Source organism: Dactylosporangium sp. NPDC005572, from assembly GCF_040605515.1.
Lineage (GTDB): Bacteria > Actinomycetota > Actinomycetes > Mycobacteriales > Micromonosporaceae > Dactylosporangium.
Genome location: NZ_JBEXCY010000020.1, coordinates 33,010 through 89,061, shown reverse-complemented (window position 1 = coordinate 89,061; position 56,052 = coordinate 33,010). Strand labels below are relative to the sequence as shown.

51 protein-coding genes, 1 tRNA gene, 2 pseudogenes and 1 riboswitch are annotated in these 56,052 nt (G+C 71.8%); of the genes and pseudogenes, 38 read left to right on the top strand and 16 right to left on the bottom strand.

Translation table 11 applies throughout. From position 1 onward, the window contains the following. Positions 1 to 98 precede the first annotated feature (98 nt). From ABZS66_RS13460 to ABZS66_RS13435, 6 genes are all read left to right on the top strand, one after another. Entirely contained in the window at positions 99 to 383 is a 285-nt protein-coding gene (locus ABZS66_RS13460) for a type II toxin-antitoxin system prevent-host-death family antitoxin (RefSeq protein WP_354757411.1), read from the top strand. After that, positions 380 to 634, top strand: a complete 255-nt coding sequence (locus ABZS66_RS13455) for a Txe/YoeB family addiction module toxin (protein ID WP_354757394.1) — start codon at positions 380 to 382, stop codon at positions 632 to 634. The genes ABZS66_RS13460 and ABZS66_RS13455 overlap by 4 nt, the downstream gene beginning before the upstream one ends. A gap of 95 nt (positions 635 to 729) precedes the next feature. Continuing rightward, complete coding sequence (locus ABZS66_RS13450) at positions 730 to 1,404, top strand: hypothetical protein (RefSeq protein WP_354757393.1); 675 nt, start codon at positions 730 to 732, stop codon at positions 1,402 to 1,404. A gap of 202 nt (positions 1,405 to 1,606) precedes the next feature. After that, positions 1,607 to 2,956 carry a hypothetical protein gene (locus ABZS66_RS13445; protein ID WP_354757392.1) on the top strand — a complete coding sequence of 450 codons (1,350 nt, stop codon included), beginning with the start codon at positions 1,607 to 1,609 and terminating at the stop codon, positions 2,954 to 2,956. 119 nt (positions 2,957 to 3,075) lie between these two features. Beyond that, a complete protein-coding gene (locus tag ABZS66_RS13440) occupies positions 3,076 to 3,309 on the top strand; it encodes a hypothetical protein (protein ID WP_354757391.1) in 234 nt (77 codons plus the stop codon). A gap of 239 nt (positions 3,310 to 3,548) precedes the next feature. After that, positions 3,549 to 3,920: a hypothetical protein gene (locus tag ABZS66_RS13435; RefSeq protein ID WP_354757390.1), complete on the top strand. Its 372-nt coding sequence runs from the start codon at positions 3,549 to 3,551 to the stop codon at positions 3,918 to 3,920. Between the two features lie 458 nt (positions 3,921 to 4,378). Here the strand turns inward: ABZS66_RS13435 and ABZS66_RS13430 are convergent. Both ABZS66_RS13430 and ABZS66_RS13425 read right to left on the bottom strand, forming a co-directional pair. Then, positions 4,379 to 4,453 (bottom strand) — tRNA-Lys (locus ABZS66_RS13430). A gap of 68 nt (positions 4,454 to 4,521) precedes the next feature. Continuing rightward, complete coding sequence (locus ABZS66_RS13425) at positions 4,522 to 5,406, bottom strand: TetR/AcrR family transcriptional regulator C-terminal domain-containing protein (protein WP_354757389.1); 885 nt, start codon at positions 5,404 to 5,406, stop codon at positions 4,522 to 4,524. Between the two features lie 112 nt (positions 5,407 to 5,518). On the opposite strand from ABZS66_RS13425, the gene ABZS66_RS13420 reads away from it, so the two are divergent. Next, positions 5,519 to 6,250 (top strand): ABC transporter ATP-binding protein, encoded by a 732-nt coding sequence (locus ABZS66_RS13420; protein WP_354757388.1) that lies wholly within the window; start codon positions 5,519 to 5,521, stop codon positions 6,248 to 6,250. Beyond that, positions 6,247 to 7,536 (top strand): FtsX-like permease family protein, encoded by a 1,290-nt coding sequence (locus ABZS66_RS13415; protein ID WP_354757387.1) that lies wholly within the window; start codon positions 6,247 to 6,249, stop codon positions 7,534 to 7,536. The genes ABZS66_RS13420 and ABZS66_RS13415 overlap by 4 nt, the downstream gene beginning before the upstream one ends. A 37-nt stretch (positions 7,537 to 7,573) precedes the next feature. On the opposite strand, the gene ABZS66_RS13410 is transcribed toward ABZS66_RS13415, so the two are convergent. The 3 genes from ABZS66_RS13410 to ABZS66_RS13400 all read right to left on the bottom strand — a co-directional run bounded on the left by ABZS66_RS13410 (position 7,574) and on the right by ABZS66_RS13400 (position 15,350). Next, a complete protein-coding gene (locus tag ABZS66_RS13410) occupies positions 7,574 to 10,315 on the bottom strand; it encodes an ExeM/NucH family extracellular endonuclease (protein WP_354757386.1) in 2,742 nt (913 codons plus the stop codon). A 124-nt stretch (positions 10,316 to 10,439) separates the two neighbouring features. Next, positions 10,440 to 12,887 (bottom strand): Hsp70 family protein, encoded by a 2,448-nt coding sequence (locus tag ABZS66_RS13405; protein WP_354757385.1) that lies wholly within the window; start codon positions 12,885 to 12,887, stop codon positions 10,440 to 10,442. A 435-nt stretch (positions 12,888 to 13,322) separates the two neighbouring features. Then, complete coding sequence (locus ABZS66_RS13400) at positions 13,323 to 15,350, bottom strand: glycosyl hydrolase family 28-related protein (protein ID WP_354757384.1); 2,028 nt, start codon at positions 15,348 to 15,350, stop codon at positions 13,323 to 13,325. Between the two features lie 384 nt (positions 15,351 to 15,734). On the opposite strand from ABZS66_RS13400, the gene ABZS66_RS13395 reads away from it, so the two are divergent. The 3 genes from ABZS66_RS13395 to ABZS66_RS13385 are packed head-to-tail and all read left to right on the top strand — an operon-like array spanning position 15,735 to position 18,605. Then, entirely contained in the window at positions 15,735 to 17,075 is a 1,341-nt protein-coding gene (locus tag ABZS66_RS13395; protein ID WP_354757383.1) for a glutamate-cysteine ligase family protein, read from the top strand. A 41-nt stretch (positions 17,076 to 17,116) separates the two neighbouring features. Continuing rightward, positions 17,117 to 17,614 (top strand): SigE family RNA polymerase sigma factor, encoded by a 498-nt coding sequence (locus ABZS66_RS13390; protein WP_354757382.1) that lies wholly within the window; start codon positions 17,117 to 17,119, stop codon positions 17,612 to 17,614. Continuing rightward, complete coding sequence (locus ABZS66_RS13385; protein WP_354757381.1) at positions 17,604 to 18,605, top strand: hypothetical protein; 1,002 nt, start codon at positions 17,604 to 17,606, stop codon at positions 18,603 to 18,605. Before ABZS66_RS13390 ends, ABZS66_RS13385 begins: the two co-directional genes overlap by 11 nt. Here ABZS66_RS13385 and ABZS66_RS13380 read toward each other — a convergent pair. Next, complete coding sequence (locus tag ABZS66_RS13380) at positions 18,567 to 19,406, bottom strand: SDR family NAD(P)-dependent oxidoreductase (protein WP_354757380.1); 840 nt, start codon at positions 19,404 to 19,406, stop codon at positions 18,567 to 18,569. The genes ABZS66_RS13385 and ABZS66_RS13380 overlap by 39 nt on opposite strands. Before the next feature lie 70 nt (positions 19,407 to 19,476). Between ABZS66_RS13380 and ABZS66_RS13375 the strand changes: the two genes are divergently transcribed. The 11 genes and pseudogenes from ABZS66_RS13375 to ABZS66_RS13325 all read left to right on the top strand — a co-directional run bounded on the left by ABZS66_RS13375 (position 19,477) and on the right by ABZS66_RS13325 (position 28,079). After that, positions 19,477 to 20,373, top strand: coding sequence for a LysR family transcriptional regulator (locus ABZS66_RS13375; protein WP_354757379.1), 897 nt, complete (start codon positions 19,477 to 19,479; stop codon positions 20,371 to 20,373). A gap of 64 nt (positions 20,374 to 20,437) precedes the next feature. Continuing rightward, positions 20,438 to 21,244: a septum formation family protein gene (locus tag ABZS66_RS13370; RefSeq protein ID WP_354757378.1), complete on the top strand. Its 807-nt coding sequence runs from the start codon at positions 20,438 to 20,440 to the stop codon at positions 21,242 to 21,244. A 153-nt stretch (positions 21,245 to 21,397) separates the two neighbouring features. Next, the gene (locus ABZS66_RS13365; protein ID WP_354757377.1) at positions 21,398 to 21,565 is read left to right on the top strand and encodes a DUF3073 domain-containing protein; all 168 of its coding nucleotides are present in this window, start codon (positions 21,398 to 21,400) and stop codon (positions 21,563 to 21,565) included. A gap of 76 nt (positions 21,566 to 21,641) precedes the next feature. Next, the gene (locus ABZS66_RS13360; RefSeq protein WP_354757376.1) at positions 21,642 to 22,013 is read left to right on the top strand and encodes a hypothetical protein; all 372 of its coding nucleotides are present in this window, start codon (positions 21,642 to 21,644) and stop codon (positions 22,011 to 22,013) included. A 1-nt stretch (position 22,014) separates the two neighbouring features. Further along, on the top strand, positions 22,015 to 23,310 hold the full coding sequence (locus ABZS66_RS13355) for a glutathionylspermidine synthase family protein (protein WP_354757375.1): 1,296 nt from the start codon (positions 22,015 to 22,017) through the stop codon (positions 23,308 to 23,310). Between the two features lie 30 nt (positions 23,311 to 23,340). Beyond that, positions 23,341 to 24,201, top strand: a complete 861-nt coding sequence (locus ABZS66_RS13350; RefSeq protein ID WP_354757374.1) for a DUF350 domain-containing protein — start codon at positions 23,341 to 23,343, stop codon at positions 24,199 to 24,201. Positions 24,202 to 24,302: 101 nt separating this feature from the next. Further along, entirely contained in the window at positions 24,303 to 24,701 is a 399-nt protein-coding gene (locus ABZS66_RS13345; RefSeq protein WP_354757373.1) for a GntR family transcriptional regulator, read from the top strand. Between the two features lie 58 nt (positions 24,702 to 24,759). Continuing rightward, entirely contained in the window at positions 24,760 to 25,623 is an 864-nt protein-coding gene (locus ABZS66_RS13340) for a hypothetical protein (protein WP_354757372.1), read from the top strand. A 41-nt stretch (positions 25,624 to 25,664) separates the two neighbouring features. Continuing rightward, positions 25,665 to 25,841: pseudogene (locus ABZS66_RS13335) on the top strand (IS607 family transposase); the annotation flags it as partial. Positions 25,842 to 26,018: 177 nt separating this feature from the next. Next, complete coding sequence (locus ABZS66_RS13330; protein ID WP_354757371.1) at positions 26,019 to 27,530, top strand: amidohydrolase family protein; 1,512 nt, start codon at positions 26,019 to 26,021, stop codon at positions 27,528 to 27,530. Positions 27,531 to 27,623: 93 nt separating this feature from the next. Continuing rightward, entirely contained in the window at positions 27,624 to 28,079 is a 456-nt protein-coding gene (locus ABZS66_RS13325) for a helix-turn-helix domain-containing protein (protein ID WP_354757370.1), read from the top strand. A gap of 153 nt (positions 28,080 to 28,232) precedes the next feature. On the opposite strand, the gene ABZS66_RS13320 is transcribed toward ABZS66_RS13325, so the two are convergent. Together ABZS66_RS13320 and ABZS66_RS13315 are read right to left on the bottom strand one after the other, a co-directional pair. Beyond that, positions 28,233 to 29,441, bottom strand: a complete 1,209-nt coding sequence (locus tag ABZS66_RS13320) for an EI24 domain-containing protein (protein ID WP_354757369.1) — start codon at positions 29,439 to 29,441, stop codon at positions 28,233 to 28,235. A gap of 171 nt (positions 29,442 to 29,612) precedes the next feature. Beyond that, positions 29,613 to 30,164, bottom strand: coding sequence for a TetR/AcrR family transcriptional regulator (locus tag ABZS66_RS13315; RefSeq protein ID WP_354757368.1), 552 nt, complete (start codon positions 30,162 to 30,164; stop codon positions 29,613 to 29,615). Positions 30,165 to 30,239: 75 nt separating this feature from the next. Between ABZS66_RS13315 and ABZS66_RS13310 the strand changes: the two genes are divergently transcribed. Further along, on the top strand, positions 30,240 to 31,457 hold the full coding sequence (locus tag ABZS66_RS13310) for an FAD-dependent monooxygenase (RefSeq protein ID WP_354757367.1): 1,218 nt from the start codon (positions 30,240 to 30,242) through the stop codon (positions 31,455 to 31,457). 194 nt (positions 31,458 to 31,651) lie between these two features. Here ABZS66_RS13310 and ABZS66_RS13305 read toward each other — a convergent pair whose 3' ends face one another. Continuing rightward, positions 31,652 to 32,008 (bottom strand): hypothetical protein, encoded by a 357-nt coding sequence (locus tag ABZS66_RS13305; RefSeq protein ID WP_354757366.1) that lies wholly within the window; start codon positions 32,006 to 32,008, stop codon positions 31,652 to 31,654. 114 nt (positions 32,009 to 32,122) lie between these two features. Between ABZS66_RS13305 and ABZS66_RS13300 the strand changes: the two genes are divergently transcribed. The 3 genes from ABZS66_RS13300 to ABZS66_RS13290 all read left to right on the top strand — a co-directional run bounded on the left by ABZS66_RS13300 (position 32,123) and on the right by ABZS66_RS13290 (position 35,439). Then, a complete protein-coding gene (locus tag ABZS66_RS13300) occupies positions 32,123 to 32,629 on the top strand; it encodes a DinB family protein (protein WP_354757365.1) in 507 nt (168 codons plus the stop codon). A 108-nt stretch (positions 32,630 to 32,737) separates the two neighbouring features. Next, a complete protein-coding gene (locus tag ABZS66_RS13295) occupies positions 32,738 to 34,057 on the top strand; it encodes an NAD(P)/FAD-dependent oxidoreductase (RefSeq protein WP_354757364.1) in 1,320 nt (439 codons plus the stop codon). Between the two features lie 77 nt (positions 34,058 to 34,134). After that, complete coding sequence (locus ABZS66_RS13290) at positions 34,135 to 35,439, top strand: reverse transcriptase family protein (RefSeq protein ID WP_354757363.1); 1,305 nt, start codon at positions 34,135 to 34,137, stop codon at positions 35,437 to 35,439. A 23-nt stretch (positions 35,440 to 35,462) separates the two neighbouring features. Here ABZS66_RS13290 and ABZS66_RS13285 read toward each other — a convergent pair whose 3' ends face one another. Then, positions 35,463 to 36,284, bottom strand: coding sequence for an NmrA family transcriptional regulator (locus ABZS66_RS13285; RefSeq protein WP_354757410.1), 822 nt, complete (start codon positions 36,282 to 36,284; stop codon positions 35,463 to 35,465). Positions 36,285 to 36,378: 94 nt separating this feature from the next. Here ABZS66_RS13285 and ABZS66_RS13280 point away from each other — a divergent pair, with 94 nt between their 5' ends. After that, the gene (locus ABZS66_RS13280; RefSeq protein ID WP_354757362.1) at positions 36,379 to 37,323 is read left to right on the top strand and encodes an AraC family transcriptional regulator; all 945 of its coding nucleotides are present in this window, start codon (positions 36,379 to 36,381) and stop codon (positions 37,321 to 37,323) included. Positions 37,324 to 37,364: 41 nt separating this feature from the next. Here ABZS66_RS13280 and ABZS66_RS13275 read toward each other — a convergent pair whose 3' ends face one another. Both ABZS66_RS13275 and ABZS66_RS13270 read right to left on the bottom strand, forming a co-directional pair. Beyond that, positions 37,365 to 38,477, bottom strand: coding sequence for a glycoside hydrolase family 19 protein (locus ABZS66_RS13275; RefSeq protein WP_354757361.1), 1,113 nt, complete (start codon positions 38,475 to 38,477; stop codon positions 37,365 to 37,367). A 202-nt stretch (positions 38,478 to 38,679) separates the two neighbouring features. Then, on the bottom strand, positions 38,680 to 39,657 hold the full coding sequence (locus ABZS66_RS13270; protein WP_354757360.1) for a hypothetical protein: 978 nt from the start codon (positions 39,655 to 39,657) through the stop codon (positions 38,680 to 38,682). A gap of 49 nt (positions 39,658 to 39,706) precedes the next feature. Next, a riboswitch (cyclic di-AMP (ydaO/yuaA leader) is annotated at positions 39,707 to 39,857 on the bottom strand. Positions 39,858 to 40,084: 227 nt separating this feature from the next. On the opposite strand from ABZS66_RS13270, the gene ABZS66_RS13265 reads away from it, so the two are divergent. Both ABZS66_RS13265 and ABZS66_RS13260 read left to right on the top strand, forming a co-directional pair. Beyond that, positions 40,085 to 42,727, top strand: a complete 2,643-nt coding sequence (locus ABZS66_RS13265; RefSeq protein ID WP_354757359.1) for an Hsp70 family protein — start codon at positions 40,085 to 40,087, stop codon at positions 42,725 to 42,727. Between the two features lie 34 nt (positions 42,728 to 42,761). Next, positions 42,762 to 43,310, top strand: a pseudogene (locus ABZS66_RS13260) (DUF998 domain-containing protein); the annotation flags it as partial. 51 nt (positions 43,311 to 43,361) lie between these two features. On the opposite strand, the gene ABZS66_RS13255 reads toward ABZS66_RS13260, so the two are convergent. Then, a complete protein-coding gene (locus ABZS66_RS13255; RefSeq protein ID WP_354757358.1) occupies positions 43,362 to 44,420 on the bottom strand; it encodes a phosphatase domain-containing protein in 1,059 nt (352 codons plus the stop codon). A gap of 89 nt (positions 44,421 to 44,509) precedes the next feature. Between ABZS66_RS13255 and ABZS66_RS13250 the strand changes: the two genes are divergently transcribed. The 3 genes from ABZS66_RS13250 to ABZS66_RS13240 all read left to right on the top strand — a co-directional run bounded on the left by ABZS66_RS13250 (position 44,510) and on the right by ABZS66_RS13240 (position 46,338). Further along, complete coding sequence (locus ABZS66_RS13250) at positions 44,510 to 45,721, top strand: phytase (RefSeq protein WP_354757357.1); 1,212 nt, start codon at positions 44,510 to 44,512, stop codon at positions 45,719 to 45,721. A 114-nt stretch (positions 45,722 to 45,835) separates the two neighbouring features. Then, the gene (locus tag ABZS66_RS13245) at positions 45,836 to 46,114 is read left to right on the top strand and encodes a hypothetical protein (RefSeq protein ID WP_354757356.1); all 279 of its coding nucleotides are present in this window, start codon (positions 45,836 to 45,838) and stop codon (positions 46,112 to 46,114) included. 80 nt (positions 46,115 to 46,194) lie between these two features. Beyond that, positions 46,195 to 46,338: a hypothetical protein gene (locus tag ABZS66_RS13240; protein ID WP_354757355.1), complete on the top strand. Its 144-nt coding sequence runs from the start codon at positions 46,195 to 46,197 to the stop codon at positions 46,336 to 46,338. On the opposite strand, the gene ABZS66_RS13235 is transcribed toward ABZS66_RS13240, so the two are convergent. Then, positions 46,335 to 46,649 (bottom strand): hypothetical protein, encoded by a 315-nt coding sequence (locus ABZS66_RS13235; RefSeq protein ID WP_354757354.1) that lies wholly within the window; start codon positions 46,647 to 46,649, stop codon positions 46,335 to 46,337. The two genes, ABZS66_RS13240 and ABZS66_RS13235, sit on opposite strands and share 4 nt — an antisense overlap. A gap of 3 nt (positions 46,650 to 46,652) precedes the next feature. Here ABZS66_RS13235 and ABZS66_RS13230 point away from each other — a divergent pair, with 3 nt between their 5' ends. The 4 genes from ABZS66_RS13230 (at position 46,653) to ABZS66_RS13215 (ending at position 51,007) form a co-directional block, all read left to right on the top strand. Continuing rightward, positions 46,653 to 47,642: a hypothetical protein gene (locus ABZS66_RS13230; protein ID WP_354757353.1), complete on the top strand. Its 990-nt coding sequence runs from the start codon at positions 46,653 to 46,655 to the stop codon at positions 47,640 to 47,642. Positions 47,643 to 47,674: 32 nt separating this feature from the next. Further along, a complete protein-coding gene (locus tag ABZS66_RS13225; RefSeq protein ID WP_354757352.1) occupies positions 47,675 to 48,370 on the top strand; it encodes a response regulator transcription factor in 696 nt (231 codons plus the stop codon). Beyond that, a complete protein-coding gene (locus ABZS66_RS13220; protein ID WP_354757351.1) occupies positions 48,367 to 49,839 on the top strand; it encodes a HAMP domain-containing sensor histidine kinase in 1,473 nt (490 codons plus the stop codon). The genes ABZS66_RS13225 and ABZS66_RS13220 overlap by 4 nt, the downstream gene beginning before the upstream one ends. Before the next feature lie 256 nt (positions 49,840 to 50,095). Next, positions 50,096 to 51,007: an alpha/beta fold hydrolase gene (locus tag ABZS66_RS13215; RefSeq protein ID WP_354757350.1), complete on the top strand. Its 912-nt coding sequence runs from the start codon at positions 50,096 to 50,098 to the stop codon at positions 51,005 to 51,007. On the opposite strand, the gene ABZS66_RS13210 is transcribed toward ABZS66_RS13215, so the two are convergent. Both ABZS66_RS13210 and ABZS66_RS13205 read right to left on the bottom strand, forming a co-directional pair. Next, on the bottom strand, positions 50,983 to 51,636 hold the full coding sequence (locus tag ABZS66_RS13210) for a response regulator transcription factor (RefSeq protein WP_354757349.1): 654 nt from the start codon (positions 51,634 to 51,636) through the stop codon (positions 50,983 to 50,985). The two genes, ABZS66_RS13215 and ABZS66_RS13210, sit on opposite strands and share 25 nt — an antisense overlap. Further along, positions 51,633 to 52,841 carry a sensor histidine kinase gene (locus ABZS66_RS13205; RefSeq protein ID WP_354757348.1) on the bottom strand — a complete coding sequence of 403 codons (1,209 nt, stop codon included), beginning with the start codon at positions 52,839 to 52,841 and terminating at the stop codon, positions 51,633 to 51,635. Before ABZS66_RS13205 ends, ABZS66_RS13210 begins: the two co-directional genes overlap by 4 nt. 167 nt (positions 52,842 to 53,008) lie before the next feature. Between ABZS66_RS13205 and ABZS66_RS13200 the strand changes: the two genes are divergently transcribed. Together ABZS66_RS13200 and ABZS66_RS13195 are read left to right on the top strand one after the other, a co-directional pair. After that, on the top strand, positions 53,009 to 53,683 hold the full coding sequence (locus tag ABZS66_RS13200) for an ABC transporter ATP-binding protein (RefSeq protein WP_354757347.1): 675 nt from the start codon (positions 53,009 to 53,011) through the stop codon (positions 53,681 to 53,683). Beyond that, positions 53,677 to 56,004: an ABC transporter permease gene (locus ABZS66_RS13195; RefSeq protein WP_354757346.1), complete on the top strand. Its 2,328-nt coding sequence runs from the start codon at positions 53,677 to 53,679 to the stop codon at positions 56,002 to 56,004. The genes ABZS66_RS13200 and ABZS66_RS13195 overlap by 7 nt, the downstream gene beginning before the upstream one ends. Positions 56,005 to 56,052: the final 48 nt, after the last annotated feature.

Sequence of the window (56,052 nt, the reverse complement as noted above, 5' to 3'; positions counted from 1 at the left end):
TACTGCTGTGCGAGCCTCGAAACGGGCGAACCGTCGCCATCGACATCGGCTCGACGGTGAGTTGTACAATTTTTTGTACGCCCAGCCTGGGAGGCATGATGCGCACTGTCAGTTACTCAGAGGCACGCCAGAACCTGGCCAAGGTCCTCGACCACGTTGTGGACGACGCCGAGGAGGTCGTGGTGACCCGCTCCGGCCGCGAGGCGGCGGTCATCATCTCGCTGCGTGAGTACGAGTCGTTGAAGGAGACGGCGTACCTGATGGCCAGCCCGGCCAACGCCCGCCGGCTCAACGAGGCGGTCGAGGAGCTGCGCTCCGGCGGCGGCGAGCTACGCGACTTGATCGACCCCGACGCCAGCCCCGACCAGGGGTCGGCCGCGTGAAGCTCCAGTTCGCCAGTCGCGGCTGGGAGGATTACCTCAGCTGGCAGCAGGACCGCCAGATGCTCCGGCGGGTCAACAGCCTGATCGAGGACATCCGCCGCAACGGCCACCAGGGCATTGGCAAGCCCGAGCAGCTCCGTGGCAACTGGGCCGGATTCTGGTCGAGGCGCATCGACCAGGAACACCGCTTGGTCTACCGGATCGTCGATGACGTCGTCCAGATCGCGCAGTGCCGCTACCACTACGAATGACGTAACCAGCCCGCCAGCCCCTCCGCACACCGGAACCCAGAGGCCCTCGGCTGGAGGCCCAAGAGCTGCTCATCCGTCGAGCACCGCAAGGTCCGATGGCGAAGTCCGGGGTTCTTGGCCATGTCGGGCATCGGGTCGATGATGTCGCCGTGGGCCTGTCCCGACCTCATTTGGATTTCGACGTTGAGCGGCTCCTCACGGAGCTGTGCATCAAGCTCGGCTTTTGCCTCCCGTTGGACGAACGACGGCGGCTCTGTGCGTCTCCGCCAGCTGATGTCGACAGCTTTGCTGACGCGGTCTTCGAGGCCGAGGGAATGGCGGACATGGGCCGCACAGAGCTGCACCGTCAAGTGCGAACAGTCGGCGCGCCGCGTGCGCTCACCGGTGCCAGCACCACCACCATCACCGCGCCGGGTTCGGTCGCGAGGACCAACACGGTGGCGCTGATCGCCAACGTCACCGGGGTCAACCCGTCGAACGCGACGTATCTGACGGTGTGGCCGGCCGGGGCGCAGCGGCCGACGGCCAGCACGCTGAACCTGACGCCGCACGAGATTCGCTCCAACGCGTCGATCGTGCTGCTCAACGGCGGCAAGCAATTCAACGTGTACAACGCGGCATGGACCGTCGACCTCGTGATCGACGTTTCAGGAACACTCGAGCTCTACCCGTATCCCCTGCCACTCGCGACGGCCACGACATCGTCCGACGCACTGAGCACGAGGCGGGCGCCGACGCCAGGTGACCCCCTCGTGCGACCCCTGCACTGAATGAACCCGGAAGATGGGTAACGAACACTGAGCAAACGGCGGGCCCGGCTGGAGCTTCGAACCGGCCGGGCCCGTTCGGTACAACGGCTGGACACTGATTCAGACGGACCTTCTCCGTCCACATCGGACGTTTGGCCGTTGAGGCGTGACGTGAAGATCGGCTATGGTACGGCGCGTCGCCGCACGCCGAACGGGGAGCACCATGCGTCTGCCTCGCAAGTTGGCCGTCGTCATCGCAGCCGCGGGTCTCGCGGTCGTCCCGCTACCGACCGCGGCGGCCGGATCGGCCGCTCCGCATGATGCGGTCGCCGTCGACGCGGAAGGCACCTTCACCTCGGTCGACCCGGTCCGGCTGCTCGACACGCGAGACGGCGTCGGTGCACCGCGGGCGCCGCTCGGCGGCGGGCAGACACTGCATCTGCAGGCGACGGGCCGCGGTCCCGTGCCGGCGACCGGCGTCACCGCCGTCGTGCTCAACATGACCGTCGTCAACCCGACCTCGGCCAGCTACCTCACGGTGTTTCCCAGCGGGGTGGCCCGGCCCCTGGCGTCGAACCTCAACTTCCCGGCGAACTGGGTCGGCGCCAACGCCGTGACCGTACCGGTCGGGACGAACGGTCAGGTCGACATCTACAACCCCGCGGGCAACGTTCACGTGGTGGCGGACGTGATGGGCTATTACCACGGCAATGGCGTGGCACAGCCCGGTGCGACGGCCGGCGCGTTCTGGACGACCGAGCCGGAACGAGTGCTCGACACCCGCGAAGGACCGTACGGCCCGCTCAGCCGGTTCAGCTACCACCAGGTGCCGGTCACCTACGGCGCGGACGTCGACCCGCACATCACCGCACTCGCGGTCAACATCACCGCGGTCGATCCGACCCAGAGCGGATATCTCGTGGCGTGGAGCGGCGCCAACGCGTTGCCGCCCAACGCCTCGACGCTGAACTTCACCGCGCACTCCGTGGTGCCCAACTTCGCGATCGTCCCGACGAAGTGGTGCGACACGTGCGGCGGGTTCCCGATGATCGCGGTGGCGAACGCTTCCAGCGGCAGCACCCACGTCGTCGTCGACGTCTTCGGGTTCTACGACGACGGTCAGCTCGACGGCGGACTGCGCTTCCACCCGATGACTCCGACCCGGATCACCGACACCCGCGAGGGCCTCGGCGCGTCGACCTTCACCGGCAAGGGCACCGCCACGATCACCGCGCCGGCGCCGGTGGCGGGCGCCAACACGGCCGCGCTCGTGGCGAACGTGACCGGCGTGAACCCGTCGAACTCGACGTACTTCAGCCTGTGGGCCGACGGCTACGAGCAGCCGACGGTGAGCAACCTCAACCTGACGCCGCACGAGATCAGGTCGAACGCGGCCGTCATCCCGGTCGGCTCCGGCAATAAGTTCGCCGCGTTCAACGCCGCCTGGACCGTCGACATGGTGATCGACGTGGCCGGAACGTTCGAGCTCGCGCCCGGTGCGGCAGCGCCCGCCCGAAGCATCACCACGAAGACACGACTGGCCGCAACGCCACCGCTGCAGCTCATCAGATAGCTGGCGGCCCACCACCACGGGCGAAGGTTGCGGTACGTTACGGCAGTCCTTCAAGCGGTGACGGTAGGCGATCGGGGTGGCGGGAACTCCCCTGGAGCGGCTGTGCGCGCATCGCGGGGGTGCCGGCCCGGCCGCCGACCAGGTGCTCGACCTGGCGCCGGTGCTCGACATGCATCGACTGGTACCTGCTGATCGAGCCGGAGGCGCCATCCGCGGTCACGTTGCGGCTCCTGCGCCTGGAGCGCGAGCACTACGTCGAACACTCCGTCGCCCGCGCCGGTCAGACACCGACCTCGGACAGCCCGTTCCCGATCCGGCTCGATATCGATGCGTTGGCTGCGCGCCGCGCCTGATCGGCCCCGGCCCCGGAACGGGTGAGCCGGCGCCACCGGCGTCGGCTCTGACCTGCAACACGAGTGGGCCGCCAGGGACTCGAACCCTGAACCTACGGAGTCGGGGCAGTACGGTTTGGTGAAGCCGGATTCGTTGCTACGTACGGGTTTCCACTTCGGCACGGTCCGGCTCGGTGGGGTCCGTTGCTGTACTTTGCTGCTGTACTTTCGAGGGCCGCCGCGTCTCGTAGACTTCCGCGATGCTCGTGCGGTGCGTCAGGATCATCAGCCCGTTCGGAGAGCCGGTGGAGACCTACCCGGGCGTCACCGTCGGGGCGGTCTATCCGGTACTGGAGATCGCGTATCTCACCGATGTCTACTACGTGCGGATCGTCGATGACGAAAGCGACGGTCCCGGTTCGCTGTGGAGTCCGGAGATGTTCGAGACAGTCGACGGCCATCTTCCAACCTGTTGGTCATCGGCTATGGCAGCTGATGGTTCGCTGCGCCTGGCGCCGAGTAAGTGGCTGCGGCCAGGCTTCTGGACGGACTGTTTAGATCGCGACCCTGTAGCGCTGGCCGACTATGCGGAAGGCAAGGCTGCCGTCTTAGCTGACGCAGCGACACCGTAAACGGGAGCACGGCTCGGATCGTCAGCCCCTGAAGCCCTCCGTACACCCGTCGGCCACCCTCGGGGAGCGGGCCGGCGCCGGGGGTGCCAGGCTCGCCGCAGGCGACCCGCGCAGCGGGCTCGGCCTGGCGGCCCCGGTGGCGGTCTGCTCCCCGAGGGTGGCCGGCGGGATCCCGGAGGGCGGCCCCTCCGGGACCCTGAGGACCGCCGGAGGCTTCGTCCTTGTCGACTCGGACCTGGCAGGGAGCGAAGCGACCGGTGTCCGACGGGAGCAACGGCAGTAGTTCGACGAAACCCTGGCAAGAGCCAGGAAGACCGCCTGCGGCCGTGAGGTGACCGGGTCTTCTCGAAACGCACCCGGCGCAGGCCGTGCGCTGCCTTCCGGCCGTGCGGGGTTACGGCGCCGGCGCGAAGCGACCGGCGCCGCCGCACGCCGAGCCGGTGACTGACCTGCACATCTGGTGGGCCGCCAGGGACTCGAACCCTGAACCTACGGATTAAAAGTCCGCAGCTCTGCCATTGAGCTAGCAGCCCGCGCCAACAGGGTACCCGCGCGGCGGCTCTCGTTCCACGCGATACTCACAGCGCGGCGTTTTCGCTGGTCAGGCCATGAGGGCGGCCAGGCCGTCCAGTAGGCGTTGCAGGCCGAACTCCATCAGTAGGTCCAGGTCGAACGTCGGGTCCGTGGCCAGGAAGCGGGACATCTGCGGGAGGCGGCCCGTCGCCAGCACCGCGGCGAAGCGCTCCGACTGCGCCTCCATCCACTGTGTGTCGGTCATTCCCGACTCCTGCTCCGCCTGGGCCTCCGCCTCCAGGTTGACCGCCGTGCCGCGAACGTGGTTGGCCAGCATCACCGCCGCCGCGAACTGCGTCGACGGGGCCAGGCCGTGGCCGTCCAGGGCGCGCATCGTCCACTCCGTGTGGGCCATCGCGTGCGGGGCCAGCAGCGGGCGTGTGAAGGACACCGCCTGGGCCAGCCACGGCTGCTGGCGGTACATCCGCCATTGCAACCGGGCCAGCGCCTCCACGCATACCCGCCAGCCGTGCACGGCCGGGTCCAGGGACGGCGGCGGGTGGGCGGCCATCACCCGGTCCATCATCAGCAGGACCAGCTCCTCCTTGTCGGCCACGTGGCGGTACAGCGACATCGTCGGCATCCCCAGCTCGCCCGCCAGCCGGCGCATCGAGACGGCCGGCAGGCCCTCCGCGTTGGCGATCATGATGGCCGTGCGGACCACCAGGTCGCGGTCCGGGGTGTCCGGAACAGCCGCCCGGGGGCGGGCCACCGTCGTGCCTCGGCCGGGAGTGGTCTGTACCAGGCCCTGCTCGCGCAGGTGGGTGATGACCTTCGTCGCCGTGGCCATCGCGACGCCGTACTCGGCCATGAGCCGGCGCGTCGACGGCACCGCGGCGCCCGGTGGAAGTGCGCCCGACGCGATCTGGGCGGCGATCTCCCCGGCGATCCGGCGGTACACGGGAAGCTCCATAGTGCACTAGTGCACCGCACCGCAGTGCACTAGTCAAATGCGGGGGTCAGCAATACCGACGACGGAGGTAGTGCGCTCGTACGGTGTACGAAACGGATACCGGGAGGACGCAATGGCCGACGCAGTCCGATTGGAAGAGCTGCGCAAGACGTACGGCACCACCAGGGCGCTCGACGGGGTGTCGGCGACCTTCGCCGACGGGACCTTCACGGCGATCATGGGGCCGTCGGGCTCGGGCAAGAGCACGCTGCTGCAGTGCGCCGCGGGGCTCGACCGGCCCACCAGCGGAAGGGTGTTCATCGGGGGTACCGAGCTGAGCGCGAGCAACGACACCGCCATGACGAAGTTCCGCCGGCAGCGCGTCGGCTTCGTCTTCCAGGAGTACAACCTCCTCCCCTCACTCACCGTGGAACAGAACGTGGTCCTGCCGCTGCGGCTGGCCGGGCGCCGGGCTGACCGCAGGAGGAGCCGTGAGCTCCTCAAGAGCCTTGGGCTCGACAACCACCGCGACCGCCGCCCGGACCAGCTGTCCGGCGGGCAGCGGCAGCGGGCCGCCGTGGCCCGGGCGCTGCTCACCGAGCCGGCAGTGATCTTCGCCGACGAGCCCACCGGCGCGCTCGACCTGCGCAGCGCCCGTGAGGTTCTCGAGCTGCTGCGCGCCGTGGTCCGCGAGCACGGCCGCACCGTCGTCATGGTCACCCACGACCCGGTGGCGGCCTCGTACGCCGGCGAAGTGCTCTTCCTCGCGGACGGGCGCCTGGCCGGGTCGCTCAGGGCGCCCACGGCGGAGGCGGTCGCGGAGCGGCTGGCGCACCTCGGCGAGCTGACGGGAGCGGCGGCATGATCGGCGTCGCGCTGCGCAACCTGCGGCACCGGCCGGGCGGCTTCATCGCCACCTTCCTGTCCGCGTTCCTGGGGGCGACCCTGCTCATGGGGTTCGCGTCGCTCATCGACACCGCCGCCGGTACCGACGCGGACAGCGCCGAGTCGCTGGTCACCACGGCCGGCGTCGGCGGGGGCTGGTGCCTGGTCATCGTGGTGTTCGCGGTGACCTCGACGCTGAGCCTGTCGGTGCGGCAGCGGGCCGGGCAGATCACCGCACTGCACCGGATCGGCGCCACCCCCGCGCAGCTCCGCCGGATGATCCTGGGCGAAGCCGCTGCGGTCTCGCTGATCGCTGCGGCGGCCGCGGTACCACTGGGGCTCGTCATCGGCCGGGTCCTGCTGAACCTCCTGCAGAACACCGGCCAGGTCGCCGAGTCGGCGGAGTTTGCCTTCGGCGGTGCCGCGATCAACGTCGGCTTCGGCGTCACGCTCGTCGGTTCGCTGGTCGCGGCGGTGGCGGCGTCCCGGCGGACCGCACCGAAGACCCAGCGGCCGCGGCTGCGGCGCGGCGCCGCGGTGCTGTTCCTGGCGGCCGGCGCGAGCTGCGCGACGCTCACGGCGACCGTCATGGACGGCAAGGGCGTCGACGCCATGCAGACCGCCGGGCAGGCCGGCATCTGGGCGTCGCTCGGCCTGGCGCTGCTCGCCCCGGAGCTGCTGCGGCTGGTGACCGCGGTGCTCGGCCCGGCGCTGCGCGGGGTGGCCGGCGAGCTGGCGGTGCTCGCGGTACGGACGCGGATCCGGCAGCTCGCGAGTGCGGTGATGCCGGTGCTGCTGTTCACCGGGGTCGCGACCGGCACGGTGTACATGCAGGCGATCGAGGACAAGGCGGCCGAGGGGCAGGTCCAGCCGGACTACGCCCAGGACGTGCAGACCCTCAACTACGTGGTCGTCGGCATGATGACGCTGTTCGTCGCGATCATGCTGGTCAACACCCTGATCGCGGCGACCGCGAGCCGACGCCGGGAGTTCGCCCAGCACCGGCTGGCCGGGGCGACCCGCGGCCAGCTCGTCGCGATGGTCGCGATGGAGGGGCTGCTGGTGACCGTGACCGGCGTGCTGGGCGGGTCGCTCGCCTCGCTCGTCACGATCGTGCCGTTCGGCGCGGCGCGGGCGGACCGGCTGTGGCCGGAGGCGACCCCGGCGGCGTACGCGGTGGTCGTGGCCACGGCGATCGCACTCACGGCGGCGGCCATGATCGGCACCACCCGGAGAAGCACACGTGGGCCGGCCACAACGGCATGAGACAGAGGCGCCCGGTTCCCCGGGCGCCTCTGCTGGTTCACAGCTTCGCGCACTGACCCGTCGCCGGGCCGCGCACGGTGTTCTTCACACCGTTGTTGACCGGCGCCGGGTCGTTGCCGACGCAGGACAGCGGGCCGTTCACCGTGTTGCCGGCGACGACGACCGACTTGCCGCCGGTGTTGGCCAGCACGGTCAGCGGGCCGGACACCGTCGTGCCGTCCAGCTTGACCGTCTTGTTGCCGCTGATCGTCACCGGGCCGCTGATGCGGGCCTGGCTGATCGTCACGTCGCCGGTCGCGCCCGTCACCGTCACCGGACCGGAGATCGTGGTGCCGGAGATGGTGACCTGGGCCGCGCCGAGCGCCGTGACCGGGCCGGCGATGCTGCCGCCGGTCGCCACGAGCGAGGCGCCGGCCGCGACGGTCACCGGGCCGGCGACGGTCGCGTTGGCGAGGCAGGTGATGCCCGAGGTGACCGTCAGCGGGCCCGCGTAGCGGCCGGTGATGACCCGGGCGCACTTGGGGACGCTGATGCCGACCACGATCGGGTTGTGGTCGCTCGCGCGGTACGGGTTCGGTGCGTAGAACGCCGGGTGGCCGTCGTACTCGAACGCGAACGACTCGTGCGAGTTGATCTGCCAGACGTCGACGCCCGTGACGCGGGCGGCGAGCGACGGGCTGGCCACCGCGTGGTCCAGCGAACCGGACTCACCGCCGAAGACGTAGGTCGCCTTGCCGGTGGTGTTCAGGTCCTTGAACGACGCGTCGTACAGGACCTGCATCGGGTCCTCGTGCGTGTAGGCGTTGAAGTCGCCGAGCAGCAGGACGTCGTCGCTGCCGCTCTCGGCCTTCAGCCCGTTGACGAACCCGACCAGCGACTGGGCCTGGCGCACCCGGTCGCCGTTGAACGCGCCCTGGCCGTCACCCTTGTCGGCGTTGTCGCCGACGGCCGCGTCCGAGGTGCTCTTGGACTTGAGGTGGTTGGCCACGACCGTGAACGTGAGCAGGCCGGCCTTGAAGGTCTGCGCAATCGGCTCGCGGGCGTTGAACCACACCGTCTCGTCGTTGAGCGCCTTCGACTCGCCGACCGGGGTGACCTTGGCCGGCTTGAAGATGATCGCCGTGGTGATGAAGTCCTGCTGCGCGGCGGGCGGGAGCGCCGCCGGGTAGCGGACGTAGTCCCAGGTGCCCGCGCCGGCGGCCGCGTTCAGCGCGCCGACCAGGCGCTTGAGCGCCTGCTGCGGGTCGTCGGGGTTGAAGCGGATCGAGTTCTCGATCTCCTCCAGGGCGACCACGTCGGCGCCGAGCGAGTTGATCGCGGCGACGATCTTGGCCTCCTGCTTGGCCAGGCCCGCCTCGTCGTCCGCGCCGCGGGCGTCGCCGCCGAAGTGCACGAAGTAGTTGAGGACGTTGAAGCTGGCCAGCTTCAGGTCGCCGCCGACGGGCTGCGGCCCGGCGGTGCGCGGGTTGGTCACCTTGAACGAGGTCCGGGCGGCCGGCGGGGTGTCCGCGTCGATCGGGACCGTCGGCTGCAGGCGCCACTCGTTGAAGCCGTAGGACAGCACGCTCGGGCCGAACGCCTCGACCGAGTCGCCGACGCGCAGCGGGTTGGTCGGCGAGAAGTACGGCGGCAGCAGGCCGGCCGACGACAGGTTCGTCGTCCTGCCGTCGTCGACCAGCAGCCGGCGCAGCTTGTTGTCGGCCGCGACCTGCAGAGCCTCCGGGGTGCCCGGGCGGGCCAGGTCGGTCGCGATCGGCAGGGCCTTGTCACCGGCGGCCAGGACGACCTCGCCGTACCGGTTGGTGTTGTACACCTCGGAGACGGTGTACTGGCCGATCGGCGCGACCAGCATCGACTCGACCGACTCGCGCCCGGCCTCGTCGAGCGGGAGGCTCAGCGGGGCCGGTGCCGGCAGGGCCACGCCCTGCGCGCAGACCTGGACGTCGCTCTTGGCGCCGATGGTCAGCTCGGTCAGGCCGTTGAACTCGCTCGGGGTACCGCCGACTTTCACGCGGTCACCGAGCGCCACCGACGGGTGGAGCGCGGTGTTGCCGGTCAGGTAGACGAAGATGCCGTCCGACGCCTTGCCGGCGGCCGGTGCCTGGCCACCGGTGCCCTCCGTCTGGATGACGATGCCGTTGTACCCGCCGGTCCGGTGGTCGGCGGTCACGATGCCCTCGACCACGACGCGGGTGCCGGCGAGCGGGGTGGCCGCGCCGGTGCCCTGGACCTCGGCGATCGTGCGGTTGACGACGAGCGAGTCGCAGCCCGTCGGCTCCGGCTCCGGGTCCGTGCCGCCGGTGTTCCGGACGCCGAACGAGCTGGTCGCCGGCTCCTTCCAGACGCCATCGATCTTCTGCAGGCTGAGCCCCACGGCCGTGGCGGTGCCCTCGGCGACGCCGATGTCGGTCCCGGTCAGGCCGTTGGCCGGCCCGCCCACCGCGGCGAAGGTGCCCTCGTAGGTGATGAACTCCGCAACGGTGCCGTCTGCGCGAACGAGCGCGATCCCGTCGGGCGAACCGTTCTGGATCCCGTCGACGGGGTAGGTCGCGACCACCACGCCGGCCGCCGGCACGAGGCCGGAGAGGGTGCGGGTGTTGTACGCCGCGCCGCCGTTGCCGTTGTAGAGGACGATCTGCCAGCCGGTCAGGTCGAATCCGACGGGCGCCTCGATCTCGATGCTCTCACCGGAATCGGTGCCAGCATTGTCGTAGTGGATTTCGCTGATGAACGGGGTGTCCGCGGCGAATGCGGTGGTTTGCGTGGTTAACGCCCCCACACCGCCCACGACCAGCACGCCTAGCGCGCTGACAATCCTTCGGCGTATCAAGCTGAGCCTCCGTAAAGGAAGAGCAGGACCGCCGGAGCATATGGGAAAACAATGACCTTGGATGAACGGCTGGCTAACGCTCCGGCGCTGCTCCGGTGCGCCCGTCGAAGGCCGCGATCGCATCGGTGAAAGCGTGGACAAAGACCGCGTCGCCGGACGCGGCGAGGCTGCTCCGCCCGGATTGGTACGTCGCGGGCCCTTTGTGCCGCCATCGTTCGACGCCTGTCCCGGAGTCTCGAGCGACGACGTCGCCGTTGTCGACCTGGTACAGCGACCCGCCGGCCGCGACCAGGGCACCCGGCATCCTCGTCGAGCTCCACACGACGCGGCCGTCGCGAGCGGCGAGCCCGGCCCGGTTGATGTGCGTCGACCCGTTGCTGCCGCCGTTGCCGGCGATCACCAGGTCGCCCGCCACCAGCACCGGTCGGTCCTCCGCATCGACGTCGCGGTACCACCACAAGAGCTCACCGTCCGACAGCCGGAAGACGGAGGCCCTGCCCCGTGTCGCCAGCAGTGGGAGGTAGCGGCGCCACACCGACCGCCGGACACCGGACCCCGGCGGTGGATCGGCAGGGTACGCCGACACCGGTTGGGCCGACTTGTACACCACCAGGTCACCGTGGACGACCGGCGGATCGGGCCGCCAGATGCTGCCCCAGAGGCCCAGCTCCCGCTCCCAGCGCACCTCCCCCGAGGCCGTGTCGAGCGCGATGAGCCGCTGCTGCTGCGCGGCCGGCGGGTGCAGCACGACACAGGTCGTCCCGGGCCCGATCGCCACGGACGCGCCGTCCTCGCCGTAGTGGCCCGCCGGCAGGCAGGCCCACCGCTGCACGCCGTCGGCCGCGCCGAAGAGCCGGGCGCCGAACCGGTCGGCGACCGCGACCAGCCCGTGCTCGGCCGCGACGTGCGTGATCGCGTTCCGCTGCCAGCGTGGCGTGTCAGGCACCTCCACCGACCAGGCGCGCTCGCCGGTGCCGGCGCGCAGCGCGTCGAGGCGCCGGCCGTCCGCCTGGACCAGCACCAGGCCCGCGTGGACGACCGGCGCGAGCTTCGGCTGGGCGGCCAGCTCGTGGTGCCAGCGGGGCTCGCCGGTGATGGCGAGGAAGGCATGCAGGGTGTACCGCCGGTTGCGCTCGGCGACGACGAAGACCCCGCCACCGCCGGCCGCCACGTCGCCCGCGACCGTGCCGGGGACCGGGGTCCGCCAGGGACGGAAGCGGTCGATCCGGGTGAGCATCGGGTCGCCGGCGACGAAGTGGGCACCGGGAGCGACCGCCACCTCGGCGACCTCGGCGTCGTAGCCGGAGCGGAGCTGCCAGAGCGAGCCGTCGGCCGGGCGCACCAGGGCCACCGGATCGCCTTCCGTCACGGTCGTGCCCGGCGTGATGAGCAGCTCAACCAGCGTGGCGCCGCCGTCGGGCAGGGGCCAGCGCATGGCCGGGTCATCCGTCCGGCGCGGCAGCGAGGTCAGCGCGCGGTCGGCCGCGCCGGCCGCGAACCGGGCGGCGCCGCGGACCACGGCGAGGTCCGGGTCGGCCGAGCGGCGAGCCGCGCCGAACTCGCCGGTCACGGTCTCGAAGATCAGTGGCATCCGGCTGCTGGCCCCGGTGACGAGGACCGCCGTAATCGGTGGCGCGCCGACGAGCAGCTCGCGGCTCAGCTTGAGCGTGCGCCGGAGGATCGGCATCGCGAGGGCGGCGAAGTCGGCACGGGTCAGGGTGACCTCGGCGCCGGTCAGGACGAACACCTCCTCGGCCACCTCCGCCGCCGAGAGCTGGTGCTTCATGGCCCGGGCCAGCTCGGCCAGCTCGACCTGGGCCCGGCGCGCGGCGAGGGTGGTGGCCGCAGCCGGCTCGATGCCGCCCTGCTCGCGCAGCCACCCGACGACCGCGGCGTCGAGGTCGCGGCCGCCGCAGTCGTCCAGCGCCGCGTGGCCGAGCAGCTCGTGACCGCCGTCGGTGACGCGCACGAGGGCGGTGTCGAAGGTGCCGCCGCCGAGGTCGTACACGAGCACCACGTCACCGGGCGCGAACGGCGCGCCCGCCGGGTCGGACAGGGCCGCCGCGACCGGCTCCGAAAGCAGCTCGGCCGGGGTGAGCCCGGCCCGTCGCGCGGCGTCCAGCAGCACCGACCGGCGCGGGTCGCCCGCGGTGTAGCCGGCCGGGATCGTCAGCACCGCCCGCGTCACGGGCCTGCCGTGGACCCGCTCGGCCTCCTCGCGCAGTGCCGTCAGCGTCACCGCCACCAGGTCGACGACGGCGAAGGCGCGCTCGCCCAGGACCACCAGCGCGTCCTCGCCGAGGTCCCGCTTGAGCTCGGCGCGGTAGCAGGCCGGGCGCAGGCGCTTCTTGCGCTCGGCCAGGGTGCCGACGACCAGGCGCTCACCGTCGAGGAAGACGCTCGACGGCCACGACCACGCGCCCGTCGCGGGCTCCTTCAGCAGCGTGACGGCGTCGGCCTGGACCAGGGCCGCGGACGTGGACGAGGTGCCGAAGTCGACGGCGAGGATGGGCTCCCGCATGCAATACAGGATCGGGCGAGGGACGGAAAAGTTCCTCAGGTGATCCGGTAGCTCTCGCCGACCTCCTCGCGGAGCCCTTCCGGGTCACCTCGGCGGCGACGCTCGGCACGCTCCAGCGATGGCCGGACGGGTCGATGGCCCGGCCGGCCCGCGGGCCGTGCTGAGCGGCGACCGGGCGCTCGATCGCCGCGTCGGCGTGGGGTCACGCCGGCTCGTTTCGGGCGGTTCCGTGTAGCCGGTCAGCCGCATCCCACCACGGTTCCTCACCCGGCCCCAGTATGTCGGCCAGCCGCGGCTCCGCCGATGCCGTCCGCGACGTCAGCGCCGGCGGGCGGGCCGCCGGTTCGGACCGGTCCAGCAGGCCGGGCGGCATCGCCGGAGAAAAACGGAAAAAAAGGCGCCCGGGTGAACCCGGGCGCCTTTCCTACTGCTTGATCACCACGGCGCGGGGGCCGGGGGGACGACGACCGGCGGGCGGTCGTCGCAGGTGATGGTGTTCGGCAGCTCCCACGGGGCGAGCCACGGGCCCGTGGTGCCGCCGCCGTCGTTGCCGCCCAGGTCGGTCAGGGAGAACTCCGAGCCGGCCGGGGTGAAGTGGAACGTACCGCAGTTGTTGACGCCGACGGCGCCGACGTTGCGGGCGTCCACGTTCTCGAACGTCGCCGAACCCGCGGCGCGGGCGCTGACCACCGAGGTGCCCGTACCGTCGACCCGAACGTCCTTGAAGTGCACGTTCGTGATCGAGTACAGGTCCTTCACCGGCCAGTCGGCGACGAACATGATCGCGTTGTAGGTGTTGTCGAGGAAGTGGTCGCCGACGACCTGGACGTTCGCGTCGAGGTTCTTCTCCAGTGCGAACAGCCAGAGCGCGCCCAGGCCGATGTTCCAGTTGAGCTCGTAGGTGCCGGCCCGGACCGTGGTGTTGTTGGTGATGTTGATCGTGCCGCTGAACGGCTCGGCGCCGAAGCGGGTGCCGAGGTGCAGGGCGCTGCCCTCGCGGATCGGGTCGGCCACCAGGTTGTTCGAGACCGTGATGTCCTTGCCGCCGTAGATGGCGATGCCGTTGGCCAGCGTCGGGGTCTGGATCGTGTTGTGGTCGAACGTGTTGTTCGCGTTGACCGTCTTCTCCGACCACATCGCCAGCGTGTCGTCACCGGTGTTGCGCCAGAAGCTGTTCTTGACGCTGGAGTTGGTGACGCCGGTGTGGAAGTTCAGGCCGTCCGCGATCTGGTCGACGACCGTCACGTTCTTCACGTGGGTGTTGGTCATCGGGCCGTCGAACCACAGGCCGACCTTGGTGTGCTGGATGTAGAGCCCGTCGATGGTGGAGTTGCTCATCGCGCCGCCGACGCCGTTGACCTGGTCGGTGTCGATGCGCTCGCGCACGTCACCGATGATCGAGAAGCCGGACAGGTGGACGTTGTTGCTGCCGCCGTCCTTGGCGTACTTGCCGTAGAACCCGACGCCGGTGTGGATCGAGAGGTCCGGCGCCGGCTCGGAGAGCGCGACTTCCTTGCCCTTGATGATGGTGTACCAGTTGCCGGCGCCCTCGACCGTCACGTTGTCGACGACGATGTGGCGGTTGACCTGGTACGTGCCCGGCGGGATGTACACCTTCAGCCGGAACGCCTTCGCGAACGCGATCGCCATGTCGAACGCGTCGGACGACTCGCGCCGCCCGGTCGGGTCGGCGCCGAAGAACAGCACGTTCGCCGCGAGCAGGTTGACCTTCGGCGCGCCGACCAGCTCGGAGTCGAGCAGGTCGATGACCGTCCAGGCGGCGTTGCTCTTGTTCGGCACCTGCAGCTTGACCTTGTCGCCGGCCTTGTACGTCTTGCCGAGCAGCAGCCGCTGCTCGTCGTAGAAGTGGAAGGGCCGGAACGGCTTGGTGATCTGCGGCGTCGGCGTGGTGGCCGCCGGCACGCAGCCGCACTCGGTGATCCACCAGTCCGGGTGCAGCAGGTCGGCGTTGGGGTCGTTGGTGAACGGGTACTGGTTGTAGAGCCAGGAGTACTGCGAGGTCAGCGTCATGGTCTTGGTCTGACCGCCGTTGACCGACACGGTGAGCGGCGCGGTGATGCCGCCACCGTTCGGTGCGTCCGGGATGCTGTACCGCACCGTGATCGCGTTGGCGGCCTTGGGCAGCGTGAACTCCACCCACTGACCGGGCGTGAGCTTGACCGCGCTGCGGCCGGACGCCTCCGCGGGCAGGGTGTAGGCGGTGCGGTCCGGGCCGATGACGACGCCGTTGGTCTTGGCGTTCTCGGCTTCCTGTTCGACGAAGTCCACGCTCGCCCCCCGCCCGGCGACGAGCGCCGGGTCGAGCGCGGCCCGCGTCACCGCCGTAGCGGACGGCGCGGCGTGAGCGGCGGTGCCACCGGCGACAAGGACGCCGAGGCCAACGGCGGCCGCGGTCGCCGCAGCGGACCACCGTGATGGTGCTCCAGTGATGCTCCGTGACATCGTGACTCGTTTCTCTCGGGACGGCGGACGCCGAGACGCATCGAGTTGGCGGAACGTCAGAACGTCGTGCGGGGTGTCAGACGCTCGAGGCTTGGGCGGACGCCATGAGGTGAGGTGACAGTAGGACCGCCACACGGCTTTGCACAAGGTCCCGCCAATTAATTGCGGCTCTTACCCGATTTCTTGCAACGCATCCTCAACAGTCCAGCGAGGGGTCCCCCGCGACGACGATTACGTTCCGACGTTCGTTCGATTACCATGAGCGTCTTTCAGACGTGGGCAGACGTCGCTGGAGGGCCTCGTGAGCGGTTCGGAGCGAAGCGGAGAGGCCGCTCACCATAGGTGGAGTGAGGGCGAGCGCCGGCGGAGCGAAGCGGAGGCGGCGTGAAAGGGCAGCAGAGGTTAAGGCTTGCGGATTTACGCGGGGTTTTCGAGGCGCCGCCGGGGCGGGCGGAGAGCGTCGGCCTGGAGGTCGAGGTCGGGCTGGTCGACCGCGGCAGCCGCCGCAACGCGACGTACGGGCAGGCGACCGCGCTGTTCGACGACGTCGCCCGGACCTACGGCGGCAGCCTGTTGACGGAGGGCGCCCAGACGATCGGCGTCGAGCTCGCCGAGGGCGCGCAGTTCACGCTCGAGACCGGCGGGGCGCTGGAGTACTCGTCGCCGCCGTTCCCGACGGTCGCCGAAGCCGTCGCCGACGTGCGCGCGCACCTCCAGCTCGCCGCCGGGCTGGCCGACCGGCACGGGATCGCATTGCTCAGCGGCGGGATCGTGCCGTTCACGGCGGCCGACGGCATCGCCTGGAACCCGAAGCCGCGCGTGCAGGTGATGCGCGACTACTTCGGCCGCCTCGGGCCGGACGGCGCTTACGCCGACGAGGTCATGGGGCTGGTGCTGTCCGCGCAGACCTCGCTGGACTACACCGACTCGGTGGACCTGATGGACAAGCTGCGCCTGCTCGTGCGGGCGTCGCCGGTCGTCGCGGCGCTGTTCGTCGACTCGCCGGTCGCCGGTGGTGCGCCGACCGGTGTCATGTCGCGGCGCATGCAGTACTGGCGACACTTCGACCCGCGCCGCTGCGGCGTGCTCGCCGTCGCGCTCGACGCCGGCGCCGGGATCGACGACCTGGTCGACTGGGCGGCGCGCCTGCCCATGATCTACCGCCTCGTCGGTGGGTCGCACGTCGCCGCCGCGCCGATCCCGTTCCGGGAGGCGGTCGAGCGCGGCTTCGGCGATGGCACGTACCCGACGTCCGCCGACTGGGAGCTGCACCTGAGCCAGGTCTGGCCGCACGTGCGGGTCCGCCGGACGCTGGAGCTGCGCCTGGCGGACGCGCCGCCGTGGCCGTGGTTCGGCGCCGGCGCCGCGCTGTGGACCGGGCTCGCCTACGACCCGGCCGCCCGGCGCGCCGCCGACGACCTGCTGTCCGGCCTGACCGCGGCCGACCTCGACCGGGCCAGCGCCGAGATCGCCGTCAAGGGGCTGTCCGCGACAATCGGCCCGCACCTGGTCCAGGACCTGGCCCGCGACCTGCTCCGGCTGGCCCGGCAGGGGCTGTCGGCGCGGGTCATCGCCGGGCTGGAGGAGCCGGAGACGCTGACGCTGCTGGAGCCGGTCGAGGAGGTCTGCACGACGATGCGCTCGTTCGCCGACCGTGCGCTCGACTCGTGGGAGCACGGCAAGGACCACTTCCTCGCGGAGTTCAGCATCCCGGCGGCTTCGTAAAGGGGACGCAACCTTTCCGGCGGCTGTGGTGTCCTTCGGGCATGCCGAGCTGGGAAGCGCCGCCGTCCTTCGCCGAGTACGTGCGGGACCGGCACCGCGAGCTGCTGCGCTTCGCGTATCTGCTCAGCGGTGACGAGCAGCTCGCGGCCGACCTGGTGCAGGACGCGCTGGAGCGCACCGGCATGGCCTGGAAGCGGGTGCAGCGCACCGACGAGCCCGGCGTCTACGTGCGGCGGATCATCGTCAACCAGTACCTCAACCGCCGCCGGGCCCTGCGCCGCGAGCGGCTGACCGACCGGGTGCCCGAGGTCGTCCACGTCGACCCCGAGCCGGCCGACCACGGGCTCTGGCAGGCCATTCGGGCATTGCCCCGGCAACAGCGGACGGTGCTTGTCCTGCGGTACTACGACGACCTGTCGGAGGCGCAGGCCGCCGCGGTGCTCGGCTGCTCCGTCGGCACCGTCAAGAGCAACACCTCACGCGCGCTGCAGAAGCTGCGCGACAGCATGCGGATGGAGGCGGCGGCCGATGGACATTGAGCAGCTCGTGCGCCGGGAGCTCGCCGACGGCCGGCATTCGCCGGAGGGCTGGGCCGAGCCGGTGCAGCGCGTGCAGGCGGGGGTCCGCCGCCGGCGGCACCGGCGGTACACCATCATCCTCAGCGCGACCGCGGTCGTCATCGTGCTCGTGGGCGCCGCCCTGCTCCGGCCGGCGACCATGGACGCGCCACCGGCGCAGACGGTCTTCGAGTGGGTCGCCGAGCCGGCCGCGCTGCCCGAGCTCGACCGCCGCGACCCGCGGCCCGACGCGAAGCCCTGCACCGACGACGCCCTCGGCAACGAGGCCTGGCACGAGCAGACCGGCGACACCTTCACCGTCCTGATCGCCAACAACCGCATCGAACGGTGCACGCTCGCCGGCCCGTCCTCGATCGTCGCCACGGAGATCGCCACCGGCGCCCGGGTCACGCTGACCGGCACCCTGCCGCTCCGGCACGGCTTCGACCAGGCACCCGCCACGATCGACCCCGGCGAGCCCGCACGGATCGACGTCGAGGTCCAGCCGTGCGCCGCGCCGCGGTACCAGCACCCGCGGATCATCGCCGGCGGCCGCGAGGTGCCGGTCGACCTGGCGCCGGGGTGCGGCTACGCGGCGAGCCCGTGGTACGTCCAGGCGCCGCTCATCAACGCGCCCTTGACGGTCACCATGTCGGCGCCGGGAACGGTGCGCCGCGGTACGGCGCTCGTCTATGACGTCACCGTGCGCAACGCGTTCCCCCGCGCGTTCAGCCTCCAGCCCTGCCCTGCCTACCAGCAGACGATCGCGGGCCTCAAGACGACGTACCGGCTCAACTGCGCGGCGAAGAGCGTCCCCCGCCACAGCGCACTGACCTTCCGGATGCGCTTCGAGGTGCCCGCGACGGCCCCGCTCGGCCCCACCGTGCTGACGTGGATGGCCGTGGCCGCCGACGGGCGGGTCGCGATCGCCAACCTATCGAACGGTGGCGTGCCGATCGAGATCACCGAATGAGTCGCCGTGCCAGTCGAGGACCCGGCCGAAGCGGCTGAGCTCGCCGTACAGCGCCGGGTCGAACGGTAGGACGGCGTCGAGGAGCCGGCCGGCCGCCTTCGCCGGTGACTGGGCCCGCGAGAAGTCCGCGAACCACGGACGGGACAGGGGGGTGTCGACCAGGCCCGGGCAGACCGCGGCGACCAGCGTCTCCGTGGCCAGGTCGGCGCGGCGACGCCCGGCGGCGACCGCCCGTACCGCGGCCACCTGCGCCACCTTCGACGGCACGTTGATCCATCGGGGCCACCCCTGCTGCGCTGCGGTGCCGTCGTGGATCGCGCGGCGCCAGCCCTCGACGGCGCGCTCGACGTCGTCCAGCGTGACGCCGTCGTCGAACAGCGGGCGCAGCCGCGGGTCGAGCCCGCCGAGCGTGCCGAGGCTGCTCGCCACCACGATCAGCCGGCCACCCGGCCGCAGGATCGGGCCGAACTCGCGCAGGATCGCCTGGGCGCCGCCGTTGGCGACCGCGATGAACTCGTCGGCCTGCTCCTCCTGGGTGCGGTCCGGGGTGAGCATGGCGCTCGCGTTGGAGAACACGAGGTCGACCTGGCCGAGCTCCTCGGCCAGGGCGCTGACCGCGGTCGCGTCGGTGACGTCGAGGACCCGGGCCTCTTTCCCGATGCTTTTCGCCGCCATTTCCACGCGCTCCCGGTTGCGCCCCGTGACCAGGACCCGGTCGTCCGGCCGCAACCGGGCGGCCAGCTCGGCCGCGAGCGCGAACCCGAGCCCCTGGTTGGCTCCTGTGATCAAGGCAGTCGTCATGCTCCCGACGCTAGGTTTCCCCGGGCATGCGGGCCACGAAAGTACGGCACACCTGGTATGCGTATCCGTCATGGACTTCTCGCTGGTCGCGCTGCGGGTGTTCCGCGAGGTCGCCGAGCGCGGCACGTTCACGGCGGCGGCCACCGCGCTGGGCTACACGCAGTCGGCCGTCTCGCGGCAGATCGCCGGCCTGGAGCGGACCGCCGGCACCGCGCTGCTGGAGCGCCGGCGCGACGGCGTGCGGCTCACCCCCGCGGGCGAGATCGTGCTCCGGCGCGCCGCGGTCGTCCTCGACGAGCTCGCCGCGACGGCGCGCGAGCTGGCCGGCCGCCCGGCGGACGCGGGTGCGGTCCGGCTCGGCTGGTTCACGAGTGCGGGGGCTTCTCTGGTACCCCGGGCGGTCGCCGACCTGCGCCGCACGCACCCCGGCGTCGCCGTGACCACCCGCGAGGGCAGCACGACGTCGCTCGTCCGCGCGCTGCGGGCCGGGACCGTCGACCTGGCGGTGCTGGCGGCCGCCCCGCCGTACCGCCCGCTGGACGCCGGCTCGCCGCCCCTGGCCGTGACGGTGCTCGCCGAACGCACCCTCCGCGTCGCCGTGCCCATCTCCTCACCCCTGGCCGCGGGCGACGCGATCGACCTCGACGACCTGCGCGGCCAGCGCTGGATCGCCGGCCCGCCGGCCCGCGACGAGCAGCTCATGGGCGTGTGGCCGGGCCTGGGCGAGCGCGCGGAGATCGCGCACACCGCGCGGGACTGGCTGGCCAAGCTGTCCCTGGTCGCGGCGGGTGCGGGCATCACGACGGTGCCCCTCTCGCTGGCCCCGCTGGCCCCCGCCGGGGTGCGGGTGCTGCCGGTGCGCGGCGGGCCGGACGAGCGGCGCCGGGTGCTGCTGGCCCACCTGCCGGGCCCGCTGTCGCCGCCGGCCCGGCTGCTCGCCGCGGCCCTGCGCGAAGCGGCGACCTGAACGCCAGACGAACCTTCGCTCGCACCGATGCCCTCCGGCCAAGATCGGCTCTAGCATCGCTGCCGTGGAGGAGCCGGAGGAGGTGTTCGACCAGGAGTGGGTCGAGGCCGCGAAGCGCCGCGAGGACGACATGCGGCGGCACGTGTCGCCGACGCCGGCGCACGCCCCGGCGCCGTGGCGCACCTGGACCCCACCCGCTCCGGCGCGCCCGCCCGTGCGGCGCCAGGTGCCGCGCTGGTCCCCGACCGCCTCGATCCTGATCGGCGTCACGACGGTGCTGGGGATGCTGCTGGCGCTGGTCATGTGCGGGTTCGCGGCGGGCGCGCTGCGGACGACCTCCCGCGACGACCGCACTGCCGCCCCGCCTGCGTTCGTCCCATCCCCGGCGGCCGCTCCGGCTTCCGCTGCTCCGCCGCCTGCTTCGGTCCCGGCTTCGGTCCCGGCTTCGGCACTGCCCCGGAAGCTGCCGTGGACGGCGTCGACGACCCTTCCGGCGGGCGAGAATGCGTACCAACCGGAGGTCTTCGCCCGCCTCGTCGTCGGCTCCTGCCTGGCCGAGACCCACGACCTGCACAGCGCGGCCCTGGTCCCGTGCTCGGGCCCGCACACCGATGAGGTCACCCGGGTCGACAGCCTGACCACCCAGTTCTCGACCCTCCCGACCCTGGACCAGGTCGACGCCCTCAACGACCAGCGCTGCCCGCCAGCCGCGAACGCCTGGCTGGGCGGCGCCGATCCGCAGTACACCTCGGGCTATTTATGGTGGTTCGAGAACGGCGACCCCGGCGAGGTGGTGCGCAGCTTCGTCTGCACCGTCACCCGAACCGGCCACCAGCCCTTCACGGGCACCCTCCGCCACGCCGTCGCCTGACCCCCGCCATCGACGTTCGGTCCAATAGCCGACCGACACGAGCCCGAGTGAAAAGTCCGCTCGTCGGCAGCGGCCGCGGCGTTGTAATGTTGCGCCCACGAGCGGACTCTTCACAGCGGTCGTCGAGCGACCGGGCAGACACGGGGAGCAGGCATGGGACGTGGACGAGCCAAAGCCAAGCAGGCCAGGATCGCCCGGGAGCTGAAGTACTTCAGCCCGCCAACCGACCTCACCGCCCTCCAGCACGAGCTCGCCGGATCGCCCCGGCCGCACGTGCAGGAGCAGCCAGTGGATGAGCAGGAGCAGCCGGCCGAGCGGTGACCTGGCCGAAAGTGGCACTCGCCCTGCCGTTTTGTCGACACCCATAACTTGCGATGGTCATCTACCGTGGCTGCCTATGAGGCGATCGACCGCGGTACCCCTGAGCCGCAGTTACCTCGCGTTGGCATCATTGGCGGCGAGTGCCGGGCTGACCGCCGCGTGCGGCAGCAGCGATCGGCGGGTGTACTGCGGCGACCGCAACGGCGTGATCGTCGAGGACAGCCGCTGCGACGGGCGTGACGGCTACTTCTTCTACTCGGGCTCCTACCCGCGCGGGATGAAGCCGGGCCAGAAGCTCAAGGGCGGCACCCGCATCGCGTACAACGACTCGGCCGGCCGCACGGCCGCCGGGCTGCCGGCCACCGGCAAGGTCAGCAACGGCCACGTGGTGTCCGGCGGGTTCGGCAGCGGCGGGAGCAGCAGCAAGTCCGGCAAGTCGGGCGGCTGACGTGCGCCGGATCCCCAACGGTGCGGTCCGGCCCAACTATCGGCAGACCATCGTCGAGCAGGGGCTTCTCTACAACGAGACGCCCGGCCCGACGGGTGAGATCGTGGAGTACTGGCGCGAGGGCCCGTTCTACGACTTCACCTCGGCCGAGATCGAGCAGCTGCACACCGACGCCGAGACACTGTTCGAGATGTGCGTCGCCGCCGGCGACCACATGCTCGACAACTACATGCTGGGCCGGCTCGGCATCCCCGAGTTCGCCTGGGAGCAGATCGCCCGCACGTGGTACGACGACGAGACCGAGCCCGGCGGGCGCTCCCGCGGCGACTTCTCGCCGAGCGTCTATGCGCGGTTCGACGTGCGGTTCGACGGCTCGCGCCCGCAGTTGCTCGAGTTCAACGCCGACACGCCCACGGCTCTGCCCGAGTCAGCGGTGATGCAGTGGTACTGGCACACCGAGACCGGACAGGGCAAGGACCAGTGGAATGCAGTGCACGAGCGGCTCATCACCGCCTGGATCCGCAACATCGGCCGGCTCCGCCAGTCGCGCCCACACCTCCCGCCGAACCTCACGATCCACTTCGCGTGCGACGACTCGGACGAGAGCGGCGAGGATCTCTTCAACACCGAGTACCTCATGGAGACCGCCCGCCAGGCTCTCGAGCCCCTCGGCTGCCGGGTGAAGTTCCTGTGGATGAACCAGATCGGTGCCGGTGACGTCGTCGCGGGCGATCACTTCTTCGACGCCGACGGCGAACGCATCCACGTGCTGTTCAAGTTGTACCCCTGGGAATGGATGACGACGGAGCGCTTCGCCCGGCAGTGCTTCCGCGACATGGCCGACCCCGCGCGGGACAGCACCGCGTGGATCGAGCCGCCGTACAAGATGCTCTGGAGCACCAAGGGACTCCTGCCGGTGCTGTGGGAGATGTACGCCGACGACCCGCTGCGGCGGGATCTGGTGCTGCCGGCGTACTTCGAGCACGAGCGTCCCTCCTGGATGACCGACTACGTGCGCAAGCCGCTGCTCGGCCGGGAGGGCGCCAACGTCTCCATCGTCGTCGACGGCCAGGTCCGGCTGACCACGCCGGGCCCGTACGAGGACGGCCCGTTCGTCTGCCAGACCTACGCCCCGCTGCCTGCCTTCCCCGACGAGCGCGGCGCCACCTGGCATCCGGTCCTCGGCATCTGGATGATCGACGGCGAACCCGCGGGCCTCGGCATCCGCGAGAGCGCCGGCCTGGTGACCGACAATCTGAGCCACTTCGTCCCCCACACCATCGACCATTCCGGCTGACTACGTGCCGGCCGAGGAGAAACGACAGCCATGAACGATCTGGCTCCCCTGATCGCGGTGCTCCAGGTGCTCATCGTGGTGGTGGGCGTGGGCGGCGGCTGGTGGCTGCTGAACGCCCTCACGTCCTTCGACGACCACGACGAGCTGTGGATAGCGTCCAACTGGGCCTACCTGCTCCAGCGCGTGGGCTTCGTGTTCGTGCAGGTCGTCGGCGTGTCCAGCCTGGTCGGCCAGGACCTGGACAAGTGGAGCTCGCTGGCCTGGGTCGGCGGCGGCCTGGTGTGGGCGACGGTACTGGCGGTGCTGGGCTTCGTCCTGACCGACATCATCCTGCTGCGCACCCGCCCGACGAAGCTGAACGAACTGGACCAGATCCCGCTGCCGATGGCCCTGGTCCGCCTGGGCTTCTACCTGGGTCTGGGCCTGGTGGTCCGCGCGACGTTCGTGGGCACGGCCCCCGACCTGCGCACGGCCCTCCTGGCCACCCTGGCCTTCACCGCGGCCGGCATCGCGGGCCTGGTGATCGCCTTCTACCTGCACGCCCTGGTGGTCCGCGGCAACCTCCGCCAGGCGATCGCCGCCGGCGGCGTGACCGAGGCACTGGAGAGCGGCGCCGTCCTGGCCTCGGTCGGCCTGATCCTCTACGGCGCCATGGCGGGCGACTTCACCACGTGGCCGGAGAGCTTCGCCGGCTTCGGCATGGCGCTCGGCGTTGCGTACGTGGGCCTGTACATCGCCCGCTACGTGATCGACTGGTTCGTCCTGACCGGCGAGTGCACGCTGAAGACGATCCACGAGCAGCAGCAGAAGGCGGCGGCGGCCCTACTGGCGTTCCTGCTGGTGATGGTGGCCCTCCCGATCAGCGCGGTGGTCAACCTCTACGTCGACTAGCCGCTCCGCTTGCCTACGGCCCCGGGGGCCGGCCTGCCGGCCGGCCCCCGGTCCTTTTCGCCCCCTAGCCGTCAGTGGCCCTATGGCCCTATAGTTCCGTCATGGCAACCGCCAAGTACCTGGACGTCGCCGACGAGCTCCGCCGGCGCATCACCACCCGCCACTTCCCGCCCGGCGCCAACCTGCCCAGCGAGCACGACATCGCCGCCGCCTTCAACTGCAAACGCGACACGGTCCGCGCCGCCATCGCCGAACTCGTGCGCGAAGGGTTGCTGTGCACCGGCCGCGGACGCACGGCCTCCGTCCGCACCCCCCTCGACAAGGCCACCGTCGCCCTCCCCGCCGGCGCCGAGGTCAACGCCCGCCCGGCCACCCGGCCCGAGGCCGAGGCCCACGGCTGGTCACCCGGCCTCCCCGTCTTCGAGATCTCCGTACCCGGCCACCCGGCGCTGGTCTACCCGGCCGAGGCATACACCCTCACCACCGTCCCCGCCGACTGAAGCCCTCCCGGCCGTCCGCCATGTCGGCCGGGAGGGCGCGAATCGATACAGTTGCGCTGTGTTGTTCGTCGTGGTTGACGAGGCTGGGCGGTGTCTCGTTGCGCTTGACGAGCCTGGGTTCGAGCACGGCGTCGAGCGGGAGGAATGCGACGGGATCGTCGAGTTCCGATCGCGCGGGAACGGGTTCGACGGGGTTCGGCCGGCCACCGAGCTGGCCGCCGCGCAGTTCCTCACCGGGGCCGGGTTCGTGGTCACGGCCGGGGTGGCCGTCGCGCTCTCCGCGCTCGTCACGCCCTGGATCGGGGTCCCTGCCGGGATCGCCGGCGTGGCCGTCGTCGGGCGGCGGTACGTGCGCCGGGAAACGGCCGAAGTCGATGCCTGGAACAGCCGGCACCGCCTGCTCGACGCCGGGCCGGAGGCGGGAATCTTCGGGCGGGCCCTCACGGCCGCGCGGCAGACGGCGCGCAGCTGGCCGCACCTCGCGCCGCTCGTGCGGCTGGACAGCCCGCGGGACGAGTTGTCCGCATCATTATGGGCGCTCGCGGGGCTTTTGCGGGATCACGCCGTGCTGCGCGAGCAGGTCGCCGAGCTCGAGCAGGCGCGGGTGGAGGTGCCCGAGCGGACCGGGCTGCGCGACGAGTTGGAGGACCGGATCAGCGTCGTCGAGGACTCGCGGATTCCGGTGTACCGCGAGATCGAACGCCGGCTGACCGCGCTCGAAACGCTGGCCGCGGAGTGCCGGGCGTTCGTGCGCGACGAGCAGGTGGTCCGCAACGCGCGCAGGTCGATTCAGCGCGCCGATCTCGTGCTCGGCCGGATCGCGCCGCCCGACCCCCTGGCCCCCGATCCGGCGCAGGACCTCGCCGAGCGCACGCAGGCAGTGATCGGTGCATATCGGGAACTCCAAGAGGGCTACCAGTAGCTATTAGCAGCCAGTGCTTGATGATGCGCTATGAGGCATTAGTGAACTTGACGGAGTGGGCGGAGCGTCAGGGCGTTCACCACGTCACTGCGTATCGCTGGTTCCGGGAGGACAAGCTGCCGGTGCCCGCACGAGGGGTTGACAGGCTGATCCTGGTTGACCCGGCCGCGACCGCCGCTCCTGTTGCTGAAACGGTCGCCGTGTATGCGCGGGTCAGCGGGTCAGACCGGGACCGTCCCACCGCAAGGCGGGACATCCACTCACACGCTCACCAGAGCATCGTGAGAGGAAACGGGTGCTGACCCTACCCGAAGACGGTGCCCAGCAGGTCTGACTCGGCAGTTGTACCGGAGGAGAGTCGACGGTGTCGCGCCCCCACGGAAGGGACCTCACCGATGACGCACCTGTTCTCGCGGCGCGGGCTGCTCGGCACCGGCCTCGGCGTCGGGCTCGCGGCCGGCGTGGGCACCCCGGCGCGGGCCGAGCCGGCGGCGAGCGGCACGCCGATCGCCATCCTCGACACGACGGTCATCGACGGCACCGGCGCGCCGCCGCAGCGCCGGATGACGGTGGTCGTCGACGGCGGGCGCATCGCCGCCGTCGGGCCGGCGCGCGAGACGCGGGTGCCCAGCGCCGCCGCCGTCATCGACGGGCGTCGGCGGTTCGTCATCCCCGGGCTCGTCGACATGCACGTCCACAGTTCGGGCGACGAGGCCATCGATCCGCCGCTGTATGTCGTCAACGGTGTCACGACGGTACGCGAGATGTCCGGTCATCCGGCACTGCACGACTTGCGGCGGCGTGTCGACGCCGGCATGCTGCCCGGCCCGCGCTCGGTGATCGCGAGCCCGGTCCTCGACGGGTCGCCGTCCCTGTTGGCCGGGCGCGGCGTGCCGTATCTCGACGTGGCCGACGCCGGCGAGGCCCGCGCGGCGGTCAAGCGGGCGGCGGTCGACGGCGCCGACTTCGTCAAGGTGTACACGCGACTGTCGGCCGAGTCGTACGCCGCGATCGCCGACGAGACGCGCCGGGTCGGGCTCGACTTCGCCGGCCACTGCCCCGACGACGTCCCGGTCACGGTCGCCAGCGACGTCGGGCAGCGCAGCTTCGAGCACCTGTTCACGGTGTGGTGCTCGACGTCCGCCGACGAGGACTCGATTCGCCGGGCGCTGCGCGCGATCCGGATCGAGCCGGGCGACGCCGACGGCTGGTTCCGGGCGATCCATCCGCTGGAGCTGCGGGCCGCGCGCACGTTCGACGACCGGCGGGCCGCCCACGTCTTCCACCGGCTCGCGCGCAACGACTCGCATCTGACCCCGACGCTCACCATGCACCGCGTCGTCGATCTCCCAGCATCGGTCGACACCGATGACGAGCGGCTGCGATACGTACCGGCGGAGGTCCGGGCGGCGTGGGAGGCCGGGCTTGCCGGACTTGCCGGGCTCGCCGGGCCTGCCGGGCTAGGCCGTGGCGGGCGGACCGCCCAGGACGCCGAGCTGTTCGGCCACCGCCAGCGCTTCGTGCGCGCCGCCGCGGCGGCCGAGGTGCCGCTGCTGGCCGGCACGGACACCGGCAGCGCGTACTGCTTTCCCGGCTTCAGCCTCCACGACGAGCTCGAACTGCTGGTCCGCGCAGGCCTGAGCCCGATGCGGGTGCTGCTGGCCGCCACGCGGGATCCGATGCAGTATCTCGGGCTCGGCTCCGGCACCGTCCGCCCCGGCGGCCTGGCCGACCTGGTCGTCCTCGACGCGGACCCGCTCCGCGACATCCGCAACACGAGACGGGTCCACGCGGTGATCACGAGGGGCACCCTGATCGACGCGGCCCGCCGCGACGCGATGCTCGCCGAGGTGGAGCAGGCCGCCCGCTCCTCGTCCGCGGTTATCCACAGCTGCCCCTGTGGATAAGTGCGCGTGTTCATACACATGTTCTATCCACAGCCTGTGGATAGAACATGTGTATGAAGGGCGTTGGTCACCAATCATGACTATTCTGAGAGGGTGAACACGCGGAGCGAGCGCAAGCGGAACGACCCGGACCTGGGGATGCTGTCCGCGCAGGTGTTGTTCGCGCTGCAGAAGGAGCTGTTCCGCCGGCTCGGCGAGGCGGGCCACGCCAGCCTGCGGCCGCGGCACGGGGCGGTGCTCGCGTACGTCGACGCCGACGGCACCCGGGCCGCCACCCTGTCGGCGCTGTCGGGGCAGCACAAGCAGGTGATCAGCACGCTGGTCGACGAGTTGGTCGAGCTCGGGTACGTCGAGCGGCGGCCGGACCCGCAGGACCGCCGGGCCAAGCTGGTCGTCCCGACGGAGCTGGGCCTCGACATGATGCGCCACTCGGACGAGATCGTCAGCGACATCGAACGCCACCACGCCGAGGCCGTCGGCCCGGAGGCGTACGCCGCGTTCAAACGAGTCTTCCGCGAGGTGGCGAGGCTGCAGCGCACTCCCGAGTGACCGCTCCACGCAGCGCGCCGCCCCGATCAGTTCTGATGCATCAGTTCTGATACATCGCCTCTGATACATCAAGGCCGATACGTCAAGAACAATGCATCGAGACAGATGCATCAAAATTGATGCATCGAGGTTGATGCATCAGAACCGGTGGGGTCAGCGCTGGCGCCAGCGAGGTGCCGACGTGCCGGGTTCCGAGCCGGGGCCGGCATACGGGGAGCCGGGCGACCCATACGCCGAGCCGGGCGCGGAACCCGGCACGCCATACACGGAACCGGGCGCGGAACCCGGCGCCGAGCCGGGGCCGGCATATGTGGACCCGGGCGACCCATACGCCGAGCCGGGCACGGAACCCGGCGCGCCATACACGGAACCGGGCATGGAACCTGGCGCGCCGTACGCCGAGCCGGGTGCTCCATGACCAGCCGCGGGCGTGCCGTAAGGGGGCATCGGGCCGGCCCAAGGCGCCACGGCGCCCGTGGGAGCTGAGCGTGCAGCGGCCGAGCCGGTGATCCGCCCGAAGAGCAGAGTGCCGCCGACGAGCACCGACGGGGCCGTGACCAGGTACAGCGCGACGCCTGGGGTCACGGCCAGCGGCGAGACCGGCAGTACGAGCAGCAGCCGCACCAGCAGCACAGGGACGAGCAGCGCCCCCAGGCTCATCACGCCGAACCCGAGCGTGAACGAACGGTGGCGCCACGCGAAGCGGAACTGTTCGCCCAGCCGGGCGACGCCGTGGTGGTGCATGGGCACGGTCAGTACCAGCAGGCCGATCAGGTAACCGTTGAACACCACGCCGACCGCGAGCGCCGCCGCCACGTTCAGGCCGGGGATCCACAGCAGCGGGACGATCACCAGCCAGCCGAGCTGCAGTACGACCGTGACGACGATCGTCTGGCGCAGGCAGACGCCGGCGGCGCGGTGCCATGCGGGCGGCTTGGGGTCCTTGCCGACGACGGCGCGCGTGATGAACGGGAAGAACGCGGCGCCGAACAGCATCGTCAACGGCACGGTCAGCGCCGTCATCGCGGCGTGGAAGAAGATCGTTACACCGATCCAGAGCAGTACCTCGATCGTCCGGCTGATCGCCGTGGGCCACCCGTCCACAAACCCCACGAGCCAGTCGATCAGCGCCCTCGCGAGCGCCGTGGTCGCCTCGTGCAGCCCGAAGATCGCGAGCGCGGTCAGTCCGAGCGGCACGAGCACCAGCAGCCAGAGCCGCGGGCTGCGCAGGAAGCGGCCGGCGCCGAGGAACACGTACCCCATGCCGGTGAAGAAATTGCCGATGCTCGATCCGACCCGCTTCGCGCCCTTGACCGTCTGGCGCCCCGCCGCCCCCGCGAGCAGCGCCGCCCGGGCCGCCACCGCCCGAGCATCCACAGTGGACCAAGAAGCGGTGGATCCGGTTGTACCGGCGGAGGGATCCACGATCTCCCCCGTCAACGCGACGGAAGGCGGAAAGGGAGGGGTGTCGTCCGGCGATGGCGGCGCCTGGTTCACGAAGGACCCCCTCGGCGTACGTCGGAGGCACCGAGCCTAGCGGGAAGGCAGGCCCAGTGTCGCGCTCACCGCGTCCAGCACCGCATGGCGCAGATCTTCCCCCGGGACATCGGCGAACATCGCCGTGCAGTCGCTCATGCCGCCGATCGCGATCGCGATCCTGGTCCGTTCCGCGAGGGTGGGGGTGGGGCCCACCAGCAACGTCGTCAGGCGGCGGCGCCAGGACTCCACCGCGGTCACCAGGTCCAGGTGGGCCAGGATGCTCGGGTCGGCCATGATGATCGCCGTTATCGCGCGGTGCCGGTACGTCACGTCGAAGTAGGCGCCGAGGATCTCGCGCGGGTCGCCCGGCCGGCCGGCCGACTCCAGGCCGTCCAGCACCTCCGCCACGTCGTCGACCAGCGGCTGCACCAGGCTGCGGATGAGCTCCTCGCGCGAGGCGAAGTGGTAGTACAGCGCGGGCTTGGTGATGCCCACCCGCTCGGCGATGTCCCGCAGGCTCGCCTGCTGCACGCCCCGCTCGGCGAACAGCTCCAGCGCGGCGGCCTGGATGCGGTCGGCGGTCTCGCTCGTTCTCGGTCTCGGCACCCGCCGAGCTTACTTGACTTACCGGTCGGTCAGCATTTACCTTCCGGTAGGTAAGCAAACGACGAAGGGGGAGTCATGCACGTGCTGATCTCGGGGGCGAGCGTCGCCGGGCCGGTGCTCGCCTACTGGCTGCGGCGGTCGGGGTACCGGGTGACGGTGGTCGAGCGGACCGCCTCGCTGCGCACCGGCGACGGCGGGCAGCCCGTCGACGTGCTCGGGCCGGCCGTCGAGGTGATCGAGCGGATGGGGCTGCTCGACGCCGTCGAGCGCGAGCGCACCCAGACCGACGAGATGACCCTGCACCGGCCGGGCAAGCGACCGGTCACGATCCGCGCCGCGCAGCTGCTGGCCGGGATCTCCGACCGGCACGTCGAGATCATGCGGGGTGACCTGGCCGCGATCCTGCACGAGGCGACACGGGAGGAGGTGGAGTACCGCTTCGGCACCACCATCGCGGCGATGACCGACACGGGCCCGGCCGTGGACGTGACGTTCGACGACGGGACCCGGGAGAGCTACGACCTGGTGGTCGGCGCCGACGGACTGCACTCCGGCGTGCGGCGGCTCGCGTTCGGCGACGAATCGCGGTACCGACACTTCCTGGGCGGTTATCTCGCGGTCTTCACCGTGCCCGACCTCCTCGGGCTGGGCGGCGTCGTCCACGCCCACAACGCGGTCGACCGGGCGGTCGCCGTCTATCCCACGCGGCACCCCGACCGGGCCAGGGTGGTCATCATGATCCGCAGTGAGCGGGAGCTGGCCTACGACCACCGCGACGGCGGCGAGCAGCGGCGCCTGCTCCGGTCGCTGACCGCCGACCTCGGCTGGGAGGTGCCGCGGCTGCTCGAGCACCTGGACGCGGCCGAGGACTTCTACTTCGACTCGATCAGCCAGATCCGCCTCGACTCGTGGTCGCGCGGCCGGATCGCGCTGGTGGGCGACGCCGGCTACGGGCCGGGGCCGGCGGTCGGCGGCGGCACCAGCATCGCGCTGGTCGGCGGCTACGTGCTCGCGGCGGAGCTGGCCGCGGCGGGCGGCGACCACCGGGTGGCACTGCCGGCGTACCAACGGGCGATGGCCGACCCGGTGGCGCACAGCCGCCGCATCGGGCCGGCGGTGATGGCGACGCTGATCCCGCGCAGCACGACCCAGCTGTGGGCGATGGCCCAGGCGATCCGCCTGCTGCCCAGACTGCCCCGCCCGATCCAGCGCCGCCTGACCTCGTTCGGCGGCGGCCCCGCGGCCATGCTGGAGGGCGTCCGGCTCCGCAAGGCTCCCGCGATCACCGCCTGAACCCTAGGATGCGGCGGTGCGCAGGTGCCTCGCTCTCCTCCTGACGACCGCGGTCCTGTCCGGCTGCGGGGTGCCCGCCACCAGACCGCGCCGGTGCGCCAGAGCTCCGGTCGCGCGACGTTCACCAACGACTGCAAATAGGCCGACGGCCCGCTCGGGAAGATGCACCGAGCGGGCCGTTCAGCGAAATGGCATCAGTTCGAGGCGACCGTGCCCTGGGCGAACGCCGACTCGAACTGGGCGCGCAGCGCGTCCATCGTGGCGAACTCGGAGGACGACGCCGACTCGGAGCCCTCGGCGGCGAAGACGCTGTCGGTCTCGACCGCGGAGTGGTCGTAGCTGACGTAGTCGGTCTCCTCGTAGCGGGCGCCCGACGGGTCCTCGTACGCCATGTGGTGGCCCTGCTCGAAGCTGGTGTTCTCGGCCGACGCGGTGTCCTGCGCGTACACGCCGAAGTCCGACTGGTAGTCCTGCTCGCTGCCCGCGGTGGTGTGCAGCTCCTCGAGCTCGCCGCTCTCCTGGGCCGTCTCGATCTCGCCGTACTCGCTCATTATGTTCTTCCCCTTCAAGGTTTATTTTTTGGTGTGCCTTGCGATGGGTAGAACGTTACGGACCCGGCGGGGTGATCAAATCCCGGAAACGTGCCACGAGGGGGAGAACGGGCGATGCAGGTCAACGAGCTGCTGATCGAGGGCTTCGGGCGGCTGCCGGAGCTGGTGCACGACGCGGTTGACGGGCTGACCGCCGAGCAGCTGCGGTGGGCGCCGGCGCCGGGGGCGAACACCATCGGGTGGCTGGTCTGGCACCTGACCCGGGTGCAGGACAGCCACCTCACCGAGCTGATCGACGGCGCCGAGGAGCTGTGGGTGACCGGCGACTTCGCCGGGCGGTTCGGGCTCGACCCGGACCCGGGCAACACCGGCTACGGGCACACGGCCGCGGACGTGGCCACCGTGCGGGCGGAGAGCCCGGACGCCCTGATCGCGTACTTCGACGCCGTCCACGAGCGCACGATCGCGTTCCTGGAGAAGCTGTCGCCGGAGGACCTCGACGTGATCGTGGACGAGCGCTGGGACCCGCCGGTATCGCTCGGCGTGCGGCTGGTGAGCGTGTGGGACGACGACACGCAGCACATGGGCCAGGCGGCCTACGTGCGCGGTCTTCTGCCCTAGGGAAGATGTCGGCATCCTGGGCAAACGTCGCCGAGGACACAGCGCGCAGCGGCACCCGCGGTGGTGTACTTGATGTGTACGATCAACCGCACCCATCGGGAGATGTACATGGCAGAGCAGCAGCGGCATCGCGTGGTCGTGGTCGGCGCCGGATTCGGCGGCCTGTTCGCCACCAAGGCGCTGCGCAACGCGCCGGTCGACGTCACCCTCATCAACGGGACCACCTACCACCTGTTCCAGCCCCTGCTGTACCAGATGGCGACCGGCATCCTGTCCGAGGGCGAGATCGCACCCCCGATCCGCGAGGTGCTCAAGCGCCAGCAGAACGTCAAGGTGCTGCTGGGGACGGTGACCGAGGTCGATCCCGACCGGCGCGTCGTGACCGCCGTCGCCCCCGGGACCAGTTACACCGTCGAGTACGACACGCTGATCGTGGCGGCCGGAGCCTCCCAGTCGTACTTCGGGAACGACGGCTTCGCCGAGAACGCGCCCGGCATGAAGAGCATCGACGACGCGCTGGAGCTGCGCGGGCGCATCTTCGGCGCCTTCGAGCTCGCCGAGCTGGAGACCGACCCGGCCGCGATCGAGCGCTGGCTCACCTTCGTCGTGGTCGGCGCCGGCCCGACCGGCGTCGAGATGGCCGGGCAGATCGCCGAGCTCGCCCACCGCCACCTGCCGGGGCAGTACGACCGCATCGACCCCCGCAAGGCGCGCATCATCCTCATCGATGCGCTCCCCACCGTCCTGTCCACGTTCGGCGACCATCTGTCCACCAAGGCGCTGCGCCAGCTGCACCGGATGGGCGTGGAGGTCGAGCTGGAGACGAAGGTCGTCGACGTCGACGAGACCGGCATCGAGGTCGAGACGAAGAACGGCCGGCACCGCATCGAGTCGCTGACCAAGATCTGGGCCGCCGGCGTGGCCGCGCCCGCACTGTCGAGGCAGCTGGCCGAGGCGACCGGCGCGAAGACCGACCGGGCCGGCCGCCTGCTGGTCAACCCCGACTGCACCGTGCCGGGCCACCCGGAGATCTTCGCCGTCGGCGACATGATGGCCCTCGACAACCTGCCGGGTGTCGCGCAGGTCGCGATCCAGAGCGGCAGGCACGCGGCGGGCCAGATCAAGCGCCGGCTGGCCGGGCAGGAGACGGGGCAGCCGTTCAAGTACTTCGACAAGGGCAGCCTGGCGACCATCGCGCGCTTCCACGCCGTGGCGAGCATCGGCCGCTTCCACTTCGCCGGCCTGCCCGGCTGGCTGCTCTGGCTGGTCGTCCACCTGCTGTACCTCGTCGGCTTCAAGAACCGGGTCACCGCGGTCATGCACTGGTTCGTGAGCTTCATCGGCCGCGGCCGCTCCGAGCGGGTCGCGACGTTCCAGCAGGTCTTCGCCCGCCGCGCGCTGCACGAGTACCGCGACCGCCTGCCGTAGGGTGGGCCGGTGGCAGCGTGTCCCGAGCCGGCCAGGGGCGACCTTGGCCTCTCCGGGGGAACCCCGGGGACGCAGGATTGAGCACCGCACAGCACCGCCGGCCCGACGCCGCGCTCCGCGCAGGCCAGGGCAGGCACGACCGGGTGTCGTCGGGGCACGCTGCCCTCGCTGACGTGTTCCTGGCGACCCCGGCCTGGGAGCGCAAGGCGCTGCTCGACGCCGGGTACGAGGTCCTGGGCCGCCGCCCGCGCTGGCTGGGCCCGGTGGTGACGGCGGTCCTCGACGCCTATCGGGCGCCGCCGGTCGATCGGCCGCGCGAGCTGGCCTCGTTCGTGGCCGCGCTGGGCCGGGTCCCGCCGCGCACGCACGTCGCGGTCCGCCGGGCCGTGCCGACCCGGGTCGTCCGGATGCGCTGGGACACCCCGCGCCTCGACGACCTGGCCGCTCTGGCGGCGTTTCTCGACGTCGACGGCGATCACCTCGACTGGTACGCGGACCGCCGCGAGATCAACCGGTCCGCGCCGGACGGGGCGCTGCGCCACTACCGCTACGCGTGGACGCCGACCCGGTTGATCGAGGCGCCGAAGCCCCGCCTGCGCTCGCTGCAGCGCCTGGTGCTGGACGAGGTGCTGGGCCGCATCCCGGTCCACCCGGCGGCCCACGGCTTCGTGCCGGGCCGCGACGTGCGGACATTCACCTCGGTACACCTGGGAAAGTCGACTGTCGTCAGGCTCGATCTCGCGGCGTTCTTCGCCGGCGTGACAGTGTCGCGGGTCTATGGCCTGTTTCGCGGGGCGGGGTATCCGGAGCCGGTCGCCCACACGCTGGCGGCGCTGTGCACCACGCGGACCCCGCCGGACGTGCTCCGCTCGGCGCCGTCGTTCCTGCTGGCGGCCCGGCTGCGCCAGCCGCACCTTCCGCAGGGCGCGCCGTCGTCGCCGGCGCTGGCCAACCTGATCGCGTTCCGCCTGGACCGCCGGTTGGCGGGGCTGGCGGTCCGCTTCGGCGCGGCGTACTCCCGCTACGCCGACGACCTGGCCTTCTCGGGCTCGTTCGACGCTCCCCGCCTGGTGGCCGCGGCGTCGGCGATCGTGGCGGACGAGGGTTTCCAGGTGCATCCGCTGAAGACGCGCGTCCGCGGCCGGGCCGACCGGCAACAGCTGGCCGGCCTGGTCGTGAACGAGCACGCGGCGGTCCCTCGAGCGGAGTACGACCGCCTGCGGGCGATCCTGCACACCGCGGCCCGGGACGGTCTGCCGGCGGCCAACCGGGCGAACCACCCGGACTTCCGGGCGTACCTGGCGGGCCGGATCGCGTGGGTGGGCCGCGACCACCCGTCACGGGCCGCCAAGCTGGCCCGCCTGTTCGCCGCCCTCCCCTGACCGGCGCTCGCGGGCTCGCCGGCTCATCGCGCCCACGCGCCCGCGGCCACCGCGGCGGCGCAGAAGTCGGCGAAGTCGCGCGGCGAGCGGCCCAGGGCCTGCTGCACGCCGTCGGCCAGCGATGCGTTGCGGCCGTCGAAGACCTCCTCGCACAGCGCCGTGAGCAGGTCGGCCAGCGCCGGGCCGACCGTCGGGACCAGCTCGGCGTGGAAGTCCGCCGGCGACGGCGACACGTACGCCACGTCCCGGCCGGACGCCTCGGCGATCTCGGCCGCGGCGTCCGCGAACGTCAGCAGGCGCGGGCCCGTCAGCTCGTACAGGCGGCCGGCGTGCCCGTCCTCGGTCAGCGCCGCCACCGCGACGTCCGCGATGTCGTCGACGTCGACGAACGGCTCGGCCACCTCGCCGGCCGGGAGCGCGATGACGCCGCCCAGCACCGAGTCCAGCAGGTGGCCCTCGCTGAAGTTCTGGTTGAACCACGAGGCCCGCAGGACGACGTCGCTCGCGCGCAGCAGCTTCTCGCAGCGCTCCGCGCCCGCCTCGCCGCGGCCCGACAGCAGCACGAGGCGGTCGACGCCCGCGTCGGTCGCGGTCTGCACGAACGCCTCGACGGCCGCGGCGGCGCCCGGCGCGGCCAGGTCCGGCGAGTACGTGACGTAGGCGGCCGAGACGCCGGTCAGTGCCGGGGCCCACGTCTCGCGGCGCTCCCAGTCGAAGACCGGGCGGGAGACGCCGCGGACCGCCACGCCGGCCTCGGCGAGCCGCTGGGCGACGCGCCGGCCCGTCTTGCCGGTGGCTCCGATGACAAGGATGGACATTTGACGTACCTCCGAATCAGTTGCCAGTGCGTCCAGCCTGCCGCCGGGAACGAAGACGAACAATCACACTAGATCCGCAAGACCTTGCCGATCGTCCAGCGATACCGGCACCATGAACGACGTGGACACGCCACGGATGCCGCTGCCGCCCGCCGGGGACCCGCTCGGCGAGGCGCTGCACCTGCTGCACCTCACCGGCACGCTGTACTGCCGGGCCGAGTGCACCGCGCCGTGGGGCGTCGCCATCCCGCGCCTCGACGGCGTGATGACGCTCCAGGTGGTGACCGCGGGCGAGGCCTGGCTGGACGTCGACGGCGAACCGCCGCGCCTGCTCCGCCAGGGCAGCATGAGCCTGGTCCCGCACGGCACGCCGCACCGGCTGCGCAGCAGCCCCGACGCGCGGGCGGATCCGCTGTTCGACCTGCCGGTCGAGAAGGTCAGCGAGCGGTACGAGATTCTGCGCCACGGCGGGGGCGGCGCGCGGACGCACATCACGTACGGGGTCATGGAGGTCGACCACGTCGCCGCGCGCCGGCTCGTCGGGCAGCTGCCGACGGTGCTGCACCTCGACGCGTGGGAGGCCGACGACGCCGGCTGGCTGAGCAGCACGCTGCGGTTCATCGCGCGGGAGGCGGCCGAGCTGCGGCCGGGCGGCGAAACGATGATCACGCGGCTGGCCGACATCCTGGTCATCCAGGCGATCCGCACCTGGCTCGACTCGGCGCCCGACGCCCGGCAGGGCTGGCTGGCGGCGCTGCGCGACGACCAGGTGGGGCGGGCGCTGCGGTCGATCCACCGGGCTCCGGCCCGCGACTGGAGCGTGCAGTCGCTGGCGCGGGAGGCGGGGATGTCGCGATCGGCGTTCTCGGCCCGCTTCACCGACCTCGTCGGAGAACCGGCGATGCGGTACCTCACGGAGTGGCGCCTGCAGCTGGCCCGGGCCCACCTCAACCGAAGCGCCGAGCCCCTCTCGGCGGTGGCTCGGCGCTTCGGCTACGCGTCGGAGGCGGCGTTCAGCCGGGCCTTCAAACGCGAGTTCGGGGTGTCACCCGGAAGTGTGCGGTAGCCGCGGAACCCCCTCCGCGGCTACCGGGCTCGATCCGAACCTCAGCAGGACAGGTTGCCGGGGCCGACCCCGACGCCGAGGATCTGCGTGAAGCGCTGGTAGGCCTGGACCCGGCTCTGGACCTGGGCCGGGTTGCGCCCGCCGCACTCCAGGCTGCCGTTGATGCTGCGGATCGTCTCACCGAAGCCGGCCCCGTTGACCATGGCGTTGTGCGGGGTCATGGTGCCCGGTCCGCTCTGGGTGTTCCAGTACCACAGCGCCGTCTTCATCGCGACCGCCGGATCGGTCTGCACGAGGTTCGGGTTGCGCAGCAGGTCGATGCCGAGCGCGTCACCGGCGGCCTTGTAGTTGAAGTTCCAGCTCAGCTGGATCGGGCCGCGCCCGTAGTAGGCGGCCTGGCCGGCCGGGCAGCCGTAGGGCTGGCTCAGGTCGCAGTAGTGCGGGTAGTTCGCGGTGTTCTGCTCGACGATGTGGACCAGCCCACCCGTCTCGTGGTTCACGTTGGCGAGGAAGGCGGCGGCCTCCTGCTTGCGGGCCGCGTCCGAGCCCGTCCTCGCGAACGCCGGGTACGCCGACAGCGCGTTGACCAGGCCCTGGTACGTGTAGAAGGGGTTCCGGTTCGGGAACATCTGGTTGAACTGGGCCTCGCTGACCACGAAGCCGCCGCTCGACGGAGGCTGCGTCGTGGGAGGCGGCGTCGTGCCGCCGCCACCGCCCGAGCAGGTGTACGGGTCCCAGTACCAGGTGCTGATGACCGGGCTGTACCCCGGGTTGTCGTGCTCGGCGATGTAGTACCTGCCGTCCGTGAACTTCACGATGTCGCCGGTGACGTAGTTGCGGCCCTGCTGCCACGCGGGGAAGCTGCACGCGCCGGTGGTGCCGGTCTGCGTCGGCGGGTTCGGCGTGCTGCCGCCGCAGGTGCCCTGGTCCTCCCACACGCCGGTGGTGCCGGGCGGCCGCTCGTTCTGCGTCCACCACTTTGCGCGGTAGTTGCGGCCGTTCAGGGAGGCGGTCATCCCGCCCGTGTAGACCGCCGACGCGTTCCACTGTGCCGCACACGTGGCGGCGGACGCCGGCAACATGTTGAAGACCGCCACGACGCCGCCCACGATGGCCACCGCGGCGAGCGTCGCCAGCAGGCGCACTCTCGACACCTTCGATCACTCCTCTGCAAAGCTCCCAGGACCGGAACCCCATCCGACCAGCCCGGGCGCTCCTATGGAGCGAACGTCATCGTTTTATGAAGGTTCTTTACGGTTCCCTTGAGATACGGGGAACCACCGTGCCGATCAAACGCGCGGCGGCCGGTCGACAGTCTCCCTGTCGGCCGGCCGCCGGCGAATGTGAAGTCGAACGTCAGAGGATCGAGAGGTGCACGTGGTTGGTGTGGTCGCTGGAGGGATCGCCGCCGGCGCCGCTGTAGTGGTGCCAGCCGATCGCGGGCGTCCAAATTTGTCGATACCAGATGACGTACATGACGCCGAGCCGGTCGGCGTTCTTCACGAAGTACGTCGCCAGGTTGGCGCCGTAGACCTTGTCCTCGCCGGTCGCGTCTCCACCGAAGCCTGACTTCGCCTGCACCGAGAAGTCGCAGGCGCGGCCCTTCGGGTGCTCGTAGGGCCCGCTCGGGCGGTAGCAGGAGACGAACCGCTTGAAGCCGGCCGCCTGGGCCTGCTGCATGGCGTGCAGCAGGCGCGGCGTGATGCAGCCGGTGGTCGTCGGGTCGTTCTGGTTGCACGACTCCTTGGGCAGCGAGCCGTTGGCGTTGCGCTTGACCGGATCGGCCAGCGGAAGGTTGGCGGAGACGAAGCCGTTGCTCGGGCCACCGGCCTGGGCGAGCGCCTTCTCCGACTCCTTCTTCTTGGCGGCCATGGTCGCGACCTGCTGCTGCTGAGTCAGCACCTCGGCGTCGAGGGCCGCCTTCTGCTCGGTCTGGTTCTTCCTGAGCTGGTTGAACTCGCGCAGCAGGTTGTCGTTGTGGTGGGCCAGCTCGTCGATCGAGCCGGCGCGCTGGGCGAAGCTGTCGGGGTCGCCGGAGTCCATGAGGACGGCGAAGGTGCTGAGGGGGCCGGTGCGGTACGCCGCGACGGCGATCGCGGTCACCTGGTCGTTGAGCGCGGCCAGCCGGGCCTCCGTGGCCTGCAGCTGCGCGGTCAGCTCCGCCTGGTGCTTCACCGAGGCGTCGTAGCGCTCCTTGGCCTCGACCCAGGCCTGGGTCGACTCGTCGAGCACCTGGGCGAGCGTCGGATTGGAACCCTCGTCGCCGGGGGTGTCGCCCGGCTCGGCGGCGGCGGGCGTGGCGGCGAGCCCCCCGAGCACCAGCGCGGCCAGCATGGCGCCGATCACACGCCGATAGGGATGTCGGGATGACATCTGGTGTCGTTGTTCCTTCCGTCGGCCGCCGACCGAGTTAGCTGACGGGTTCGGGACGGAACGACCCCTACCACCGACCCGGTGGGCGGGACGGTAGATTCACCCCAACGTTACGGTGGGTCCCCGGCTCGCCGCGGACGGCGATTAGGCGGCAGCCCCGCCCGGCACCGGGGGCGGCGCCTGACTGGACGAGACCGACGGTCAGCCTACCTACAGCATTCCTTCTGCGCAGCGCACGGTTTGTGCGGAGTGTGATGCACAACATGAAACGGCTGCTCCACTCGATCAACAGTGACCCAGATCACTCGTTCGGGTGATGCGAACGGCCGACCAGGTACGCCCGAACGGTTACCGACAGTGGTGGCATCGACCCATTAACGTCCGTCACATGCGTCTCGGCATCGACTTCGGTACCTCGCACACCGTCGCCGTGTTCACCCGCCCCGACGGCCGCACCGAGGCGCTGCTGTTCGACTCCTCCCCATTGCTGCCGTCCGCGGTCTACGTCGACGGCGAGGGCGCGCTGCTCGTCGGCCGCGACGCCGAGCGCAGCGCCCGGCTCGACCCCGCCGCCTACGAGCCGCACCCGAAGCGCCGCATCGACGAGTCCTCGCTCTTCCTCGGCGGCCGCGACCTGCCGATCGCGCAGATCGTCGGTGCAGTCCTGCACCGCGCGGCCGAGGAGGGCCGCCGGGCGCTGGGCACCGCCCCGAGCGGCGCGGTGCTCACCCATCCCGCCGGCTGGGGCCCGACCCGCCGGGCCCTGCTCGCGGACGCGGCCGGACGGGCCGGCCTGCCCGGCGTCGAGCTGGTGCCCGAGCCGGTGGCCGCGGCGATGTACTTCACCGCCGTCCTCGGCCACCACGTCCCCGACGGCCACGCCGTCGTGGTGTACGACTTCGGCGGCGGCACCTTCGACATCAGCGTCGTGCGCCGGGCCGCCGCCGGCTGGGACGTGGTCGCCGCCCAGGGCCTCGACGACGTGGGCGGCGTCGACCTCGACGCGGCGATCGTCGACTGGGCCGGCCAGCGGGTCGCCGGGCAGGACCCCGCGCTCTGGCAGCGCCTCGCCGCCCCGGCCACCACCCCGGACCGCCGCCACCGCCGGGCGCTCTGGGACGACGCCCGGTCGGTCAAGGAGCTGCTGAGCCGCGCCTCGACGGCGGGGCTCGCGGTGCCGCTGTACGACGTCGACCTGCACCTGACCCGCCCCGAGTTCGAGGCGCTCGCCCGCCCGTGGCTGGAGCGGACGGTGGCGCTGACCACCGCGACCCTGTTCACCAGCGGCGTGACCGCCGACCGCCTGGCGGGCGTGTTCCTGGTGGGCGGGGCCAGCCGCGTACCGCTCGTGGCCACCCTCCTGCACCGCGCCCTCGGCGTGGCCCCCGTGGTCCTGGAGCAGCCCGAGCTGGTGGTGGCCCAGGGCAGCCTGCTGGCTTCCGGTGCGCCGATTTCCGCTCCGGTACCGCCACTGCCCGCACCGATCGCCCCGATCCCCACGTCGCCGCCGGTCGCCCCGACCTCGCCCGGGCCCGGACCGACCGCTCCGCTGTCGCCCGCGTCCGGACCGACCGTTCCTACCTCGCCCGGGTCCGGACCGACCGTTCCCGTCTCGCCGGCGCCGGTCGTCCGGGCGGCGGCGTCGGTCCCGCCCGCTCCCGTCTCGCCGCCGGTAGCCGCCCCGCCGGCACCGCCGATGTCCGCGGCCCCAGCGCCCGCTCAGGCCGGCGGCCCGTACGCGCCGATCTCCAGCCCACCGGTCTCCGGCCCGCCGACAGCCGCCCCGGCCGGGCCGTTCGCACCGGTGTCCGGTCTGCCTTCGCCGTTCCCCGCGGCGCCGGTCTCCGCCACGCCCGCCGCCGCGATGCCGATCTCCCCGGCGCCATTCGCCTCGGCCGCGCCCCCAACTGCACCGCTGCCCGCGCCCCCCGCCGCTCCGCTGACCGCGCCCCCGGTCGCACCCCCGACCGCGCCGCTGACCGCGCCGCCGGCCGGGCCCTCGGCTTCGGCGCCGGCCGACGAGCAGGCCGGTCACCGGCGCGCGGGCCGGGTGCTGTTCGGGGCGCTGCTGGCCGTGCTGGCCGCCGGGTCGGTCAGCCTCCTCGTCCAGGACTTCGGCAGCTCGTCCCCGCTGCTCACCGGCATCATGACCCCCTTGACGGCCAGGCCGGTCGCCGTGCTGCTGGCGATGGCCCTGATCGTGGTGACGGCCGGGGCGCGGGTCGTGCCCGCGTACCGTGCGATCGGGCCGGCCCTGATCGCCGCCGGCGGTGCCGTCGTCACCACGTTCCTGGCCGCGCTCTTCTTCAACGCCGGCGAGTCCTTCCGGCTCGCCGACGGTGTCGCCTACCGGCTCGCGGCGGAAGGGAACTACTTCAGCGAGACCGACTTCGCCTTCCTGATCATCGGCGCGCTGGTCCTGGGCGGCGCCGGGGTGTGGCGGCTCGTCGGCCGCCGGCGCCCGCCCGCGCCGAGCCGCCTGCTGGCCCCGGCCGGCGCCCGTGCCGCCCGGCTGCCCTGGATCGCGCTCTGGGCCGGCCTGGGCTTCCTGCTCGCGGAGGCCTCGGTCAGCAGCGTCGTGGTCTACGCGCGGCGGTACCTCGACGAGTACCGCATCGACATCCGCCCGATGCGGGGCGTGCTGTACACGGACGGCGCCCTGACCTGGTACCTGGCGTACGCCATGGGCCTGACCGCCGTGATCGGCGCGGTCCTGGTCGCCGCGGCCGCCGTCCACAACGTGCTGGCGAAGCGGCCGGAGTGGACCCCGCGCGTCCGGCTCGCCGGCGGGATCGCGATCGCCGTGCTCGCCGTCTACGTGTTCCTGGGCGGGCTGTGGGAGTACCGGTACATCGACTCGGGGAGCAGCGACATGCTCCGCGCCCTCGACCTGTACTACTGGCGCAAGGTCGTGACGTTCGACCTCTCGTCGGTGGCGACCTGGTTCTACACGATCGCGGCCGTGGGCGTGCTGGTCGCCGTAGGGGTTCCCTCCTACCTGCGGGCCAGAAGATCCGGGGCGCGGCCCTGATCCGCTCGCCGCGCTCTGCGCGCCAGCATGAGCTGTGGCGGTACGACATCTGCAGTTTCTGGCTCTTTCCGGCTTTGCCCTCGCGGCGGTCCTCGTGGTCGACGGGCATGTCGATCCCAACGACGGCCTCGATCCGTGGGCGCTGACGGTCAGCGACTTCGCCGTCTCCGACCGCGGCGGGGTGACCGACGTGGCCATGATCGTGATGGCGGCCGCCTCGCTGGTGCTGCTGATGGCGCTGCGCCGCTCCGGCGTGCGGGCCGGCGGCTGGGTGACCGCGCTGTTCGGGGTGTGGGCGGCCGGGCTGGCCGTGGCCGCGCTGGTGCCGACCGACGAGCCGGGGCTGGCGCTGAGCGTGGCCGGTTCGGTGCACCGCTACGCCTCGGTCGCGGCGTTCGTGGCGCTGCCGATCGCCGGCTGGGTCCTCGCCGGGCGCCTGCGTGACGCCCGCCGCATCCGGGGCGCGGTGGTGCTGAGCGCCGCCTTCGCCCTCGCGATGGTGTGGTCGGCATTCCTCGGCGACCGGATGCTCATCGGCCTCGCCGAGCGCCTCCTGCTCGCCGCCGAGACGGCACTGCTGGTACTAGTCGGGTCAAGAGCCGATAGGCCCCGACCAAATTGGTCAGGTCTGGCACTAAAGAATCTCGGTGTCCCGCAGCAGGCGCCAGAGGCCGGCGCCGTCGGGGGCGCGGAGCCAGCGCTGGGCGTCGGAGGGGACGCGCTTGGAGCTGTCGGCCGGGCTCGGGAAGGCACCGGCCAGCACGGCCTGCGTCGGTGACAGGTGGCGGATCGCCACGGCGGCCACGCTGTCGGGGTGCTCGGCGACGAACTCGGCGTAGATCTCCGGGTCGTGCTGGCCGTCGTCGCCGACGAGCAGCCAGCGGATGTTCGGGAACTCCTCGGCCAGCCGATCCAGCGACGCGCGTTTGTGGGCCTGGCCGCTGCGGAAGAAGCGGTCCGGCTGCGGGCCCCAGTCGGTGAGCAGCAGCGGGCCGGCCGGGTAGAGGTGCCGCCCGAGGAAGCGGGTGAGCGTGGCGGCGACGTTCCAGGCGCCGGTCGACAGGTAGAACACGGGCGCGCCGGGGTTGGCGTTGACCAGCCGCTCGTAGAGCACCGCCATGCCGGGCACGGACGCGCGGGCGTGCTCGTCGAGCACGAACGTGTTCCAGGCCGCGAGCAGCGGCCGGGGCAGCGCCGTCACCATGACCGTGTCGTCGATGTCGGAGATGATGCCGAAGGTCGCGGCCGGGTCGACGATGCGCACCGGGGCCTCGACCGGGGCGCTGTCGCCGCTGCGCAGGGTCACGGTGGTCCAGCCGGGGGCCAGGTCGGCCTCGATCACGGTGTCGATGAAGCCGCCCCGGTCGCACATGACCTCGGTCGTGCTGCCACCGGCCTCGATCTGCACCAGCGCGTCCTTGACCGAGACCGTGGCGAACGACCGCCACCCGCGCAGCTTCTTCAGCCGCTTGCCCGGCTTCGGGTCGACCCGGGCGAGCAGCACCCGGCCGAGCACCCGCACCCAGCCGGGCTTGTCGGGCGTGGCGCTCGCGCCGTAGCCGGTGTACGCCGTGACGGCAACCGTCCAGCCCCGCCGCCGCAGCCGCCGCTCGAGGACGTTGTGGATGGCGTCCTCGATGCGGGCGGCCCGGTGCAGCGGCGCACTCGAAGCACCCTCGGGGATCAACGACACCGGCCCACCCTGTCACAGCGTCGGGCCCTGCGCCCAGAAGTACACCTGACGTTCGCCTGGGGGCGGTGCGGCTCTCCTAGGTTGCCGGAATGCGACGGATGCTGACCGTGACGGCGCTGGCCGCCGGCACCCTGCTCACCATCATCCCGGGCACCGCGCACGCGGCGGGGCTCAAGGAGGTGCGGGCGACAGTGGAGACGCCCGCGCTCTACGACGACGAGGCGGGCGGCGACGCCAACGCCGACGACCCGGCCATCTGGGTCAACCCGGCGGACCGTGGCGCGAGCCTGGTCATCGCCACCGCGAAGAACGGCGGCCTGCGGGTCTACGACCTGAAGGGCCGCGAGCGGCAGGCGATCGCCACGCCGCCGGACGGCCGCTTCAACAACGTCGACCTCATCGGCGACCTGGTCGTGGTGACCGACCGCGGCCTCGACAAGCTGCGCTTCTACCGGGTCGACGCCAAGCGCGGCCGGCTCGTCGACGTCACCGCCGCCGACGTGCCCCTCGCGTTCAGCGCCGACCAGGCCGAGGTCGAGGACCAGCGCACCGCCTACGGGCTCGGGCTGTTCCGCGACACCGACGGCACGCTCTACGCGGTGGTCAGCCGCCGCAGCACGCCCGAGGTCGGCCTGTTCAAGATCATTACCAACCGCTCCTCCGTGTCGTACCGCAAGGTCGACGCGCTGACGCTCCCGTCGACGTTCACGCTGCCGAACCGCACGACGTGGTCGCCCTGCAACGACCCGGGCGACGGCCCGCAGGTCGAGGGCACCGTGGTCGACCCGACGACCCGGATCGCGTACCTGGCCCAGGAGAAGGTCGGCCTCTGGAAGATCCCGGTCTGGGGCGGGAAGTTCCGCGGCTCGGCGCAGTCGGTCGAGCGGGTGAAGGAGTTCGGCATCCCGGCGACGTACGACGCCGAGGAGGAGGACTGCGTCGTCGACTACGCCGCCGACCCCGGCTTCGGCGGGCGGATCGCGGCCGACGTCGAGGGCCTCACGATCTACCAGACCGGCCCGCTGAGCGGCACGCTGCTCGTCTCCAGCCAGGGCGACAGCACGTTCTACACCTACGACCGGCTCACCAACCGGCCGCTGGGCCGCCTCGCGGTCGTCGCCGGCCGGAAGATCGACGGTGCCGAGCACTGCGACGGTGCCGCGGTCGTCTCGACGCCGCTGCCCGGCTACCCGAACGGGCTGCTCGTGGTCCACGACGGCGAGGAGACCCCGACCGACCCGTCGCGGGAGACCACCAACTTCAAGTTCCTCGATGCCGGCGCGGTGTTCAACCGTAGGTGACCAGAAGCTGACGGTGGCATGAAACCGTGAGCCCGAACTGGCGGAACGCTCTTAGCGTGAATGTCATCAGGAACACATCAGGGTGTTCCGCCAGAGGGCGCACGGAGGTGCGAAATGGCAACGACGTTCGAGGCCGTTCGGGCCGAGGCGCTGTTCGCTTCGACACTGCAGTCGTCGGAGAGCCCGGCCAGCGCGGAAGTCCGCACGGCGATCGCCGGCATGCTGCGGCGGATCGGCATTCAGGGTTGTGCCGCGCGGGTCGCGAGCGAGTTCGGCGACCACCCGGACACGGCGGTCGCGCGGATGGCGTGGGCGCTGGCCCAGGTCCGCGCCGCCTACCCGGCCAAGGGGAGCAAGGTCGTGCGGGCGATCCACGCGCTGCGCGCCGCTTGATGCTCAGTCCTTCACGCCCTTCGGCCTCGACCAGCCACTGACATCTTTACGTCGGGTATCCCGGGCGGCACACTCCCGGGATGGAGATCGTGCTGGCCGACGCGGCGCCTGAACCCGAGTTCCTCGCGGGCACCGCCGTCGTCGTCGCCCTCGTGTGCATCGCGGTGCTCGCCGCCGTCGTCGTGCTGGTCGTCTGGCTGGTACGCCGGTCCCGGCGCTCCTAGAGCAGCAGCAGTCCCATGAGGACCGAGCACGCGTTCGCGCCCAGGCTGACGACGAGCAGCAGGGTGCGGTCCCGCCGGACGGCGACGGCCAGCACCGCGGCCTCCACCAGGACCACCACCGCCTCGGCGGCCCAGAAGCGGGTCACCGAGGGGCGCGGCGCGAGGTACCACCACAGCACCGGGTGCGTCAGCAGGTTGACGAACAGGCCGAGGGTGGCCGCCCGGCGCCACTCGGCGAGCCGCGTGCCGGCCAGCGCCGCCGTGTACAGCGGCACCTCGACCAGCAGGGTCAGCGCGAGCGCGGTGAGCACCGCATGAAGGCTAGCCTCCTGTTCGTCGCGGCGGCCTGCGCCGCGCTCGCCGTGGCGCTGCGGGCGCCGCTCGCGACCGCGGTCCTCGGGCTGATCGCGTTCGGCGTGCTGCACAACGTGCTGGAGCTGCGGTACGTCACCGGTCGGTTCGCTCCGGTCCTGAACGGCCGGTTCCTCGCGGTGCTGCTCGGGTTGATCAGCGCGATCGTGCTGTGCCGGATCGCGGCGATGTTCGTCGGGCAGCCGGCTCGCTACGCGGAGATCCTGATCGGGTACGGCGTGCTGGCCGCGGGCTGCGCGCACGCGCTGCGGGGCCGGCGGCTGGGCGCCGCCGGGGCGGTGCTGGTGGCCGCCACCGCGGTCTCGCTGGCCTGGCCGGGGTACCACTTCGTCGTCCTTGCCCACCTGCACAACGTGGTGCCGCTGTTCTTCCTCTGGGAGTGGGCCGCCGCGCTGCGTCCGGTCGCGCGGTCCTGGTTTCGCTGGACCCAGGTGGCCTGGGTGCTGGTGATTCCGTTGTTGCTGCTGGCCGGGTTCGCGGATCCGCTGTTCGGCGACGTGCGGTCTTCGACGGTCGCGGCGTTCGCCGGCGCCCCCTCCCGGATCATGGCGGTCAGCTCGCCGCCGGGCGTCTCCGTCGAGGTCGGCGCGCGGTTTTTGGCGGTTTTTGCCTTTTTACAGACTATGCACTATTTCGTGTGGGTCTGGTTCCTGCCTCGTCACGCCCCGGATGCCGCCAGGGCCTTCGAGGCGCGGGCGCCGTGGCTGCGCGGGTGGCGGGCCTGGGCACTGGGCGGCCTGCTGGGTGGCGCGCTCTCCGTGCTGTTCGTGATCGACTACGCCTCGGGCCGGGCGCTGTACAGCGCGTTCGCCTCGTACCACGCATATCTGGAGTTTCCGGTGCTGCTGGCGATGCTCGTCGCAGTCGGTTCACAGCCGGTTTTCAGGAAAACCGCACCCAGAGGTCAGCAACCGGCGGCAGTCTCGACATGACAAGGGAACTCTGACGCTATCTGGAGCGAATCATGACGCGGCTGCTTGTGGTCGACGACGAGCCCGACATCGTCGAGCTGCTCTCCGCGAGCCTGAAGTACCACGGCTACGACGTCGCGAGCGCGACGAGCGGCCGGCAGGCGATGGAGGAGGCGCGCCGCTTCCGCCCGGACATGATCCTGCTCGACGTCATGATGCCCGAGCTCGACGGCTTCGAGGTGCTGCGCAAGCTGCGCGGTGAGGGCACCCGCGTCCCCGTGCTGTTCCTGACCGCGCGCGACGCGACCGAGGACAAGATCAAGGGCCTCACGCTGGGCGGCGACGACTACGTCACCAAGCCGTTCAGCCTGTCCGAGATCCTGGCCCGCATCCAGGCCGTCCTGCGCCGGGTCGCCGACCCCGCCGGCGGCGCGCAGGCGCAGTCGTCGCGGCTGTCCTTCGCCGACATCGAGCTGGACGAGGACACCCATGAGGTGTTCAAGGCCGGACAGGAGGTGCAGCTGTCACCGACGGAGTTCAAGCTGCTGCGGTACTTCATGACCAACCCGAGCCGGGTGCTCTCCAAGGCCCAGATCCTCGACCACGTCTGGCAGTACGACTTCGGCGGTGACGCCGGCGTCGTCGAGTCGTACGTCTCCTACCTGCGCAAGAAGATCGACACCACCGAGCCGCGCCTCCTGCAGACGCTGCGCGGTGTGGGCTACTCGCTGCGCATGCCCCGGACATGAAAGCTCTGCCCCTGCGCATCAAGCTCGTCGGGCTGATGCTCGTCCTGCTCGCGCTCGCGCTGGTGATGACCAGCGCGGTCGGCGTCTACAACACCCAGCACTACCTCAGCGACCGCCTCGACGAGCAGCTCAAGAACAGCGCCGACCGGGCGGCCGACGCCTGCCGCTCCAGTCCTCCCGGAACGTACATGCGCGGCCCCAAGCTGCCGCAGGGCTACTACGTCGGCTGCGTCGACCTCGATACCGGTGCCATCCGGCAAGCCGACTTCCAGCAGGGGTACAGCGCCACGTCCAACCCGAAGGTGCCGGCCAATGCCGTCAACCTCATCGGCGAGACGACGATCGGCACTGACAAGCCCTTCTACACGACGGTGCCGTCCTCCAACGACGACGGCCCCAACTGGCGGCTCCTGGTCACCGTCGTCCCGCCGCCGGGCGGCCCGAACCACGACCCGACCGTCGTGGTCGTCGGGTTCAGCCTGGACGAGGTGGATAAAACGGTCAACCAGCAGATCTGGGTCAGCGCCACCGTCGGCGCCGGCGTCCTGCTCCTGCTGGCCGTGGTCGCGTACCTGCTGGTCCGCTCCAGCCTGCGCCCGCTGGTCGAGGTCGAGGAGACCGCGGAGGCGATCGCGGCCGGCGACCTGACCCGCCGCGTGCCGTACGCCGACCCGCGCACCGAGGTCGGCGGCCTGTCGACCGCCCTGAACACGATGCTGGGCCAGATCGAGACGGCCTTCGACGAGCGCCGCGCCTCGGAAGAAGCCGCCCTCGCCTCGGAGCAGCGCATGCGCCGCTTCGTCGCCGACGCGTCGCACGAGCTGCGCACTCCCCTGACGTCGATCCGCGGCTTCGCCGAGCTCCACCGCCAGTCGGGCCACGGGGACGAGACGATCGGCCGGATCGAGCACCACGCCACCCGCATGGGCCTGCTCGTCGACGACCTGCTCCTGCTGGCCCGCATGGACCAGCAACGCCCGCTGGAAAAGCGGCCGGTCGACCTCCTGACCCTGGCCACCGACGCCTTGATCGACGCCCGGGTGACGGCCGCCGACCACCGCCTACGCTTGCGCACGGCAAGCAGCGACGACGACGACGCGGACGTGGAGCCGGCCCTGGTCATCGGCGACGAGGCCCGCCTCCGCCAGGTGCTCCAGAACCTCCTGTCGAACGCCCTGCACCACACCCCACCCGGCACTGAAGTGACGGTCTTCGTGGGCACGGAGCCCGGCAAGGCAGTCCTGGAGGTCTCGGACAACGGCCCCGGCATGACGCCGGAGGACGCGGCCCGCGTGTTCGAACGCTTCTACCGCACCGACCCATCCCGCACCCGCGCGCTGGGCGGCTCAGGCCTGGGCCTGTCAATCGTCGCCGCGCTGGTCCACGCCCACGGCGGCGAGGTAACACTCCGCACGGCCCCGGGCGAGGGCGCGACCTTCCGCGTAACCCTCCCGCTGGCAAAGCCCTGACCCGGGCGGCCGTGCCCCGGCGGCCGTCGCGGCCCTGCCCCCGGCCGCAACGTTCCCGCGCTCCTCTCGGCGACCGTCGGCGGGGAGGCTCACAAGCCGGACCAGCCGCTCGAACAAGGCAAACCGCGCCGGCATCGCCGTAGGCTCACCTGTTCACTTCACCCCGCGCGCCGTTTAGCACCCGGCGCGCCCACCCTTCACTTCACCACCTCGCATGTTGAAGTAGTGGCCGACGTGCCGTGCGCTCAGGCCGACAGTGGGGTATGGAGAGAGTGTGTTCGATGGCTTCCGGCCAGGCCGGGTCGACCTGTGGGACGTCACGCTGCGCTTCCAGCACAGCGGCCACGGCCCTGCGGTGCTCCTCCTCCACGGACCCGACCGGCCACACACCACCTGGCACCGGGTAGCACCCCTGCTGGCCAAGCAGTTCACGGTCGTCTGCCCCGACCTCCCGGACCCGTCCCGCGACAACCACGAGACCGCCCTCGACTGCGTAGCGCTGATGAAGTCCCTGGGCCACGACGAGTTCTCGGTCGCCGGCTACGGCCCCGCCGCCCACCTCGCTCTCCACCTCGCCCTCACCCACCCAACGCTGGTCGAACGCCTGGCCCTCCTCGACGCCGAACCCCCCGCCACCACCGCACCGCCCACCTCAGCGCCGCCCACCTCAGCGCCGCCCACCCCCACCGGTACGCCTCCCGCTGCGTCCGCTCCCGCCGCGCCTTCCGCTGCGTCCGCTCGCGCTGCGTCTGCTCCCGCCGCCGCGCCTTCCGCTGCCGCCGCGTCTGCTCCCGTCACCGCCCCTTCCACCACTGCGGCTCCCGCCGCCGCGCCTTCCGTCGCTGCCGCTCCCGCCGCCGCGTCCGCACGCCCCGCCGCGCCTTTCGCAGCTCCCGCTTCCGGCGCTGCCGCCTCCAACCCGGTCCCGGTGGCAACCTCCGCCGGGTCGGTGAGGAGGCGGTTCTTTCGGCCGGTGCTCGTCGTCTGGGCCGAAGGGGGCGGGCGGAGTAACTCGGCGGCGGGCTGGCGGCCGTGGTGTGAGGACGTTCGGTCGGTTGGCATCCACGGTGGCGCCGACGGTGGTCGCCATCTGGCGGAGGACGCGCCGGAGGAGCTGGTGGCGGCGCTCGGGCGGTTTCTTGATCATGGGACCAGCCCCGTCTCGTAGGCCACGATCACGAGCTGAGCCCGGTCGCGGGCACCGAGCTTGCCCAGGAGCCTGCCCACGTGGGTCTTCACGGTGGCCAGGCTGAGGTGCAGGTGGTCGGCGATCTCGCCGTTGGACAGGCCTCGGCCGACCAGCATCAGCACCTCCCGCTCCCGGTCGGTTACGCCGTCGAGGTGGCGGGTCACCGGGCGGGCCGGCTGAGCCCGATTCGCGAACTCCGAGATCAAGCGGCCGGTCACCGACGGCGCCAGCAGGCCCTCGCCGCCGGCAACGACGCGGATGCCGTTGAGCAGCTCGACCGGCGGAGTGTCCTTCAGCAGGAAACCGCTGGCCCCGGCGCGCAGCGCACCGAAGACATACTCGTCGAGATCGAACGTCGTCAGGATCAGCACGTGCGTGCCGGCCATCGTCGGGTCGGCGCAGATGCGCCGGGTGGCCTCGATGCCGTCCATGTCGGGCATGCGCACGTCCATCAGGACCACGTCGGGGCGGTGCTCGACGGCCAGGGCGACCGCCTCGTCGCCGGTGCCGGCCTCGCCGACCGTGACGCAGTCGCCGCTCAGGTCCACCAGCACCCGGAAACTGCCCCGCAGCAGAGCCTGGTCGTCGGCAATGAGCACCCGGATCATCGGCCACCGCCATACGGAAGGCTCGCAACCACCGCGAATCCGCCGTCGGGCCGTGGACCGGCCCGGAACTCGCCGCCATGCAGTGCGGTCCGCTCCCGCATGCCGATCAGGCCGTGGCCGGCAAGGCTGACCGTGGGCGGGCGGGTGCCCTCGTCGGTCACCTCGACCCGGACCTCGGCGGGCCCCACATGGACGTCGACGCGGCACGGGGTGGGCGCCGCGTGCTTGACCACGTTGGTCACCGCCTCCTGCACAATCCGATACACGGCCAAGGCTATGTCCGCCGGCACCTCGGTCGACGCCTTGCCCGCTCCGCCGTCGCGGCGCACGTCGAGGCGGACGTCGACGCCGCCGACAGCGGCCCGCTCGACCAGGTCCGCCAGGTCGTCGAGCCCGTGCGGCTGCCCGCCGGATGCGCCCGGGCCGTCCTCGCGCAGCACGTCGAGCACCCGCCGGACCTCCGCCATCGCGGTCCGCCCGGTCTGCTCGATCGCCTGCAGCGCTCGCCGGGCCTCCTCCGGGCTCACGTCGGCGACGTGGTTGCCGACGGACGCCTGCACCACGATGAGCGTCATCGTGTGGGCGATGACGTCGTGCAGCTCGCGGGCCACCCGGAGCCGTTCGTCGGTGGCGGCCTGCCGGACCGCCTGCTGGGCCGCCCGCTGATTCTGCTGCCGGGCCACCCGCACCACATAACCGATCGCATAGGCCGGCCCGATGACGAGGACGGCATAGCCGACCGACGTGGTCACCGACCACAGCCACTGTCCACCGCCCAGCTCCGTGGCCGGCCACAACACGTCACCGCCGGCCAGCGACGCGAGCACCAGGGCGACACAGGCCGCGGCGACCGGCCACGACTGGCGGCGCGGCACGTCGGCCCCGAGCGTGTAGAGCACCAGGATCACGGCATAGGAGGGTGCGACCGCGGCGAACGACGGGATGATCCCCGACACCAGCGCCACCGCGGCGGCGAGACTGACGGCTCCGGCGACGGCCCGCGGCGACCACCGGCGAACCGCCACGGGCAGACCGACGGCTGCGGCGACGAGCACCGACAACCAGACGGACTCCTGGGGGTTGCCGGCCTCCGGCTCGGCCCTTGCCGCATACAGACAGAGCAGCATCGCGATCGCCGCGAGGAGTGCGTCGATCACATAGCGCTCGGCCCGTCGGGGCTTGCGAAGCAGCAGGGCGTGAACCACGCGTCGACGGTAGCTGCCGGGCCGGGCCGGCGCGTCGGCTCCAGATCCGTCATCCCCAGGTATGACTTCGAGGGTTCTGAAGCCCCGAAGTCCGACCCTGGGTTGATCGAAAAGTGTCCATTGCAGTCCGACGCGGAGCGGCACCCGATCGCGGGACAGTGGCCGCCATGACGACACAGACGGTGGTCCTGCAGGACGTCCGGGCCGTGTTCGGCACCGGCACCCGGCAGGTGACCGCGCTCGACGGAGTCTCGGTGACGTTCGAGCGCGGCCGGTTCGCCGCGGTGATGGGGCCGTCCGGCTCCGGCAAGTCGACACTGCTGCATTGCGCCGCCGGGCTCGACCGCCCGGCCTCCGGCACGGTGAGCATCGACGGCACCCGGCTCAACGGCCTCAGTGAGGATGCGTTGACCAGGCTGCGGCGCGATCGGATCGGCTTCGTGTTCCAGGCGTTCAACCTGGTGTCCGCGCTCACCGCCGAGCAGAACGTCGCGCTCCCGCTGCGGCTCGCCGGGCGGCGGCCACCCGCGGCCGAGGTGACGTCAGCACTCGACGCCGTCGGCCTGGCCGGCCGGGCCGGGCACCGCCCGAGCGAGCTGTCGGGCGGCGAGCAGCAGCGGGTGGCGGTCGCCCGGGCGCTGATCAGCCGGCCGGCCGTGATCTTCGCCGACGAGCCGACCGGGGCGCTCGACAGCGTCACCTCGAAGCAGGTGCTGCAGCTGCTGCGGGCCCTCGTCGACGAGCACGACCTGACAGTCGTGATGGTCACCCACGACTCCGAAGCGGCGGACTACGCCGACCGGATCGTGACCCTCGCCGACGGACGGGTCGTCTCATGCTGAGGCGGGTCACCGGCGCGTTCGTCGCGGTCGTGATCGGTGTGGCCCTCGTGGCGGCTTCGACGCTGCTGCTGGCGTCCGGCCGGGCCAGGGTGCCGGACCGGTTCGCGGCGACGCCGATCGTGGTGGCCGGGCCGGAGGCCGGCACGCCGGGCATACCCTTCCCGCCGGCGCGGCCCTGGTCGTCGGCCGACGCCGCGGCCCTCGCCGCCCGGCTGGCCGCCCTGCCCGGGGTCGCGGAGGCGGTGCCCGACCGCACCTTCTACGCCCAGGTGTCCGGCCATGAAGAGACCACGCCCGAGGGGCACGCCTGGTCGAGCGCGCGGCTCGGCGACCTGAAGCTCACCGCGGGAGCGCCCCCGGCCCGGCCCGGCGAGGTCGTCGTCGGCGAACAAATCGGTGCCGCACCGGGCACGGCGATCACACTGCTGACGGCGAGCGGACCGCAGCGGTACATCGTGACGGGTGTCGTCGACGCACCGCTGATCTTCGTCGCGGATGACGTCGCCGCCGAACTGGCGCCAGGTGTTCGCGCGATCGAGCTCCGGCTCGAGTCCGGCGCCGACGCGGACCGGGTCGCCGCCGGTGTGCGCGACGTCGTCGGCACGGGCGGCCGGGTGCTCACCGGCGACGGGCGGGGTGCACTGGAGCCGCGGGCCGACGCCCGGCTGCGCTGGATCGGCATGCAGGTGCTCACCGGCACCGCAGCGCTCGGCGGGTTCGTGACGGTGTTCGTGGTGGCGTCGACGTTCGCGTTCACGGTCGGGCAGCGACGCCGCGAGCTCGGCCTGCTCCGGGCGATCGGCGCGACGCCCGGGCAGGTCCGGCGCATGGTGCTGGGCGAGGCGCTCGCCGTCGGGGCGATCGGCTCGGTCGCCGGGCTGCTGGCGGGGGCCGTGCTCGCGCCCGCCGTGGGGCGGATCCTCGTCGGCGCCCGGTTGGAGCCGGCGACGTTCGAGGTCCGGTTCGAGGTCTGGCCGGTGCTGGTCTCCCTCGCGGTCGGGCCGGTGGTGGCCGTGCTCGGCGCATGGTCGGCGGCCCGGCGGGCCGCGCGGGTGCGGCCGTTGGAGGCGCTGCGCGAGGCTGCCGTGGAGCAGCGGCCGATGGGGTGGGCCCGGTGGGTCCTCGGCGGCGTACTGCTCGCGGTGGGGATCGCGCTGGCCATCGGTACCGCTGCGACCGATGAGGCGCAGAACGGCGCAACCTTCGCCCTGTACGGCGCCATGGCACTGGTCACCGGGGTGACGGTGCTCGCGCCGGCCGCGGTGCCGCCGATCGTGCGGCTGTGCCGCCTGCCGGTGCGCACCAAGGGCGGCGCGGTCGGGCTGCTGGTGCGGGAGAGCGCGCTGACGGCCGCCCGGCGGACGGCTTCGACGGCGGCGCCGGTGCTGCTCACCGTGGCGTTCGCGGTGCTGGTCGCAGGCATGGTCCGCACGTCGACGGAGGCGTACGCGACAGGTCGGGCGGCCGATGCCGACGCTGGCTGGACGGTGGTGCCGCAGGACGGTGTGCCGGGCCTCAGCGAGGCGGTTGTCGCCGCGGTGCCCGGTCTGGCGTTGCTGCCGACGACGGCGTACGTCGATGTGGGGAACAAGGTCGAGGCGCGGTCGGTGGCCGGCGTCGACCGGCCCGACCTGACCGGCGACGGCGTGGTCGTACTGGCGGGGTCGGGGCGACGGGTCGGTGAGACGTTCCCGGTCGTCTTCGCGGACGGCACGCAGGTGACGCTCCGGGTCACAGCCGTGGAGCCGGACGGATCGCTGCCGGTCGAGTTCCTGGTGGCGCGGGATACCGTGCGGCGGCACGATCCGTCGGCGCTGACGCCCGCGATCCAGCTCGCCGAGCGGGTCGAGGTGCCGGCGGGCACGGGGGCGCGGGTCGTCGACGTGGCGACCTGGGCGGCCGAGGCGGATGCCGAGGAGGACCGGCTGGTCTGGGTGTTCACGCTGCTGCTGATCGGGGTGTCGGCTGGTTATGGGGCGATCGCGGTGGCGAACACGCTGCTCATGGCGGCGGCCGGGCGGGCGCCCGACCTGCGGGTGCTGCGGCTGACGGGGGCGACCCGGCGGCAGGTGACCGGGTTCGTCTTGGCCGAGTCGTCGCTGGTCGTCCTGATCGGCGCGGTGCTCGGCGGGGCGGTTGCGTTCGGTGCTCTGCTGAGCATCCGGTCCGGGCTGAGCGAGCAGGTCGGCGCCCCGGTCGCCCTGGTCGTGCCGTGGACGGTGGTCGCCGGCGTGGTCGGGCTGTGCCTGCTGCTCGCGATGCTGGCCGGGGTGGCGACCAGCCGACGCGCCTGGGTGGACACCAACCGCCTGATCAGCTGACCGCCAAGGCCCGGACGAAGCCGTAGCCCAGCCCGTGGAGGCCACGGG

Bases quoted from the DNA above. Each gene is read 5' to 3' on its own strand.
- ABZS66_RS13360 (WP_354757376.1), top strand. From the start codon at position 21,642: ATGAGGCGATCGACCGCGGTACCCCTGAGCCGCAGTTACCTCGCGTTG.
- ABZS66_RS13310 (WP_354757367.1), top strand. From the start codon at position 30,240: ATGCACGTGCTGATCTCGGGGGCGAGCGTCGCCGGGCCGGTGCTCGCC.
- ABZS66_RS13300 (WP_354757365.1), top strand. From the start codon at position 32,123: ATGCAGGTCAACGAGCTGCTGATCGAGGGCTTCGGGCGGCTGCCGGAG.
- ABZS66_RS13445 (WP_354757392.1), top strand. From the start codon at position 1,607: ATGCGTCTGCCTCGCAAGTTGGCCGTCGTCATCGCAGCCGCGGGTCTC.
- ABZS66_RS13240 (WP_354757355.1), top strand. From the start codon at position 46,195: ATGGAGATCGTGCTGGCCGACGCGGCGCCTGAACCCGAGTTCCTCGCG.
- ABZS66_RS13210 (WP_354757349.1), bottom strand. From the start codon at position 51,636: ATGATCCGGGTGCTCATTGCCGACGACCAGGCTCTGCTGCGGGGCAGT.
- ABZS66_RS13350 (WP_354757374.1), top strand. From the start codon at position 23,341: ATGAACGATCTGGCTCCCCTGATCGCGGTGCTCCAGGTGCTCATCGTG.
- ABZS66_RS13220 (WP_354757351.1), top strand. From the start codon at position 48,367: ATGAAAGCTCTGCCCCTGCGCATCAAGCTCGTCGGGCTGATGCTCGTC.
- ABZS66_RS13405 (WP_354757385.1), bottom strand. From the start codon at position 12,887: ATGCGGGAGCCCATCCTCGCCGTCGACTTCGGCACCTCGTCCACGTCC.
- ABZS66_RS13195 (WP_354757346.1), top strand. From the start codon at position 53,677: ATGCTGAGGCGGGTCACCGGCGCGTTCGTCGCGGTCGTGATCGGTGTG.
- ABZS66_RS13265 (WP_354757359.1), top strand. From the start codon at position 40,085: ATGCGTCTCGGCATCGACTTCGGTACCTCGCACACCGTCGCCGTGTTC.
- ABZS66_RS13385 (WP_354757381.1), top strand. From the start codon at position 17,604: ATGGACATTGAGCAGCTCGTGCGCCGGGAGCTCGCCGACGGCCGGCAT.
- ABZS66_RS13200 (WP_354757347.1), top strand. From the start codon at position 53,009: ATGACGACACAGACGGTGGTCCTGCAGGACGTCCGGGCCGTGTTCGGC.
- ABZS66_RS13415 (WP_354757387.1), top strand. From the start codon at position 6,247: ATGATCGGCGTCGCGCTGCGCAACCTGCGGCACCGGCCGGGCGGCTTC.
- ABZS66_RS13375 (WP_354757379.1), top strand. From the start codon at position 19,477: ATGGACTTCTCGCTGGTCGCGCTGCGGGTGTTCCGCGAGGTCGCCGAG.
- ABZS66_RS13225 (WP_354757352.1), top strand. From the start codon at position 47,675: ATGACGCGGCTGCTTGTGGTCGACGACGAGCCCGACATCGTCGAGCTG.
- ABZS66_RS13250 (WP_354757357.1), top strand. From the start codon at position 44,510: ATGCGACGGATGCTGACCGTGACGGCGCTGGCCGCCGGCACCCTGCTC.
- ABZS66_RS13330 (WP_354757371.1), top strand. From the start codon at position 26,019: ATGACGCACCTGTTCTCGCGGCGCGGGCTGCTCGGCACCGGCCTCGGC.
- ABZS66_RS13400 (WP_354757384.1), bottom strand. From the start codon at position 15,350: ATGTCACGGAGCATCACTGGAGCACCATCACGGTGGTCCGCTGCGGCG.
- ABZS66_RS13245 (WP_354757356.1), top strand. From the start codon at position 45,836: ATGGCAACGACGTTCGAGGCCGTTCGGGCCGAGGCGCTGTTCGCTTCG.
- ABZS66_RS13435 (WP_354757390.1), top strand. From the start codon at position 3,549: ATGCTCGTGCGGTGCGTCAGGATCATCAGCCCGTTCGGAGAGCCGGTG.
- ABZS66_RS13460 (WP_354757411.1), top strand. From the start codon at position 99: ATGCGCACTGTCAGTTACTCAGAGGCACGCCAGAACCTGGCCAAGGTC.
- ABZS66_RS13295 (WP_354757364.1), top strand. From the start codon at position 32,738: ATGGCAGAGCAGCAGCGGCATCGCGTGGTCGTGGTCGGCGCCGGATTC.
- ABZS66_RS13365 (WP_354757377.1), top strand. From the start codon at position 21,398: ATGGGACGTGGACGAGCCAAAGCCAAGCAGGCCAGGATCGCCCGGGAG.
- ABZS66_RS13305 (WP_354757366.1), bottom strand. From the start codon at position 32,008: ATGAGCGAGTACGGCGAGATCGAGACGGCCCAGGAGAGCGGCGAGCTC.
- ABZS66_RS13380 (WP_354757380.1), bottom strand. From the start codon at position 19,406: ATGACGACTGCCTTGATCACAGGAGCCAACCAGGGGCTCGGGTTCGCG.
- ABZS66_RS13345 (WP_354757373.1), top strand. From the start codon at position 24,303: ATGGCAACCGCCAAGTACCTGGACGTCGCCGACGAGCTCCGCCGGCGC.
- ABZS66_RS13270 (WP_354757360.1), bottom strand. From the start codon at position 39,657: ATGCTGGCCGCGCTGGTGCTCGGGGGGCTCGCCGCCACGCCCGCCGCC.
- ABZS66_RS13420 (WP_354757388.1), top strand. From the start codon at position 5,519: ATGGCCGACGCAGTCCGATTGGAAGAGCTGCGCAAGACGTACGGCACC.
- ABZS66_RS13425 (WP_354757389.1), bottom strand. From the start codon at position 5,406: ATGGAGCTTCCCGTGTACCGCCGGATCGCCGGGGAGATCGCCGCCCAG.
- ABZS66_RS13230 (WP_354757353.1), top strand. From the start codon at position 46,653: ATGAAGGCTAGCCTCCTGTTCGTCGCGGCGGCCTGCGCCGCGCTCGCC.
- ABZS66_RS13390 (WP_354757382.1), top strand. From the start codon at position 17,117: ATGCCGAGCTGGGAAGCGCCGCCGTCCTTCGCCGAGTACGTGCGGGAC.
- ABZS66_RS13450 (WP_354757393.1), top strand. From the start codon at position 730: ATGGCGAAGTCCGGGGTTCTTGGCCATGTCGGGCATCGGGTCGATGAT.